The following is a 56,764-nucleotide window of genomic DNA, read 5'->3' as shown; positions in this document are numbered from 1 at the left end:
CTCGACCGCACGATGGCGGACGGCATCGCCGTCGGCCGCCCCGGCGAGCTGACCTACGCCATGTTCACCGAGCTGGTCGACGCCGTCGTCACGGTGAGCGAGGAGTCGATCTCCCAGGCGCTCCTGCTCTGCCTCGAACGCGCCAAGCAGGTCGTCGAGCCCGCGGGAGCGGCGGGCGTCGCGGCGCTGCTGGAGCACGCCTACGCCGTCGAGCCGCCCGTCGTGGTGCTGCTGTCGGGCGGCAACATCGACCCGCTGCTGCTGTCGAAGGTGCTGCGGCACGGGCTCGCGGGCGCCGGGCGGTACCTCGTGGTGCGCTGCCGCCTGAAGGACCGTCCGGGCGCGCTGGTGACCCTGCTGAGCGAGCTCGCCGAACTGGGCGTCAACGTCCTGGACGTCATGCACGAGCGCATGGCGGCGCGCCTCCACGTCGAGGAGGCCGAAGTGCTCATGCACCTGGAGACCCGCGGGGCCGACCACTCCGAGGACGTCATCCGCCGCCTGCGCGAGAAGGGCTACACCCTCACGCTGAGCTGACCGCAGCGTGAGGGTGCGTGCCTCCCGGGCGGGTTATTACAGGGCGGGCTTGCCCTCGGAGTAGAGCCACGCCTCGGCCCACGAGTCCAGGTCCTTGCCGGAGAGCTTCTCGGCGAAGCGGACGAAGTCGTTCGTGGAGGCGTTGCCGTACCGGTACGCCGCCGGCCACGCCTTCAGCAGCCGCAGGAACGCCCTGTCGCCGATCTTCGTGCGGAGCACGTGGACCGCCATCGCGCCGCGGTCGTAGACGAGCCCGTCGAAGATGTGGTCGCGGCCCGGGTCGGCGACCTTGCCCTTCCAGAGGGCGTCGCTCGCGGGCGTGGCGTAGGCCGCGTCGAACTGCGCCTGGACGGTGTCGCCGCCGTGCGCCGCGCCGTACAGCCACTCGGAGTAGGTCGCGAAGCCCTCGTTCAGCCAGATGTCGGCCCACTTCTCCGGGGACACCGAGTCGCCGAACCACTGGTGGCCGAGCTCGTGCGCGAGCAGGCCGGTGCTCGGGATCGCCCCTGGACGGCGCCCGAGGTCGTAGACGGGGCGGCCCTGCGTCTCCAGCGCGTAGCCGACGCCGGCCTTGACGACGATCCCGCCCGTCGAGGTGAACGGGTAGCGGCCGTAGAGGGCGTTCTGGAAGTCCGTGACCTCGGCGGTCTGGTCGTGGAACTTCTTCGCGTCCTCGGGCTTGATGGCCATCGCCTGGTCGGTGGCGGTCAGGTTGGGGATGCCCGCCTTCGTCCGCCCCGTGACGACGTCGTACCTGCCGATCGCGATCATGGCGAGCTCGCTGGCCATGGGGTTGCGGACGTCCCAGCGCGCGGTCGTCCAGCCGCCCGCGGTCCGCCTGGCGCGCAGGTCGCCGTTGGCGAGCGTGGTGAGGCCGCTGGGGGCGGACAGGGTGAAGGTGTAGGTCGCCTTGTCGGTCGGGTGGTCGTTCACCGGGTAGACGGTGGCCGCGCCGAACGGCTGGTTGAGCATCACCGCGCCGTCGGGCGTCGCCACCCAGCCGGACGTGCCGAGCGCGTCGTCGTCGATCCGCTGCGGGACGCCGGAGTACGCCACGGTCACGGTGAAGGCGCGGTGGTTCCGGATCCCCTTGCGCGGGGTGATGACCAGCTCCTGGGCGCCCGTCCGCTTGAACGACGCGGTGCGGCCGTCCACCTCCAGCGAGGAGATCTTCAACGGGCCGAGGAAGTCGAGGTCGAAGCGCGACAGGTTCTGCGTCGCCCGCGCCGTCACGCGGGTCACCGCCTGGATCCCCTTCGTCGCGGGGTCGTACTTCAGGCCGATGTCGTAGTGGGCGACGTCGTAGCCGCCGTTGCCCATGTCGGGGAAGTAGGGGTCGCCCGCGCCGGGCGCGCCGGGCGTGAACCGCTCTGCGGCTCCGGCGGGCGCGGCGGTCACGGCGAGGCTCGCCGCGACGCCCAGCGTCACGGCGGCCAGCGCTCTTGGGGTTCTGCTCATCGACCTCGTCCTCGGTTGCCTCGGTAAGCCGTCATGGCCGGGATCAAGACTTTCTCGTGAACCGGGTCGGCACAAGAGCGAATTGGTATCGAATCTGCCTCTGACGTGAGGTTTTTGTGGCCGGGTCCGGAATCTCGTCACCGAATCCGTGGTTTGGTCTCCGCGTAGAGCCATGCCTGGAACAGTGCCGTGAGCCTTTGGCCCGACACCCGCTCGGCCAGCGCGACGAACTGGGGCGTCGTGGCGGTGGAGTGGCGGTGCTCGGCCGTCCACGCCCGCAGGACCGCGAAGAACGCCTTGTCCCCGACCCGCTTCCGGAGCGCGTGCAGGGCCATCGCGCCACGGATGTAGACGGAGAAGCCGAACATCTTCCCGGCGCCCGGCGCGCCCGGCGGCGGGCGGAAGATCGGCGAGCCGCCCGGCTGGGCGTGGTACCGCTTGAAGATCTTTTCGGCGGAGTCCCTGCCGGTGCGCTCGCGCCACAGCCACTCGGCGTAGGTCGCGAAGCCCTCGTTCAGCCAGATGTCCTGCCAGCGCGCGAGGCCGACGCTGTTCCCGAACCACTGGTGGGCCATCTCGTGGACGATGAAGCCCTCGTCCGGCGCGAACCCGCCGTAGAGGGGGCGCTCCTGCGTCTCCAGGGCGTAACCGAGCTTCGGATCGTCGACGATGCCCCCGGCGGTCGCGAACGGGTACGGGCCGAAGATCGGCGCCGCCCACCTCAGCATCCTGGCGGTGGTGCTCTCCAGCCGCTTCGCCGACGCGCGGAACGCCGGGTCGACCGCCGTGACGACCGGCACGCCGTCCACCTCGGTCCGCCGCACCTCGAAACGGCCGATGGCGACGGTGGCCAGGTAGCTCGCCATCGGCGCGCCCTCCGCCCACTCGTAGGTGGTGGTGGCGCCGCCGGGGCGGACGGGGCCCGGTCGCCCGTTCGCCACGGCGCGCAGACCTTTCGGGACGGTGATGTGGAACGCGTAGGTGGCCTTGTCGCCGGGATGGTCGTTCACCGGTAGCCAGGTGGACGCGCCGTCCGGCTCGGAGGCCACGACCGCGCCGTCCTTGCTCGGGGTCCAGCCATAGGTGCCGAACGTCCCGTTCCTGACCGGCTGCGGCCTGCCCGCGTAACGGACGGTGGTCTGGAACGTCCGCCCGGCGCGGATCGGCTCGGACGGGGTGACCACGAGCTCCTGGCCGGCGCGGCCGTGGCGCGCCGGCCGGCCGTCCACCGAGACGGCGGTGACCTCCGGGCCGCGGAAGTCGAGGTCGAACGCGGACAGGTCCTGCGTCGCGGCGGCGGTGACCGTCACCGTGGCCTCGACCGCTCCCGTCTTCACCCCCGCGTAGGCCAGCGCGACGTCGTAGTGGGCGACGTCGTAGCCGCCGTTGCCCGCGCCCTTGATGTAGGGGTCGCCCACGTCCGCCGCGCCCGGCGACGGCGAGGCGGCGCCGGGCGACCCGGCCAGGATCGCGACGGCCGCGGCCGCGGACATGCGCCGAGAAGGCCTGTTCACCAGGCCGATGGTGGCCGCGCGCCCGCCCCGCGGGGACGGCGGCCCGCGGGGCTTTCCCCGGTCCTTGCCCCGCCTTCACCCGCGGCGGACCGGGGGTCACCCGCTCACTTGGCCGGGCGGCCCTTCTGGAACAGCCAGTCGTCGAAGAACCCGTCCAGCTTCTTGCCCGACACGCGGTTCGCCGTCTCGACGAACTGCTCGGTCGTGCCGCTCGCGTGCCGGTGCTCCTTCGTCCAGGTCTGGAGGATCTTGTAGAAGGTCTCCTCGCCGACCCGGCCGCGCAGCGCCACCAGGGTCATGCCGCCCCGGTCGTACACCGACCGGCCGAACATCTGGTTGCGCCCGGGGTCGCCGGGCGGGACGTCCCACAGCGCCCGGCCGCCGGGGGAGCCGTAGATCTCGTCGAAGTGCTGCTGCACCGTCTGGCCGCCGGTCCTCTCGTCCCAGAGCCACTCGGCGTAGGTCGCGAACCCCTCGTTCAGCCAGATGTCCTGCCAGCGCGTGACGCTGACGCTGTCGCCGAACCACTGGTGCGCCAGCTCGTGCGCGACGATGGTGGGCTGGAGGCCGAACGCCCCGTACACCGGCCGCGTCTGCGTCTCCAGCGCGAAGCCGACGTCGGCGTCGTCGATGAGGCCGCCGGTCGAGGAGAACGGGTAGGGGCCGAAGAGCTTGGACCACTCGTCGATGACCTGGCCGTTCAGCCGGTGGAACTGGTCGACGCTCACGCCGGCCGTCGAGGCGTCCACCGCGGTGATGTTGGTGATGCCCCCGGCCGTCTTGCCCGTCCGCACCGAGAACCGGCCGACGTCGACCGTCGCCAGGTAGGTGGCCATCGGGTCCTTGACGCGCCACTTCGAGGTCGTCAGGGCGGTGCGCGCCCCGGCGCGGTGGGCGATCGGCACGACCCCCGGCCCGTCCGTCGGCCCGTCCGTCGGCTCGGTGCCGGGCGGCGTGGTCGGCGGTGCGGTGGGCGGGCCGCCGGGCAGGCCGGGCGGCGCCGCGGGCTCCCCGCCGCCGGAGTCCTGCGGCGGCGTGTCCGGCTCGCCGTTGGCGATCGCCGTCAGGCCCTGCGGGACCGAGATCTCGAAGTCGAAGGTGGCCTTGTCGCTCGGATGGTCGTTGCTCGGGAACCAGGTGTGCGCCCCGCTCGGCTGGCACGCCACGAAGACCCCGTCGGACGTGCGGATCCAGCCGTACCGGCCGAGCACCGGGTCCGACACCGGCTGCGGCGTCCCCGAGTAGGCGATCACCGTGGTGAAGGTGCTGCCCTTCTCCAGGGGCTTGGCGGGCGTCACCTCCAGCTCGCCGCCGCCGCGCTGCTGCCGCGCCGCCGCGCCGTCCACCTTGATGGAGGACACGTCCAGGCCGGTCAGGTCGAGGTTGAACCGGGCCAGCCGGGCGGTCGCCTTCGCGGTGATCGTCGCGACGCCGTCGAGCTGCTTGGGCCCGTCCGGCGTGATGGTGAGCTTCAGCGCGTAGTGCTGGACGTCGTAGCCGCCGTTGCCGTTGCCGGGCACGTAGGCGTCGCCCGCGGTGGTCGGGCCCGCCGGGCCGTTCACCGCCGGTCCAGTGGGCGAGCCGGACGCGCTCGGATCGTCGAACGGGGTCTGGCAGGCGGCGGTCAGCGACCCCGCGACGGCGAGGGACGCCAGCCCCGTCGCGCCGCGGAACGCGGCGCCGCGGACGGCCCTCGGGCCGCTTCGACGGGGGCTGGGGGAGTTTCCGGCCATATGCACGCAGTCCAGCCTGCCCGGACGGGACCCCGCCCGGCAACTCGGACGGCTGCCGGAAGCCCGCCCTGGCGGGCGATCTCAGCGATCGGCGTACGGATTGGCGTGGTACGGATCGGCCTTGACGACGACCGTCTGCGCCACCTTGCAGTGCAGTGCCTGCTTGCGCTGGTCCCAGAGGATCCACGCGACGTCGATCAGTCCGATGCATCCGCAGATGCCGCCGAGCACGCTGTAGAACGCCGAGCGCCCCGCGGCCTGGCCGGTGGTGATCGCCTGCCCGTCCTCGGCCCGGACGACCCGCGTCCGCGCCAGCATCTTGCCGAGCGTCTGCCCCCACTTGGCGTGCATCAGCCAGAAGTAGAAGAACGCCAGCACGACGCTGATCGCGTTCGTCCCCACCCGGGCGCCGTCGTACATGGAAGTGCCCGGCTCCGGGTTGACGACGTTGTTCCAGTTGACGAACGGGATCGAGATCAGGCCCGTCACGATGCCGATGATGATCAGGTCGACGATGCCGCCGCCGAGCCGCGCCCAGCGGCTCGCCAGCTCCCCCGAAGGATGCGCGTACCCGCCCGGCCCGTGCCCGGGGTACTGCTGCCCGTACCCCGGCTGGGTCCCGTACTGCTGCTCACCGTACGGCTGCTGCTGCCACTGCCCCTGCTCGCCGTAGGGCTGCTGGCCGCCATACGGCTGCTGGCCACCGTAAGGCTGCTGGCCTCCGGGGGGCTGCTGCCCCCCGTACGGCTGTCGGCCCCCCTGCTGCTGCTCGCCGTAGGGCTGCTGGCCCCCGTAGGGCTGCTGACCGTAGGGCTGCTGGCCGCCGCCGTACTGCTGTTGCGCGCCTGGCGGCGGCCATTGCTCGCCGTAGGGAGCCTGCTCACCGTAGGGAGGCTGCTCACCGTAGGGAGGCTGCTCGCCGTATGGAGGCTGTTGCCCCTGGGGCTCCTCCCCGTACGGCTGCCGCTCGCCGTAGGGGCCCGGCCGGTCGGGCTGCTCCCGGTCTCCGTGCGGCCGGTCGTCGTCCGGCTCTCGCCCGGACGCGGGGTCGTGCGGCGGTTGCGTCATGCCGTGAGATTCGCCGCGCCACCGCGGGTCAACCCTGCCGCGCCCGGGTGGAGCCGGAATGTTTACCTCCGCATGACCGGCCCTTGCCCGGGCGCGTTCAGGACCCGGACCGCTCCCGCGCGTAGGGGTTCGGCGTCCACGGCGTCGCCTTCACCACCACCGTCTTGACCGCCTTGTCGTGCAGCGCCTGGCGCCGGTCGTCCCACAGGATCCAGGCGTTGTCGAGCAGGCCGACGAGCCCGAGGATCCCGGCGCCGGGCACGAGGAGGTTCAGCGCGCCCGTCGTCACGCCGATGCCGTACACGATCGCCTGCCGGCCGAGCGCCTGCCCCCAGCTCACCGCCGACCGGTCCTCCGCCCGCACCAGCCGGATGCCGAACGCCTTCTTGCCGAGCGTCTGGCCCCACCGGGCGTGCAGGACGGTGAAGTAGGCGAAGCCCAGCAGGAACACGACCGCGTATGCGGCGAGGAGGCGCGGGATGTTGTAGAGGTCCAGCGGGTTCGTGACCGGTTCCCCGGACTCGATGGAGTCGCGCATCCGGTCCCAGCGGATCGAGAACAGGACGGCCGGCACCGCCGCGACGCTGAGGACGACGCTGTCGATGATTCCGGCGCCGAGCCGCGCGCCGCGCCCGGCGACCGCGTCCTGCGCGCCGCCTCCGAAGCCGGGATGGGGGACGCCGGGCGGTCCGTAGCCCGGAACGGGCGGCGCTTGGGGAAGTGCCCCGGGGTGGTGCCCGGCCGCGGGGGCGGCCTGGGCGGGGGGCCCGCCGTACGAGCCCTGGTAGGGCGGCGGGCGCTCGGGCGAGGCGGGCGCCTCCTCCTGCCGCTGGTCCGGGGGCTGCCAGCCGCTGTCCGGCTTCGGGGTGTCCTGGGGTGGTTCGCTCATGGCCCCACAGTGTGCCGGGTAAGGGAGGCGCTTGGTCCCCCCGGTGACGACCGGCCCCGGACGCGGGTGCGTCCGGAGCCGGTCCCCCGAGCTCTCACAGGCGTCGGGGCGTCGCTGGTGGCGCGGCCTGCGGACCGCCGGGGATCACAGGTTGCCGCGGCGCTCCTGCTCGCGCTCGATCGCCTCGAACAGCGCCTTGAAGTTGCCCTTGCCGAAGCCGAGCGAGCCGTGCCGCTCGATCAGCTCGAAGAACACGGTCGGGCGGTCCTGGACGGGCTTGGTGAAGATCTGCAGCAGGTAGCCGTCCTCGTCCCGGTCGACCAGGATCCGGCGCTTCTGCAGCTCCTCGATCGGGACCCGCACCTGGCCGATGCGCTCGCGCAGCTCGGGGTCCTCGTAATAGGAGTCGGGGCTCTCCAGGAACTCCACGCCCGCGGCGCGCATCCGGTCGACCGACGCCAGGATGTCGTTGGTGGCGAGCGCGATGTGCTGCACACCGGGCCCGCCGTAGAACTCCAGGTACTCGTCGATCTGCGACTTGCGCTTGCTCTCCGCGGGCTCGTTCAGGGGGAACTTCACCTTGCGGGTGCCGTCCGCGACGACCTTGGACATCAGCGCCGAGTACTCGGTCGCGATGTCGTCGCCAACGAACTCCGCCATGTCGGTGAAGCCCATGACACGGTGGTAGAAGTCGGCCCACTCGTCCATGCGCTCGACGTTGCCGACGCAGTGGTCGATCGCCTGGAAGAAACGCTTCTCCACGGGCTCCACGATGGGCTCGGCGGGCTCGAACCCCGGCAGGTAGGGGCCGGTGTAGTTCGAGCGGTCGACCAGCGTGTGCCGGGTCTCGCCGTAGGTGGCGATCGCCGCGACCGTGACCTTGCCGAACCTGTCCTCCAGGACGTGCGGCTCCTCCAGGCCGGTGGCGCCCTTCGCGAGGGCGTGCCGGTAGGCGTGCTCGACGTCGGGCACCTCGATCGCGAGGTCCACCACGCCGTCGCCGTGCTCGGCGATGTGCCTGCCGATCTCGGTGCCCGCCTTCACCGGGCCGCGGAACACGAACCGGGCTCCGCCCGACTCCAGCACGTGCACCGCCTCGTCCGGGCTGCCGTTCTCCGGGCCCCTGTAGGCGACCCTGCGCATCCCGAACGCGGTCGAGTAGTAGTGGGCGGCCTGTTTGGCGTTGCCGACGGCGAAGACGACGGCGTCCATACCCTTGACCGGAAACTCATCCATGCCACCCAATCTCGACATGTGCCTGCAAGGTGCGCAAGAGCGAGCTGAAACACTGGACAATCTGTACAGTGCGTTCACGTCCAGACCGGTCGCTCTGTACAGGGTGACCACGACCACAGGAGGGTGCCGTGCCGATCGACGAACTGGACGGCCGGCTGATCGAGCTGTTCGCCTCCGAGCCCCGGGTCGGCGTCCTGGAGGCGTCCCGGCGCCTCGGGGTCGCGCGCGGCACCGTCCAGGCGCGGCTGGACCGGCTCGCGCGGGACGGCGTGATCGCCGGCCACGGCCCGGAGATCGACCCGGCCGCGCTCGGCTACGGCGTGACGGCCTTCGTCACGCTGCAGCTGCGCCAGGCGGGCGGCCACGACCCGGTGGCGGCCCGGCTCGCCCAGGTCCCCGAGGTGATCGAGGCCCACACCATCACCGGCGCCGGCGACATGCTGTGCCGCATCGTCGCCCGCAGCAACACCGACCTCCAGCGCGTCATCGACGTCATCGTGGACGTCGCGGGCGTGGAGCGCGCCTCCTCGGTGATCTCCCTCGCCAACCAGATCCCCTACCGCACCCTCCCCCTGGTGCGCGCGGTCTCCGGACCGTCCAGGGGGCGGACCGCTCCGAGGACTGACAGCGAGGGTCGCGGCAGGGCCTTCTAGCCCTGCGGTAGGGCACGGGATGCATCAAAAGGCCGGACAGTGAACCGGCCCCCGCATCTCGAAGAGATGCGAAGGCCGGTTGGAGGTGGGATCAGATCAGGCCGTGAAGGTTCTCAGCCGACCTGAAGTTGATGGATCACCGGGCCCCACTGGCGGGCCTGTCGGTGATCTGACCGCGGCTGTCGACGGCGAAGCCGTCGCGGGGGCCGCGGCGCAGGTCCTGGCCCTCACGCGGGGCGGCGGTCCCCTTCGAGTCCACCGCGAAGCCGGTGTGCGGGGTGACCGATGAAGTCTCGCTCATCTCATTACCTCCGTTTGCTGACCGGGCCGAGCCCGATGCTGATTCGGAGATCACCGTCCCCTGTCGTGGGACTTCGGCCACTGTGAGGCACGGCACAGGAGAACACATGCCAGGTCAGGGGCGGACAAGCAACGACCGCCGGGCGGGGTACGCCCGGCGGTCTTCGTCTTCGCGGTGCCGAAACCGGCGGCTACGCGCCGCCGTAGGGGGTGGCGTCGAGGATCTCCACGGTCATGGAACGGCCGTTGGGGAGGTTGTAGGTGGCCTTGTCGCCGACCTTCTTGCCGTCGATGGCCGCGCCGAGCGGCGACTTCGGGGAGTAGACGTCGATGGGGGCGCCGACCTCCTCGCGGGAGGCGAGCAGGAACGTCACCTCCTCGTCGTCGCCCTCGAACGAGACCGTGACGGTCATGCCCGGCCCGACGACGCCCTCGGTGCGCGGGGCCTCGCCGACGCGGGCGTTCTCCAGGATGCCCTGGAGCTGGAGGATCCGGCCCTCGATCTTGCCCTGCTCCTCCTTGGCCGCGTGGTAGCCGCCGTTCTCGCGCAGGTCGCCCTCCTCCCGCGCCGCCTCGATCTTCTGAGCGATCTCGATGCGGCCCGGGCCCGACAGGTGGTCCAGCTCAGCCTTGAGCCGGTCGTACGCCTCCTGGGTCAGCCAGGTGACGTTGTCAGCGCGGGTCTCGGTCACGGGTACTCCTCATCCACATGGTGCGATCGTCCACCCCCGCGGGCGGGCGTCACATCGACATGAAGTGCGGCTGGGTGAAACCTCTAGCCTATCCGGTGTGTGCGGGTAAAGGTTCCCTGAACTCGGCGTCCGCAATCCGCCAATCGTGTCCCGCTCCTCACCGGCAGTATCGGCCTGCCGGCGGCGGAAGGAACGTCAGACCTTCCGGCAGTCGCGGATCCTGGCGCCGGTGGCCCGGCGGGGCGTCTGGAGCGTCTCCGTCCCCTTCGCGCCGGACGTCCCCGGCGGTACGGAGACCTCCTTCTGCGCGAGCACCACGAACTTGGTGTCGTAGGCGTCCACGGTGCAGCGCACGTCGTCGCCCTTCCCCTTGGCCACCGTGTAGTTGATCTCGACCGACGTGTCGGTGATGTCGTAGGCGACGGTCTGCGGGACGATCCCGGGCGTCTGCCCCGCGTGCGCGGCGAGGATGCCGAAGCCGGCCGCCCCCAGCGCCGCGAGGAGGCCGACGGCCACCAGCCCGAGCCGGCTCCGGCGGGACTCGGCCGGGGCCGCTGCCTTCGACGTGCTTGTCGTCATCGCGGGAATCCTCGTGCGGGGTGCGGACGTTGTCAGGGACAATTCATTCTCGTCTGTCACGGCGCGTGCCTCGAACCGGGGGCCGCTCAACAGTCCGGAGAGGGAGACCCCCAGTGTCCGAGGTCATCGACGGTACGTCCGACGCCATGGGCGGTGCGGCGCTCGAACGGCCCTGCGGCGGCGACGAGCCCCTGCGGCTCATGGCGGTGCACGCGCACCCCGACGACGAGTCCAGCAAGGGCGCGGCCACGATGGCCCGCTACGTCGCCGACGGGGTCGAGGTCCTCGTCGTCACCTGCACCGGCGGCGAGCGCGGCGACATCCTGAACCCGGCGATGGACCGCCCCGAGATCAAGGCCGACATCGGCAAGGTCCGCGAGGAGGAGATGGCGCGGGCCCGCGAGATCCTCGGCGTCGGGCAGCGCTGGCTCGGGTTCGTCGACTCCGGCTTCCCCGAGGGCGACCCGCTTCCCCCGCTGCCGGAGGGCTGCTTCGCGCTGGAGCCGCTGGAGACCGCCGCCGAGCCGCTGGTGCGCGCGGTCCGCGAGTTCCGCCCGCACGTGATGCTCACCTACGACGAGAACGGCGGCTACCCCCACCCCGACCACGTGAAGTGCCACGAGGTGTCGGTGGAGGCGTTCGAGGCCGCGGGCGACCCGGAGCGCTACCAGGACGCCGGCGACCCCTGGCAGCCGCTGAAGCTCTACTACCACATGACCTTCAGCAAGGAGCGCATCCTCGCCCTGCACTCCGCCATGGAGAAGGCCGGCCTGGAGTCGCCCTACGGCGACTGGCTGAAGCGCTTCGAGGAGGAGGGCGACGAGCGCGCCAGGTGGGAGGTCACCACCCGCGTCCCCTGCGCCGACCACTTCGAGACCCGCGACCGGGCGCTGCTCGCCCACGCCACGCAGATCGACCCGGACGGCTTCTGGTTCGTCGTCCCGCTGGACGTCCAGCGCGAGGCATGGCCCACCGAGGACTACCATTTGGCCAGGTCCCTGGTCGACACGGAGCTGCCGGAGGACGACCTGTTCGCCGGCGTCCGGGAGAAGGTGTGTTTGTGATGCCAGCCGTCCTCGCCATGCCGCTCAACGACGACACGGTGAGCCCCGGCGTCCTCGGTTTCGTGGTGTTCCTCCTCCTGCTGGCCGCGACGGTCTTCCTCATCCGCTCGATGGGCAAGCAGATGAAGAAGATCCAGGCGCCGCGCGAGGCGGATCTCCGGCAGCAGGAGTGGGAGCGCGCCGAGGCCGCCAAGGCGGCCAAGGCCTCCGCGGCCGCCAAGCCCTCCGACGACGACGCCTGACCCGGCCCCGGGCCGGGCTCCGCGCCGGTTGGACGCCATCGCCTCCGGGGAGGACCCTCGACGTGCGCGCGAACTCCGATGACCCCGACCGCGATCTCCCGCCCGCGGCGGTTCGCCGCGCCCTCGACCGCCATCTCTCCGGCGCGGCGGCCGGAGAGGGCGAGGTGGGGGCCGAGGGGCTGGCCCTGCTGGAGCGGGAACGTTGGGCGGAGGCCGTCGAGACGCTGGAGGAGGCGCTGCGCCTCGCCGAGCGCGAGGGCGGCGCCCACCGGGTCCTGGCGGTTCGGCACGACCTCGCCCTGGCGCTGATCGGCAGCGGCGACCTCGACCGCGCGATCGGGCTGCTCGGTCCGCTGCCGGACGAGTTCGCCGCCCTGCCCGAGCCCGACGAGCACGGCCGCGCGCGGGCGCTGGAGAGCCTCGGCGACGCCTACCTGCGCGCGAACCGTCCCGTCGCGGCCCTCAACTTCTTCGGCCAGGCCCTGGAGATCCTGCGCAGGCTGGACGATCCCGGCGGGCAGGCCGCCATGTTCGTCCGCATCGCCGACGCCGCGCGCCTGCGCGGCGACGGCGCGGCCGAGCGCGCCGCCCTGGACCGCGCCGCCGAACTGACCCGGCCGGCCTGACCCGCCCGGGCGTCCTAGAGCTTGCCGTGGTCCCAGCTGACGACCCGGTCGGGTTCCATGACGACGAGCACACGCTTGGCCAGGGCCTGCTCGATGCCCTCGGCGATGACCGGGTCGATCGGCTCGCCCAGCTTCGGGACGGGCAGGCCCGCCATGCGGGAGCCGACCACCATGCCCACCTTGGACCGCGGCTCGGGGTCCTCGATGACGAGGCCCCGCCCGTACAGGGCGACGCCGCGCAGATCGTTGTACTCCACGCCGTCCTCGACCAGGCACGTCATGGTCGGGTCGCGGCGCAGATTGATCACCTTCTGCGAGGACTTGTACGTGGTGAAGGCGATCTTGCCCTCGTACAGGGTGTAGAACATCGTCACCAGATGGGGCTCACCGTCCTTGCCGATGGTCGCGACCTGCACCTTGAAGTCGGCGGCGAGGTAGTCCGCCACTTCCTCGGGCGTCATCTTGATCTTGTCGCGCTTGCCAGTGGCCAACGGGCCCTCCCAGGATCGCCTGCGTCGCGCCCACGATAACCAAGCGCTTGTCCGGCCCTCCGACCGGCACCATGGGGGGATGTCCGTGCGCGATCTCACCGTCCTCGGCTCCGCCAGCGCGGTGCCCACGAGGACCCGCAACCACAACGGCTACCTGCTGCGCTGGGACGGCCAGGGCGTCCTGTTCGACCCGGGAGAGGGGACGCAGCGCCAGATGACGCACGCGGGCCTCTCCGCGAACGACGTGAACTGGATCTGCGTGACCCACTTCCACGGCGACCACTGCCTCGGCGTGCCGGGGATCGTGCAGCGCATCGCCCGCGACGGCGTCGCGCACCCCGTGGACGCGGCGTTCCCGGCGAGCGGCCGGGTCTACTGGGAGCGGCTGCGGAACGCGGCCGTCTTCCGGGACACGGGCGTCGTGCGCGAGCGCCCGGTCTCGGGGGAGCGGATGGCGCTCGACACCGGCGACGCCCCGTTCAGCCTGGTCGCACGGCGGCTGTCCCACCCGGTTGAGGCGTACGGGTACCGGCTGGAGGAACCCGACGGCGTGACGATGCTGCCGGACGAACTCGCCGCGCGTGGCGTCAGGGGGCCGCTGATCCGCCGCCTCCAGGAGGACGGGCGGGTCACCGCGCCTGACGGCCGCCCCGTCACGCTGGAGGAGTGCAGCGTGACCCGGCCCGGGCAGAAGGCCGCCTTCGTCATGGACACCCGGCTCTGCGACGGCGTCCGGGAACTGGCCGCCGGGGTGGACATGCTCGTCATCGAGTCCACGTTCCTGCACGAGGACGCCGGGCTGGCCGCCGAGTACGGGCACCTCACCGCCGCCCAGGCCGGTGAGGTGGCCGCCGAGGCGGGCGTCCGCCGCCTCGTCCTGACCCACTTCTCCGAGCGCTACCCCGCCGACGACGAGGGGCGCTTCCTGGCCGAGGCCTCCGCCGCGTTCGACGGCGACATCTCCCTCGTCCACGACCTGGACCGCATCCCGTTGCCGCCGCGCCGTCTGACCTGACGGGAAGCCGGGCAGGACCCAGGTCATGACTGAAGAAGTCGATGTCGTGGTGATCGGTCTCGGGCCCGGGGGAGAGGACGCCGCCGGCAGGCTCGCCGAAGCGGGCCTGTCGGTCGTCGGCGTGGAGTCGCGGCTGGTCGGCGGCGAGTGCCCCTACTACGCCTGCGTCCCCACGAAGATGATGGTGCGGGCCGCCGGGCTGGTCGCGGAGGCCGCCCGCGTCCCCGGCATGGCGGGCCAGGCCTCCGTCCGGCCCGACTGGGGGCCGGTGGCCGCCCGGATCCGCGACGAGGCGACCGACTCGTGGGACGACAAGGCCGCCGCCGACCGCCTGACCGGCAAGGGCGTGCGCCTGGTGCGCGGCGAGGGCCGCATCACCGCTCCCCGCGAGGTGAGCGTGGGCGACCAGGTCTTCGGCGCCCGCCGCGGCATCGTGCTCAACACCGGCACCTCGCCCACGGCCCCGCCCATCGACGGCCTCGCCGACACCCCGTACTGGACGAACCGCGAAGCCGTCCAGGCGACCGAGGCCCCCGGGTCGCTCCTCATCCTCGGCGGCGGCGTGGTCGGCGTCGAGATGGCGCAGGTCTTCTCCCGCTTCGGCAGCCGCGTCACCATCGTCGAGGCGGCCGACCGCCTGCTGGTCAACGACGAGCCCGAGTCGAGCGCACTCCTGCGCGAGGTCTTCGAACGCGAGGGCATCGGGGTGCGCACCGGCGTGGACGTCACCCGCGTCACCCACGACGGGTCCGAGTTCACCATGCACCTCGGCGACGGGACGGTGCCCGCCGACCGCCTCCTCGTCGCGACCGGCCGCCGCCCCAACCTGAAGGGCCTCGGCCTCGGCGCCGTCGGCCTGGACGAGAGCGCCCGCCGGATCGCCGTGGACGGCCGCATGCGCGCCGCCGACGGCGTGTGGGCGATCGGCGACATCACCGGCATGGGCGCGTTCACGCACGTCTCCATGTACCAGGCGGCCATCGCCGTCCGGGACGTCCTCGGCGAGGAGGGGCCGCCCGCCGCCTACCGCGCCGTGCCCCGCGTCACCTTCACCGACCCCGAGATCGCGTCCGTCGGTCTCACCGAGGCCCAGGCCCGCGACCAGAACCTCCCCGTCCGCACGGCCGTCGCGCGGATCCCCGAGTCGACCCGCGGCTGGATCCACAAGGCCGGGAACGACGGCTTCATCAAGCTCGTGGAGGACACCGAGTGGGGCACCCTCGTCGGCGCCACGGCGGCGGGCCCGTCCGGCGGGGAGGTCCTCGGCTTCCTGGCCGTGGCGGTCCACACCGAGACCCCGACCGCCGCCCTCCGCGAGATGATCTACGCCTATCCGACCTTCCACCGCGCCATCGAGCCGGCCCTGGCCGACCTCGCCGCGCAGGCGCGGGGAGAGTGAGGCGGCGGCGGGATCGGGCAGGATCGTGGGCATGAACCGGCTCAAGGACGCGACCAGCCCGTACCTGCTCCAGCACGCCGGCAACCCGGTGGACTGGTGGGAGTGGAGCGACGAGGCGCTCGCCGAGGCGCGTCGGCGCGACGTCCCCGTCCTGCTCTCCGTGGGCTACGCCGCCTGCCACTGGTGCCACGTCATGGCGCACGAGTCGTTCGAGGACGGCGAGACCGCGCGGGTCATGAACGAGTTGTTCGTGAACATCAAGGTCGACCGGGAGGAGCGCCCGGACATCGACGCCGTCTACATGGAGGCGACCCAGGCCATGACGGGCCAGGGCGGTTGGCCGATGACGGTGTTCATGACCCCGGAGGGGCATCCGTTCTACTGCGGGACGTACTTCCCGCGGGCGCAGTTCCGGGCGCTGCTGCAGGCCGTCCACAAGGCGTGGGCCGAGCAGCGCGACGAGGTCGCCAAGCAGGGGCGGCAGGTCGTCGAGGCCCTGACCTCGCGCGGGTCCGGCCTCGGCGGGTCGGAGGCGCCCGGCGACCGGGTGCTCGCGCACGCGGTGAAGGTGCTCGCGCGTTCCTACGACGAGCGTCGCGGCGGGTTCGGCGGCGCCCCCAAGTTCCCGCCGTCGATGGTGCTGGAGTTCCTGCTGCGCCATCACGCGCGCACGGGCGACGAGGAGTCGCTGGCGATGGCGTCCGGCACGCTGGAGGCGATGGCCCGGGGCGGGATGTACGACCAGCTCGGGGGCGGGTTCGCGCGGTACTCGGTCGACGCCGGGTGGGTCGTCCCGCACTTCGAGAAGATGCTCTACGACAACGCCCTGCTGGCGCGGGTGTACGCGCACTGGTGGCGGCTCACGGGCAACCCGTCCGCGCGGCGGGTGGCGCTGGAGACGTGCGACTGGATGCTGCGCGACCTGCGCACCGACCAGGGCGGCCTCGCCTCGGCGCTGGACGCCGACAGCGAGGGCGTCGAGGGCAGGTACTACGTGTGGACGCCCGAGCAGCTGCGGGAGGTGCTCGGGGACGAGGACGGCGCGTTCGCCGAGACCCTCTTCGAGGTGACCGGGACGTTCGAGCACGGCTCGTCCGTCCTGCAGCTCCTGCGCGACCCCGACGATGCCGGGCGGTACGAGCGCGTCCGGACCGCGCTGCTGGCGGCGCGCGCGCAGAGGGTCCCTCCCGCGCGGGACGACAAGGTGGTGGCGGCCTGGAACGGGCTCGCCATCGCGGCGCTGGCCGAGTGCGGCGCGCTGTTCGACCGGCCCGACCTCGTCCGGGCGGCCGAGGAGGTCGCGCGGCTCCTGGTGGAGGTGCACCTCCGGGACGGGCGGCTGGCCCGCACTTCCAAGGACGGGGCGGCCGGAGCGAACGCCGGCGTCCTGGAGGACTACGCCGACGTGGCGGAGGGGCTGCTCGCCCTGCACGCGGTCACCGGCGATCCGCACCACGTGCGGCTGGCCGGCGAGCTGCTGAACACCGTCCTCGAACGGTTCGCCGACGGGGCCGGCGGCTTCTTCGACACGGCCGACGACGCCGAGCGGCTGTTCCGGCGCCCCCAGGACCCGACCGACAACGCGACGCCGTCGGGGCAGTTCGCGGCGGCGGGGGCGCTGCTGTCGTTCGCCGCGCTGACCGGGTCCGACTGGCACCGGCAGTCGGCGGAGGACGCGCTGGCGCCGGCGGGGACGCTCGCCGAGGAGCACGCGCGGTTCGCGGGCTGGGGCCTCGCCGCGGCGGAGGCCCGCGCCGCGGGACCGGTCGAGATCGCGGTGGTCGGCGACCCGGACGACGTGCGCACCCGCGCGCTGCACCGCACCGCGCTCATGGCGGTCGCGCCGGGCGCGGTGGTGAGCGTCGGCGGACCGGACGCCGAGGGGGTGCCGCTGCTGGAGGGGCGGGGCCTGGTGGACGGGGAGCCGGCCGCGTACGTCTGCCGCGGGTTCGTCTGCCGCCTTCCTGTGACGACCCAGGCGGACCTGAACCGCGAGCTGCGCGGGCAATTGGACTGACGATCCACTTTGTGGCAACGTGACCTTGATCTCAGACACGCGGACTGTTACTACTGAGTAACTGGAACGTGCCTGACCCAATGGAGCCGGGCGGACGAGGCTGTCCCGTGGCGCCCCGGGTATCTGGACGGTGGCCGACCATCTGAGTCATAGTCGTGTCCTGTACGCGGTCAGGGAGCCGGTGCAAGGCGACATCGAGGGAGTGTGCCAGTGGGCAAGCCGAACCGCCGGGTCCTTCCGACGATCATCGGCGTCTCCGTGCTGACGACGCTCGCGGCCAACGTCGCCGTCCTCGTCGCGCACGACGACGGCCCGGCGCAGGGGCGGCGCGGCGAGCAGCGCGCCCGGTTCGTGGCGGCCTCCGGCAGCACCGGCCTGTCGCCCGCGGCGGTCGCGCCGCTCGGCAGGAGGCTCACCCCGCACGTCCTCGTGGCCGCCCCCTCCACGCTCCCGGCCGAGTTCGTCCAGAAGGTCCGCGGCGCCAAGGGCGTGAAGGGCGTCGAGGTCGTCGACGCGGTGCAGGGCATGGTCGCGGGCAAGCGCGTCGGCCTGATGGGCGTCGACCCGTCCACGTTCCGCAACTACACGCCGAAGCCGACCGCCAAGTCGGACGCCCTCTGGCGCAACGTCGCCTCCGGCGACGTCGCCATCTCGTTCACGATGGGCAGCGACGGCGGCGTCAGGCTCGGCAGCCAGGTGCCGGTCGGCGGCAGGCAGCACCAGTCGCAGCTGCGGGTCGGTGCGTACGCGACGATGGGCATCAGCGACGTCGACGCGGTCATCTCGCACACCACCGCGCAGGCCCTCGGGCTGCCCACGGGCAACGCGATGCTGGTCAGCGTCCCGAAGAAGGCGCCGAAGACGTTCATCAAGAAGCTGCGCAAGGCGCTGCCCAAGGGCGCCAAGGCCGTCGCGGTCAACCCCGAGATCGACTTCCCGAGGTCCGGGAACGTGCCCGCCGCGGGCGGCCAGGTCATGACGGCCGGCCAGGTCCGCACGGTGATCAAGGCGGCCTACACCCGGCTCGGCTGGCCGTACGTGTGGGGCGGCGAGTCCGAGGCCGAGGGCGGCTACGACTGCTCCGGCCTGATGCAGTACGCGTTCGCCAGGGCCGGCATCCGGTTGCCCCGCGTCGCCGCCGACCAGGCCCGTGTCGGCTGGGTCCTCCCCTACAGCAAGGCCGAGCCCGGCGACATGCTCATCTGGGCCAACGACCCGACCGCGCCCGGCTACATCTCGCACATCGCCCTCTACCTGGGCCAGGGCAAGATGCTGGCGGCCCCGCGGACGGGCACCGTGGTGCAGGTCCAGAACGTCTACACCCGGAACATGCGCGGCGCCGTCCGAGTCAGCCCCAAGATGGCCGCCGCCCTGACCCGCTGACCGCCGAGGCCGGCCCGCACCGGGAGCGACGAAGAACCCCAGGTCGCGGCCCGGCGAGCCTGGCGCGGAGCCGGTGGGGGCTGTAATTTTGATTACATGAATACGAGCGAAGCGGCGGAGCAGCTGCGCGGCTGGTTCACCGGGCGGCTCCCCGAGGAGTGGTTCGAGGGCGCGCCGGAGGTCGTCGTCGACCGCGAGGAGGTCGCGGTCGTCGGCGCGCTGCCCCTCCCGGCCGCCGCGGCCGAGGCGTCCGGCGCCGAGCGCGCGGGCCTCGTCGCCGGGCACGTCCAGCGCTTCCGCGACCAGACCCGCGACCGGCGGATCGCCATCGCCCGGGAGGCCGAGCAGCGCTTCGGCCGCAAGATCTCCTGGGGCGTGGAGTGCGGCGGCGAGCGGGAGATGTTCACCACCCTGTCGGTGCCGGTGATGACGCGGCTGCGGCAGCCCGAGCGCCGCGTCCTCGACACGCTCGTGGAAGCGGGGGTCGCCCGCAGCCGCAGCGACGCGCTCGCCTGGTGCGTCAGGCTCGTCGGCAAGAACACCGACGAGTGGCTCGCGGAGCTGCGCAGCGCCCTGCAGCACGTCGAGCGCGCCCGCGCCGCCGGCCCGCAGGCCTGACCGCCGGGCCCCGGCCGCGAGGGCCGGGGGCGAGCATTACCCGATCTCGATGGTCACTGGGTGTGATCATGGTGCCGACCTCCCCTAACGTACTCGCAGAGCGGGCCGGACGGGGGCGGGAGGTGCACGGATGCCAGGGCTGCGCTGCCTGGACGGGTCCGACCTCGCGGTGGTCCCGGTCGCCTCGCTCGACCGCGGCGGCACCCCGTTCGAGATCACCCTCGAGCTGTGGCGCGACGGCGAGTCGTTCGGGGCGGTGGGGGAGCGGTGCGGGTACTTCCTGGCCGGGCTCGCCGCCCGGGTCGCCGCCGCCCGGTCCGAGGAGTCCCCGCAGGCGGCCCGCTGGCCCGATCCCGACGACCGCTTCCCCGAGCCGGCCCCCGCCGACACCGCCCGCGAGCCCGAGCTGTTCATGTTCCGCTACCGCGACCGGGGCGACGTGATCAGCACCGGCGAGCTGCGCTGCTCGCTGCGCACGTCCTCGATGTGGGTCGGCCGCCACCAGTCCGCGGCGGGCCGGTGGCGGGTCGCGCGGCGCGCCGTGGTCGAGGCGTGGGGCGCGGGCGGCCGCGGCGTCCGCGCCGTGCTCACCTCGGGGGAGCTGGCGCGGTTTCTGGGCGATCTGCTCGCCGAGGCGGACCGGGCCGGAGCAGGCCATCCACCGCGCCTGGCCCGTCCGGCGCGTTAGCCTGGCATACGGGAACGGTGGGAGAAGTGTCGCCGCCGGGCCATAATTGAGCGACTTTCCGCCAGGGTCGGTCGCTCGAAGGGAAGCCCACATGCGGGTTCGGCGTACGGGAGAGCCGCGCACCAGGTCGGCGCGCGGCGCGCGGAGGGACGGCGTGCGCCGGCGCCCCTCCGAGGGCGGGCGGCTGGTCTCCGCCCTCCGCCGCAGCGGCCCGTACGCGGCCGTCCGCGACGCCGTCTACCGGATGTACGAGCGGCGCGTCGAGGCCGAGCTGCCCGCCGAGGTCACACCCCGGCACGTCGGCGTGATCCTGGACGGCAACCGGCGCTGGGCCAGGTCGATGGGGCTGGCCGACGTCAACTCCGGCCACCAGCGCGGCGCCCAGAAGATCTCCGAGCTGCTCCAGTGGAGCGCGGAGGCCGGCGTCGAGCACGTCACGCTGTGGCTGCTGTCGACCGACAACCTCAACCGGCCCGCCGCCGAGCTGGAACCGCTCCTGGCGATCATCGAGAACACCGTCCGCAAGCTCGCCGAGGACGGCTGGCACGTCAAGCCCGTCGGCGCGCTCGACCTCCTGCCCGATAAGACCGCCCGCGTCCTGAAAGATGCGGGTGAGGCCACATCGGGGGCACCCGGCCTGATTGTGAACGTCGCGGTTGGGTATGGAGGTAGGCGTGAGATCGCTGATGCGGTGCGCTCTCTGCTCATCGAGCAGGCGAGTCGTGGCACCAGCATCGAGGAACTCGCCGAGGTCCTCGACGTGGAGCACATCGCGGAGCATCTCTACACGCGCGGCCAGCCGGACCCGGACCTGGTCATCCGCACCTCGGGAGAGCAGCGTCTCTCCGGCTTCATGCTCTGGCAGAGCGCCCACTCGGAGTTCCACTTCTGCGAGGTCCATTGGCCGGACTTCCGCAAGGTGGACTTCCTCCGGGCCATGCGCTCCTACGCCGCGCGGCACCGGCGCTACGGTACCTGACAGTCCTCCGCGGACCACCGCCCCTGCGCGGGCGGACCTGCGCGCCACCGGCAGTTCCCCCATATCCAGGGAGATCGAGTGGCCACAACCTCCGCGCGCCGTCCCGACTCGTCCGGGAATCCCTCCGGAACCACGGTTCCGGCGGTTTCCGGGGGGAGTGGGGGGTCGTCCCCCCACAGTGAACCGGAAACCTCTGGGGACTTGGGGGGCGCTGCTCCCGGCAGGGAACCGGACCGGCGCACGTACGTCCTGGACACCAGCGTCCTGCTCGCCGATCCGGGGGCGATGACCCGGTTCGCGGAGCACGAGGTCGTACTCCCGATCGTCGTCATCTCCGAGCTGGAGGCCAAGCGGCACCACCCGGAGCTCGGCTACTTCGCCCGGCAGGCCCTGCGGACGCTGGACGACCTGCGCCTGCGGCACGGGAGGCTCGACGAGCCGGTCTCGGTCGAGGGGCCGCTCGGCGACCAGGGCGGATCGCTCCGCGTCGAGCTGAACCACGCCGACCCGAGCGTCCTGCCGGACGGGTTCCGGCTCGGCGACAACGACACCCGGATCCTGTCGGTGGCCGCGTGGCTGGCCCGCGAGGGCCGCGACGTCGTGCTGGTCTCCAAGGACCTGCCGATGCGGGTGAAGGCGTCCGCGGTCGGGCTGCCCGCCGAGGAGTACCGCGCGGAGCTGGCCGTCGTGGAGTCCGGCTGGACCGGGATGCGCGAGCTGGAGGTGCCGGCCGGGGCGATCGAGGAGCTGTACGACGCGGGGAGCGCCGACCTGGAGGAGGCGCGGGACCTGCCGTGCCACACGGGGCTGCGGCTGCTGTCGGAGCGCGGCTCGGCCCTCGGGCGCGTCCAGCCCGACAAGTCGGTGCGGCTGGTGCGCGGCGACCGCGAGGTGTTCGGGCTGCGCGGCCGGTCCGCCGAGCAGCGGATCGCGCTGGACCTGCTGATGGACGAGGACGTCGGCATTGTCTCGCTCGGCGGTCGGGCCGGCACCGGCAAGTCGGCGCTCGCCCTGTGCGCGGGGCTGGAGGCCGTCCTGGAGCGGCGGCAGCACCGCAAGGTCGTGGTGTTCCGCCCCCTGTACGCGGTCGGCGGCCAGGAGCTCGGCTATCTGCCGGGCTCGGAGAACGAGAAGATGTCGCCGTGGGCGCAGGCCGTCTACGACACCCTCTCGGCGGTGACGACGCCGGAGGTCGTCGACGAGGTCGTGGACCGTGACATGTTGGAGGTCCTGCCGCTCACGCACATCCGGGGCCGCTCGCTGCACGACTCGTTCGTGATCGTGGACGAGGCGCAGTCGCTGGAGCGCGGCGTGCTGCTCACCGTCCTGTCGCGGATCGGCTCCGGGTCGCGGGTCGTGCTGACCCACGACGTGGCCCAGCGCGACAACCTGCGCGTCGGCAGGCACGACGGGGTCGCGGCTGTGGTGGAGCGGCTGAAGGGCCATCCGCTCTTCGCGCACGTGACGCTGACCAGGTCGGAGCGCTCGCCGATCGCGGCGCTGGTGACCGACATGCTCGGTGACGTCGGGGTCTAGGGCCCGGCGAAGTGAGAACCCCGGCGGGCCGTGACGGGCCGCCGGGGTTCTCGCGTCTCAGAACGTCGTCGTCCTTCCTACGGAGGGTGATCGCTAAACCTCGCTGGGTAGGAATGTGGCGAAGGTCACAGTAGCTGTGATCTGAACGGAGATCCGCAGGTCCGTACCGGTTTTCGGGGTCCTCGCGGCCGGGTTGACAACGGGCCCGCAAGGCCCATTCGTCTCGTTTTGGTTGCGAAGCAGCCCTCGGCCTCGGGCATTGTGTCTCCCCGTAAGCACCCCCAGTGCGGTGCCAGGCCGGAGCGCGGCCCCCAGAACGCGCGCGCCGTGCCGGGCGCCGTCCCGCGTCCGGGGTCGCCGAGCGACGGCGGCCGGCCGGGCCGGGGTGGAAACAGTTCGTGCGCGTGTCCATGCGCGTGCGACCGTCGGAAGGACCGCCTTGTACGGAGACCGCCCCGGGTCCCCTAGGCGAGACGATCGACAGAGCTTCGACTCCCGGCAGCCGCTGGCCCCCGCCCAGGCCCAGGCGCCCGACCTCTCCGCGGAGGGGCTGGAGGCGCCGCACGAGGACGACGTGCGCGTGGCGGGCACCGCCCCCCGCGCGGGCGCCCCGGCGGGCGACACGCTCGGGCTCCAGCCCTTCCAGGAGCCGCCGCACGCCGGCGCCTCCGCCGGCGGTCCCGGCGACGAGATCTCCTCCGCGCAGGGCGCGCCCCGCCGCACCGCCCGCAAGGGCGGCTCGCGCGGGCGCGGCGGCAAGCGGATCGCGGTCGTCGCCGCGGGCGCCGCCGTCGTGCTCGGCGGGGGCGCGGTCGCCGCGTTCGCGCTGACCGGCGGCTCGGGCGACGGGGGCACGCAGACCGTCGAGCCGGCCAAGCAGCTCGCCGACGCCGCCGCGCCGCCGAAGATCGACCCCAAGGTGCTCGAGCAGCAGCGCAAGAAGCTGGCGCTCGACCGCGCGTCCCGCGCGGCCCGCCAGGACGGCGGCAAGGGCCCGTCCCTGCTGCCCAAGGGCAAGCCGATCCCGACCAAGACGCCGGAGAAGAAGAAGAGCGGCTCCTCGGGCGGCGGCCCGACGGGCGACCCGGTGCCGGCGGGGGAGGCCCAGAGGATCGCCAAGCGGCTGATGCCCAGCTACGGCTTCAGCGGCAGCGGCGAGTTCGGCTGCCTGGTGAACCTGTGGAACAAGGAGAGCCACTGGAACACCCACGCGGCCAACCCCTCGGGCGCGTACGGCATTCCGCAGGCTCTGCCCGGCTCCAAGATGGCCAGCGCCGGCCCCGACTGGCAGAACAACGCCACCACCCAGATCAAGTGGGGCCTCGGCTACATCAAGAACCGCTACGGCAAGCCGTGCGGCGCGTGGTCGCACTCGCAGTCCGTCGGCTGGTACTGACCCGGCCCGGCGCGTCCCGGACGCCTGTGGGGCGTCTGGGACGCGCGGCGGCGCCCTGCGGCCCCCGGGCCCGGCGCCGCCGGGCTCAGCCGTCCGCGGCGGCCTTCCGCCCGGTGCCGTTCCCGCGCTCCGCGCCCGTCATCCGCAGCACGTCGAGGGCCTCGTCCAGCTGCTCGACCGTCAGCCTTCCCTCGTCGACGTAGCCGCGCTCCAGCACGACCTCCCGGATCGTCCTGCGCTCACTGAGCGCCTGCTTGGCGACCTTCGCCGCCTCCTCGTACCCGATGTAGCGGTTCAGCGGCGTCACGATCGACGGTGAGGACTCGGCGTACTCGCGCATGCGGTCCACGTCGGCCTCGATGCCGTCCACGCAGCGGTCGGCGAGCAGCCGGGACGCGTTCGCCAGCAGGGTCACCGACTCCAGCACGTTGCGGGCGAGCATCGGCAGCATCACGTTCAGCTCGAAGCTCCCCGACGCGCCGCCGAACGCCACGGCCGCGTCGTTGCCGATGACCTGCGCGGCGACCTGCGCCACCGCCTCGGGGATCACCGGGTTCACCTTCCCGGGCATGATCGACGAGCCCGGCTGCAGGTCGGGCAGCCGGATCTCGGCGAGTCCGGCGCGCGGCCCCGAGCCCATCCAGCGCAGATCATTGGCGATCTTGCTGAGGCTCACCGCGATCGTGCGCAGCGCCCCGCTCGCCTCCACCAGGCCGTCCCGCGCGCCCTGCGCCTCGAAGTGGTCGCGGGCCTCGGTCAGCGGCAGCCCGGTGGCCCGCGCGATCTCGGCGATGACGCGGGCGGCGAAGCCGTCGGGAGCGTTGATGCCGGTACCGACCGCGGTACCGCCGAGCGGGAGCTCCGCCAGCCGCGGCAGGACGGCCTCCAGCCGCTCCGCGCCGTGCGCCGCCTGCGCGGCGTACCCGCCGAACTCCTGCCCGAGCGTCACCGGCGTCGCGTCCATCAGATGGGTCCGGCCGGACTTGACCGCGGTCGCGTACTCCCCGGCCTTGCGCGCGAGCGCGGCCTCCAGATGCCGCAGCGCGGGGACCAGATCGTTCACGACGGCCCCGGTAGCCGCGATGTGGATGGACGACGGGAACACGTCGTTGGACGACTGTGAGGCGTTCACGTGGTCGTTGGGGTGGACGGGGCGGCCGAGCCGCTCCTGCGCCAGGGTCGCCACGACCTCGTTGGCGTTCATGTTGGACGACGTCCCCGACCCGGTCTGGAACACGTCGATCGGGAACTGGTCGTTCCACCGCCCGTCCGCGACCTCGCGGGCGGCCTCGGCGATCGCGCCGGCGAGGTCCTCGTCGAGGACCCCCAGCTCGGCGTTGACGACCGCCGCGGCGGCCTTGATCTGGCCGAGCGCGGCGATGTGCGCGGCCTCCAGCGGCCGCCCCGAGATCGGGAAGTTCTCCACCGCGCGCTGGGTCTGGGCCCGCCACTTGGCCGCGGCCGGCACCCGGACCTCGCCCATGGAGTCGTGCTCGACCCGGTACTCCTGCTCGCCCATGGAACGCCTCCCACTCGACTTCGCCGGCCGCCGTCGTCCATGGCAGCCCGGTCGGTGGCTCACGCATTCCCGCGTGAGGCGCGGATCACTCCTTGGTGAGCGTGTAGTTCTGCCGCTCGCCCGGCTTGCCCGCGGGCTTCTGCCGCCCGTTCACCCACACGTCGCAGGCGGACGCGTCGTAGACGACCGCGTTGATGCGGGGCTGGTCGTACCGGCGCGCGTCGCCCTTGCGGAGCGTCTCGTCGCTGAGCACGGTGGTCGCGGCACCGGGCGCCGACACGAAGATCTTGCAGGAGTCGGTGCGGGCCCGGACGACCAGCGTGCTGGTCGCGGCGCCGGGCGGCGCGGCGGCCTGGGCGGTGGTGCCCGCCGGGCTGGACGGGCCGGCGGTGGGGGAGGGGCCCGGGCTCTCGCGCATCATGCCGACGATGAGGGCGGTGGCGCCGATGCCGCAGGAGGCGACGGTCGCGCCGATCAGCCCGATCACGACCATCAGCCGGTAGCGGGGGGTCGGCGCGCGGCGCCCGGAGCGGGGGCCCGCCATGGCCCGTTCGAGCCGGTCGACGGCGCGGGCGTGGCTGAGCCGCCGGGTCGGGTTCTTCTCCAGCAGCCCGGTGATGACGGGCGCGAGGGCGCCGGCGTTCTGCGGGGCGGGGGTCGACTCGTTCGCCAGCGCGGACAGCGTCGCCATGACGTTCTCGCGCTCGAACGGTGGGCGGCCCTCCAGCGCCGCGTAGAGGGTCGCGCCGAGCGACCACAGGTCGGAGCGCGGGGTGGCCTTCTCCCCGGCGGCGACCTCGGGCGCCACGTAGGCGGGCGAGCCCATGAAGTGGCCCGTCTTGGTGAGGCTCGCCGAATCGGAGGAGAACGCGAGCCCGAAGTCGGTGAGGACGACGCGGTCGCCGTCCAGCAGCACGTTGCTCGGCTTCAGGTCGCGGTGCACGATCCCGGCCTTGTGCGCGGTGTTGAGGGCGTCCAGGAGGGCGCGGCCGATGTGCGCGACGCGCTCGGGCGGCAGCGGCCCCGAGCGCTCGATGAGCTGTTCGAGGCTGGGCGCCTCGATCATCTCCATCACGATCCAGGGACGGCCCTGTTCGATGACCACGTCGTAGACCTCGACGATGGAGTGCGTGCGCAGCTGTGCGGGCGCGCGCGCCTCCCGGAGGGTACGACGGTAGAAGACCACCCGGTCGTCCTCGGCGAGGTTGTCGGGGAGCCGCAGTTCCTTGATCGCGACGGCGCGGTCGAGGAGCTCGTCGTGCCCCCGCCACACGGTGCCGTTGGCACCCTGACCGATCTCCGAGACCAGCCGGTAGCGCGTCGCTAGCACGAGGCGCTCTGACTGAGACATGGCGGAAAAGATACCGGAGTGGCCCGGCGGTCATTGGGGAGACTTCGCTACCAATTCGGATTTTGGCCCAATACTGTGACCTACTGCCTAGGAACCTCCGGGGACCGCCCGCCGGCGGCCCCCGGTCCGGGCCGCCGGCGGACGGTCCTCAGCGCCTGCCGATGGTGAGGACGGGCCCGGTGGTGTCGGCGAAGAAGTCCTCGCCCTTGTCGTCCACCACGATGAACGCCGGGAAGTCCTCGACCTCGATCTTCCAGACGGCCTCCATGCCGAGCTCCGGGTACTCCAGGACCTCGACCTTCTTGATGCAGTCCTGCGCGAGCCGCGCCGCCGGCCCGCCGATCGAGCCGAGGTAGAACCCGCCGTGCTCCTTGCATGCGTCGGTGACCTGCTTGGACCGGTTGCCCTTGGCCAGCATGACCAGGGAGCCGCCCGCGGCCTGGAACTGCTCGACGTAGGAGTCCATCCGGCCGGCGGTGGTCGGCCCGAACGAGCCCGACGCGTAGCCCTCGGGCGTCTTGGCGGGGCCCGCGTAGTAGACGGCGTGGTCGCGCAGGTACTGGGGCATCGGCTCGCCGGCGTCCAGCCGCTCCTTGATCTTCGCGTGCGCGATGTCGCGGGCCACGACCAGCGGGCCGGTCAGCGACAGCCGCGTCCTGACCGGGTACCTGGTCAGCTCGGCGCGGATCTCCGCCATCGGCCGGTTCAGGTCGATCTTGACGACGGTGTCGTCCAGGTGCTCGTCGGTGGTGTCGGGCAGGTACCGCGCGGGGTCGGTCTCCAGCCGCTCCAGGAACACGCCCTCCGCGGTGATCTTGCCGAGGGCCTGCCGGTCGGCGCTGCACGAGACCGCGATCGCGACCGGGCAGGACGCGCCGTGCCGCGGCAGCCGGACCACCCGCACGTCGTGGCAGAAGTACTTGCCGCCGAACTGCGCCCCGATGCCGAGCTTCTGCGTCAGCTCGAACACCTGGAGCTCAAGCTCCAGGTCGCGGTACCCGTGCCCGAGCGGCGAGCCCTCGGTGGGCATGGCGTCCAGGTAGTGGGCCGAGGCGTACTTCGCGGTCTTCAGCGCGTACTCGGCGGACGTCCCGCCGACCACGATCGCCAGGTGGTACGGCGGGCACGCGGCGGTGCCGAGCGAGCGGATCTTCTCCTCCAGGAAGGACATCATCCGCTTGGGGTTCAGGACGGCCTTGGTCTCCTGGTAGAGGAACGACTTGTTGGCGCTGCCGCCGCCCTTGGCCATGAACAGGAACTTGTAGGCCTCGCCGGGCGCCGCGTACAGCTCGATCTGCGCGGGCAGGTTCGAGCCGGTGTTCTTCTCGTCCCACATCGTCACCGGCGCCATCTGCGAGTAGCGCAGGTTCAGCCTCGTGTAGGCGTCGTACACGCCCTGCGAGATGTGCCTCTCGTCGTCGCCGTCGGTCAGGACGTGCTGACCGCGCTTGCCCATGACGATCGCGGTGCCGGTGTCCTGGCACATCGGCAGGACGCCGCCGGACGCGATGCCCGCGTTCTTCAGCAGGTCCAGCGCGACGAACCGGTCGTTCGGGGACGCCTCGGGGTCGTCCAGGATCCGGCGGAGCTGGGCCAGGTGGGCCGGCCGCAGCAGGTGGGCGATGTCGCGCATGGCGGTCTCGGTGAGCAGCCGCAGAGCCTCCGGCTCGACCTGCAGGAACGTCCGGCCGTTCGCCTCGAACGTCGAGACGCCCTCCGAGGTCAGGAGCCGGTAGTCGGTCTCGTCCGGGCCGAGCGGGAGCAGGTCGGTGTAGGAGAACTCAGGCATCTCAGGCAGATCCTCGCGCGATTCCGATGGGGGCCGGATCACAGGTTACGGGCTCGCCCGGCGCGGGCTCACGGGGGGAGACCCGGGCCCGCAGCCCCACCACGACGCCCGCGGCGACCAGTGCGGCCCCCGCCAGATCGGCCGGTTCCGGCCGGTCGATGCCGAGCACCACGGTCGTGACGACCGCGCTGACCGGGATCATCCCCGCGAACAACCCGGCGCGGTCGGCCCCGAGGCGTCCGATGGCGTCGTACCAGAGCAGGAACGCGATCGTGGTGACCACGATCGTCAGGTAGGCGAAGCCGGCCAGCTCGCCGGGGGTCGGGACGGGCAGCAGCCCCGTCCCGTCCGCGGCCAGGCCGACCGCCAGCAGCATCGGCGCGGCCAGCGCGGCGGAGTAGGCGGAGACCCGCAGCGGCCCGATGCGCGGCAGCAGCGGGACGGCCAGCAGGGAGAAGCACACCTCCCCGGCGAGGGCCCCGAGGGAGAGCAGCAGCCCGCGGGCGCTGCCGCTGCCGAGGCCGTTCGCGAGGCCCGCCCCGGCCGTCACCACGCAGGCCGCCACGATGATCGCCGGGGCCGGGCGGCGGCCGTCCAGCAGCGGCCCGACCACCGCCAGCACGACCGGCACCGCCGCGATCACCGTGCCGATGGTCGCCGGGCTCGTGTCGCGGGTCGCCGCCACGATGCAGACGTTGAACGCGACCAGCCCCGTCGCCGCCAGCGCCGCCAGCAGCAGCCAGTCGCGCGCGGCGGGCCGGCGCGCGGGCCCTCCGGCGAAGCGGGCCACGGCCAGCAGGACCAGGGCGGCGACGGCGTACCGGACCGCCTGGCCGCCGAAGACGGGGTAGCCGGAGATGGTCGCTGAGACGGCCGTCAGCGTGCCGACGATGGACATCGCGACGCAGGCGCCCGCCATGCCGCGTTTGTGGGAGGTGTTCATGGACCGAACGCTAGGAGGCGGTTGGTCCACTGGACAGAGCCAATCAATCCCCTGAAAGGGGGACCAATACCCTCTCCGTGACGTCAACCCCACCTCTTGACGCTGAGAGTCATGTGACCGACCTTCATCTTCCACTCGACCGGTCCGCCGGCCGGCTGGCCGCGCAGATCGCCGCCGGCTTCCGCGCGGCGGTGCGCACCGGTCGGCTGACCGCCGGGACCCGGCTGCCGTCGAGCCGCGATCTGGCCCGCGACCTGGACGTCTCACGCGGCGTCGTCGTCACCGCCTACGAGCAGCTCACCGCCGAGGGCTTCCTGATCGCGCGGCGCGGCGACGGCACCCGCATCGCGCCGCTGGCCCGCCCCGACGAGGGGACCGCGCCCCCGTCCCGGCCGCCGGCCGCGCCCCGCCCGGCCGAGACCTGGCCGGAACCCGAGGTCCTGTACGACCTGTCCCTGGGCCGCCCGGACCTGTCGGCGTTCCCCCGCGAGCGCTGGATCGCCGCCGCCCGCGCCGCGCTGCGCACCCTGCCGCACGACGCGCTCGCCTACCCCGACCCCGCGGGCGTCCCGGACCTGCGCGCCGAGCTGGCGTCCTACCTCGGCCGGGTGCGCGCCGCGCACGCCGACCCGGACCGGACAGTGATCATGAACGGGGTGGCGCACGGCCTGTCGGCCCTGCTCGGGCTGCTGCGCGCCGACGGCCTCACCACGCTCGCCGTCGAGGACCCGGCCAGCGTCCGGCAGCTGCCGATGCTGGCGGCCGCCGGGATGCGCCTCGTCCGCATCCCGGTGGACGGCGAGGGCATCGACGTCGCGGCGCTCGCCCGCACCCACGCGCGCGCCGTGCTCGTCACGCCCGCGCACCAGTACCCGACCGGGGTCGTGCTGTCGCCCGCGCGCCGCGCCGAGCTGATCGCCTGGGCGCGCGACGCGGACGGCCTGATCCTGGAGGACGACTACGACGCCGAGTTCCGCTACGACCGCGACCCCGTCGGCTGCCTCCAGGGTGTCGAGCCCGACAGGGTCGTCCTCTTCGGCTCGGTCAGCAAGTCCCTGGCCCCCGCCCTCCGCCTGGGCTGGGCCGTCGCGCCGCCGTCGCTGGCCGAACGCCTGCGGGAGCACCGCGCCTACACCGACCACGGCGCCCCCGTCCTGGAGCAGCACGCGCTGACCGAGTTCCTGCGCGGCGGGGGCTACGACCGGCATCTGCGCACCATGCGGAGGCGCTACCGCGCCCGGCGCGATGCCCTCGTCGGCGCGCTCTCCGAGAATCTGCCCGGCGCGAGGGTTCACGGCGTCTCAGCGGGCATCCACCTCTACGTGGAACTGCCGGGCGGGTGCGACGAGGACGAGGTCGTGGACCGGGCCGCGCGCGCCGGCGTGGCGGTCGAGGGCGCCCGCGGGATGTGGTCGCCGCGCCGCGCGGACGAGGCGCCCCCCGCGCTCGTCCTCGGCTACGCGGGCCTCACCGAGCCCCGCCTGGTCAAAGCCGCGCAACTGCTGGGACAGGCGGTTGCTCACGGTGATGGAGGGTAGGAACAGCTTCCCCGGTGTAGGAGGAATGGATGAGTCTGGAAGAGGCCGCGCGGCAGTTGAAGATGGCGGGCCACGACGCGCAGGTGGCCTTCGACTGTGTCGGTCTGGGCGACCTCGAACGGGCGCAGGAGCACGCCGTGACGCTCCGGGCCGCGGCCGACGCCGCCGAGGTGGCACTGGCCCAAGCACTGAAGGACATGACCCCCGAAGAAGCCCAGAACGAGGGCGAACGCGCCGTCACGGCCCTGGCCGAAGACGCGTGAAGGAGGGTCTGCCCAGAGGCCGTCCCCTGGGCAGACCCACTTTCAGGCCATGGGGCGTTCCATCGCGGGAGCGTCGGGACGGGCGCCTTCTACCGGCTTCGGGTTGAAGCCCTTCGCCGTGGCGAAGACGACCAGGACCAGCAGGGTCGGGATGATGAAGGCCAGGCGCAGGCCGTGGTCGGCGCTCAGCGGGGCGATGGCGCCGACCACGGCGGCTCCGAGGACGAAGCCCACGTAGTTGAAGATGTTCACGCGGGAGACGGCGACGCCGAGGCCGGTCGGGTCGACGCGGCCGGCGGCGGAGAACGAGACCGGGGCGATCACGCTCAGGCCGAGGCCGGCGAGGGCGAACGCGGCGATGGCGACGGCGGCGTTGGGGGCGGCGACCACGCCGGCCATGCCGAGGATGCCGACCGCGCCGCCGATCCGCACGACGCGCACGGCGCCCGAACGGCGGACGGCGAGGTCGGCGACGGCGCGGCTGACGACCATGGTGACCTGGTAGGCGACGTAGCCGAGCGGGGCGACCCAGTCGCTCGCGGACAGCTCGTCGTCGAGGTACTTGGCGCCGTAGTTGGAGATCGCCGAGTCGGCCAGGTAGGCGACGGCCATCGCGGCGCCCACGACCAGGATCGGCCGCCACGGGACGCTGCGACCCGCCGCCTTCAGCTCCTCGGCGGTCGGGCCGTCCCCCTCCTCCGCGCGGCGGTAGAGGCGGCCGCCGGTGGCGAGCGAGGCGGCGACGCCCACGGCGGCGGCGATGGCGAAGCCGGTGAACAGCGACAGGTCGAGCTTGTTGGCGAGGGACGCCCACAGGCCGCCGAGGATCCCCGCGACGCTCCAGACGGCGTAGAAGCCGGTGATCAGGCTGATCCCGTAGCGGCGCTCGACGGCGATCGCCTGAGCGTTCATTGACGCGTCCACCGCGCCGACGAACAGGCCGAACGCGGCGACCGTCAGGTAGAGCGCGAGGTCGTTGTCGCCGGTGAGGCCGATCAGGGCGATCGTGACGGCCACGGCCGGCTGGGAGACCCGCAGCACCGGGCCGCTGCCGAGCCGCTGGAACAGCGCGCCGGAGACGACGCTCCCCACGCCCGCGACGAGCGGCACCATGAGCAGCACCAGCGACAGCGTGGCGTCGCTCAGGTGGTGCGCCTCCTGCATCTTCGGGACCTGTGTCACCAGTGAGGCGAAGCAGAGCCCCTGGACGGCGAACGCCGTGTACGCGGCGAACCGGGCCCTGCGGTCCCGGGCGGTGGTGGCCTCGCTCATGCGCCCCGACCTCTCTGGCTGCGCACCGTAAGAAGACGCAATGTGAAGAAGATTCGCGTCAGCGTAGGGACAGGGTACGCCCCAGGTCAATGGGCGGGGAGCCTCAGGCGATGAGCCGCCGGCGCATGCCGCGGACGGCGATCAGCCACATCAGCGCGGCGAACACCACCAGCGCGCCCAAGTGGCCGAGGTCGGCGAGCGGACGCAGGCCGAACACCGCGTCCCTGACCAGCTGCACGCAGTGGTACAGCGGGTTGAGGTGGGAGACCTTCTGCGCCCAGCCGGGCAGCGCGTCGACGGGGAAGAACGTCCCGGCGATCAGGAACAGCGGCGTCACCACGCCGGTGATCACGTAGTCGAACGAGTTGATCGACGGCACCACCGACGACGTCCACATGCCGAACAGGCCGAAGCCGAGCGCGGTGAAGAACGTCACGAACGGCACCAGCAGCATCCCGAACGCGGGGTCGAGGCCGAAGAACAGCGCCACCACCAGCGGCGTGCACGAGTAGATCGCCGACTTCGCCGCGATCCACAGCGCCTCGGCCGTCACCAGCTCGTGGACGTCCACGGGCGCGGCGAGCATCGCGTCGTAGGTGTGCTGGAACACGCGCCTGATGTAGCCGTTGAACATTCCCGGGAAGACCGAGGTGAACAGCGCCGCCGTCCCGACGACGCCGGTCGCGACGAAGTCCAGGTACCGGTAGTCGCCGATCATCGCGACCATCGAACCGAACCCGTAGCCGAAGGCCAGCAGGAAGAACGTCGGCTCCACCATCGAGGCGAACGACTGGGACTTCCAGTACCGCTTGTAGAGCGCCAGCTCGTGGCGCCAGATCCCGCGGACCGGGGCCGTCTCGAACCGGCGCAGGCGCGGCGCCCGCTCCACCTGGGCCGTCTCCGCCTGGGCGGTCATTCCACACGCTCCCCGGTCAGTACGACGAACACGTCCTCGAGGTTGGAGGCGCGGCGGACGCCGTCCGGGCCGAGGTCGTCCTCCAGCGAGGGCGGGATGGTCTCGGCCTTCAGCACCGAGACCGACGGCCCGGTCCGGCGGGTGGGCAGCCCGGCCGCCCTCGCCAGCCGCTCGACCTCCGCCAGCCGGTCCGGCGGCCCGTAGTGCTCGACGACCCGCTCGCCCGCGTACTCGGCGACCAGCGCCGACGGCGTGCCCCGCGCGATGACCCCGCCGTGCGACATCAGCGCGCACTCGTCGGCGAGGCGCTCGGCCTCCTCGATGTAGTGCGTCGACATCAGCACGGTCGTGCCCCCGGCGCGCAGCCCGTCGATCAGCCCCCACAGCTCGGCCCGCACCTGCGGGTCGAGGCCCACGGTCGGCTCGTCCAGCAGGACGAGCGCGGGCCGGTGCACCAGCCCCCGGGCGATCAGCAGCCGCCGCCGCATGCCGCCGGACAGATCGTCCACCTTGGTCAGCTGCCGCTCGGTGAGGTGCGCGAGCGCGAGGGCGTCGTCCACCGCCCGGCGGCGCTCCTTGCGCGGCACCCGGTACAGGTGCGCGAAGACCTCGAGGTTCTCGCGCGCGGTCAGCTCCTCGTCGAGGTTGTCCTGCTGCGGGACGACCCCCATCACGGCCCGCGCGCGCTTGGACTCGCGGGGCACGTCGAAGCCGAGCACGCGGATGGAGCCCTCGTCGGCGATCGCCTGCGCGGTCAGCATCCTCATCGTCGTCGACTTGCCGGCGCCGTTCGGGCCGAGCAGCCCCAGGCAGACCCCGGCGGGGACGTCGAGGTCGAGCCCGTTCACGGCGGTGAAGTCGCCGAACCGCTTCACGACGCCGCGCAGGCTGATCGCCGCCGCGCCGCTGCCCTCCCGGGCGGCCGCGAGCTGGGCACGCTGCAAGGTCATACCCTTCACACTAGGTACAGCGAGGGACGAATCCCTAAACGTTTTCCGGGCGGGGCCGTCCCCGCCGGCGGCTACCCTCTTCCTTGTGGACGTCCCCCATCGCCCGGCGGCCGAGAAGGTCACCAACGTGCGCGACCTCCGCGCGTCCGACGCCGACCGCGAACGCGTCGCCGCCGTCCTGGGCGAGGCCCTCGCGGACGGGCGGATCACCATCGAGGAGCACTCCGAGCGCACCTCCCGCGCCTACGCGGCCCGCACCCTGGGCGAGCTGACCGGCCTCACCGGCGACCTCAGCCCCGAGGAGGCGCAGCCCATCCTCGTGGACGACCGCCCGGTCTCGGTCTTCTTCGGCCGCACCCGCCGGGACGGGCGCTGGGTCGTCCCGGTCAAGCTCCCGATCCTCGCCCTCTTCGGGACGGTCGAGCTCGACCTGCGCGAGGCCGTCCTCCAGCGCCGCCACATCGTCGTCGACTCGCTGGTGCTCGGCGGCCGGATCCGCCTCCTCGTCCCCGAGGGCGTCCGCGTGGACGTCACGGGGCGCACCATCCTCAGCACCCGCGACCTGCGGGCCCGTCCCGCGCCCGAGGGCCCCACCATCGAGGTGGGCGGCACCATGATCTTCGGTTCGGTGCGGGCGCGCGCCCCGAGGCTCCCGCTGCGCACCCGCTTCCGCAACCGCCTGGGCCGCGGCCGGTAGGCCCGCGGGCCTACACCGCCGTGTCGAAGTTGATCGCGCTGTAGGCGCGGAGCTTGTTCAGCTGGTGCTCGCTGGAGACCGTCCGGATGGTGCCGCTGCGCGACCGCATGACCAGCGAGTGCGTGACCGCCGTGCCCTTGCTGTAGCGGACGCCGTCGACCAGCTCGCCGTCGGTGATCCCGGTCGCCGCGAAGAACACGTCGTCGGAGGTCACCAGGTCGTCGGTGGTGAGCACCTTGCCGAGCTCGTGCCCGGCGTCGGTCGCCTTGCGCCGCTCCTCGTCGTCCTGCGGCCACAGCCGGCCCTGGATCACCCCGCCGAGCGCCTTGATCGCGCACGCGGCGATGATGCCCTCCGGGGTGCCGCCGATGCCGAGCAGCAGGTCGACGCCGGTACCCGGCCGGGACGCCATGATCGCGCCGGCCACGTCGCCGTCCATGATGAACTTGATCCGCGCCCCGGCCTCCCGGACCTCCTTGACGATGCCCTCGTGGCGGGGCCGGTCCAGGATGCAGACCGTCACGTCGTGCGGCGAGGAGCCCTTGGCGCGGGCGATCGCGCGGATGTTGTCGGCGATCGGGCGCTCGATGTCGACGGCGTCGGCCGCCTCCGGACCCGTCACCAGCTTCTCCATGTAGAAGACGGCGGACGGGTCGAACATCGACCCGCGCGGCGCCACCGACAGCACCGCGATCGCGTTGCTCATGCCGAGCGCGGTCAGCCGGGTCCCGTCCACCGGGTCCACCGCGACGTCGCACTCGGCGCCGGAGCCGTCCCCGACCTCCTCGCCGTTGAACAGCATCGGCGCGTTGTCCTTCTCGCCCTCGCCGATCACGACGACGCCCCGCATCGACACCGTGTTGATCAGCTGGCGCATCGCGTTCACGGCGGCCCCGTCGGCGCCGTTCTTGTCCCCCCGCCCGACCCAGCGGGCGGCGGCCATGGCGGCGGCCTCGGTCACCCTGACCAGTTCCATCGCGAGGTTGCGGTCCGGTGCCGACGGCTCGGTGGCGAGAGGGGAGGAAACGGTGGTCTCATCGGACATGCGGGGCAGCCCCTTCGATCGGTGGTGCCTCGGATTCTCCGTGGACCGGATGGCAGGTCACAAATTGGACCAGACCAGCCGGGGCCGCGGGCATCCGGGCACGGGGTGGACGCGGTATCCGGGCACGGCCGGCAGGCACGGCGCGGGGCCGTGAATCCACTGCGGCACGGACAAGGGATCGTTTCCCCCTGGGAGAGGGCGTAATCTCAGGCGTCATGAGCAGCGACATCGACGTCCCGTCCGGCGGGGTGACACAGAACGGGGGCGCGCGGCCCGCGGCTGTCCCCGGACGGACCTCCGACCGCGGGGCGGCCACGCGCGGCGCCCTGCTGGCCGCGGCCAGGGACGTCTTCTGCGAGTCCGGCTTCGCCCAGGCCGCGGTGACCGACATCGTCGCCAAGGCCGGCGCCAGCGTGGGCAGCCTCTACCACCACTTCAACGGCAAGGCCGACCTGTACCTGACGCTGTTCGAGGACTTCCAGGGCCGCCAGCAGGAACGCACCCGCGAGGCGATCAGCGCCGTCCGGGAGGCCGGCGAGACCGACCCGATGCGGCAGTTCATCGCCGGCGCGGGCGCCTACCTCAACGGCTGCCTCGACGAGCGGGACGTCGCCCGGCTGTTCATCTCCGGCGACGGCCCCCCGGGGTTCGACCGGGTCATGCGCCAGCGGCTGAACAAGTGGGCCCGCCGCAACGCCGCCCTGTTCCACACCGCCGACGGCGGCGTGGACGAGGCCCTGGTCACGGTGCTGACCGGTGCGATGGCGGGCGCGGTGTCGGAGATCTCCCTGCTGGACGACGAGGACGCCGCCCGCAGGCTCGCCGACAAGATCATGGCCATCGTCGGCACGATCAGGAACCCCGGTACGGAGCAGCGCTGAGGGTGGGGGATCCTGGAGGGGTGACCGACAAGACCCCGTCCACCGCCCCTGACGCCGAGGCCGCCCGGCCCGAGCCGGACGCGCCCGAGCCGGACGCGCCCGAGCCGGACGCGCCCGCGGACCGTGCCGAGACCGGCGCCGCGGCGGCGCCGGCCGACGGCGGCGCGCCCGCCGGCCGGCCCGTGGTCGAGGTGAGCCCCGGCGTGTACAAGCGCCTGACCACCGGGCTCGGCGGCTTCACCATGGCGATGGGCGCCTGCCTGCTGATCGTGCTGGCGGTCTACGTCATCACGCCGCGCAGCGACAAGGAGGTCCTGCCGACCGTCGACTACGCCCCGCAGCTGTGGGCGATGCGCAGCGACGCGCCCTTCACCGTCTACGCGCCGGAGGGGCTCCCCCTCCACTGGCGTCCCAACAGCTCGCGGGTGCACGGCCTGGACTCCGGCGGCAAGGACCCCGTCGCCTGGCACCTGGGATTCGTGACGCCGAGCGAGGAGTACGCGGCGCTGGAGCAGAGCAACGAGAAGGCGTCGCAGTACGTCCCGCGCATGGCCAACAGCAGCCAGCCGGTCGGGACGCAGCAGGTGAACGGCGTCAGCTGGACGAAGTACTACCGCAAGGACAAGAAGGCCAACACCCTCGCCCGGACGCTCCCGAACGGGGTGAGCCTCGTCGTCACCGGCACCGCGTCCTACGCGGAGCTGGCGGTCCTGGCGGGTTCGCTCAAGGAGCAGGCGAAGACCGGGGGGCCGACCCCTCCGGTGACGGTCACGCCCGCGTCCTGACCCCTAGAACGGGGCGGCGGCCTCGCCGTCGTCGGGCCGTTCGAGGGCCGCGGCGAGCCTGGCGCGGGCGCCCTCCAGCCACTCCTCGCAGACGGCGGCGAGCCTCTCGCCCCGCTCCCACAGGCCGAGCGACTCCTCCAGCGTCAGGCCGCCCGCCTCCAGCCGCTTCACGACCTCGGCGAGCTCGTCCCGTGCCTGCTCGTACGACGGCTTCTCCGCCGTCCCCTTCTCGTCCGCCACCGGCCCACCCTCTCATCCCCGGAAGGACCTCCCGTCCCCCGGTCGGCATCCCACGGTTCATTCCCGCTCGGTCACGGTCACGCCGAGCCGCCCGTCGGCCAGCCGCACGTGGAGGCGCTCGCCGTCCTTGACCCCCGCCGACTCGCGCACGACCGACGCGTCCTCCCGCTGGACGATCGCGTAGCCGCGCTCCAGCGTCGCGGCGGGGGAGAGGGCGAGCAGCCGGGCCCGGGTGTGCCCGAGCTCGTCCCCGGCCCGGTCCAGTGCGCCCGACAGGCACCGACGCGCCCGGTCGCGCAGCGCCGCGACCTGCTCGGACTGCCGCTCGATCTCCCGCACCGGATCGGCCAGCGCGGGCCGCGAGCGCACCGACCGCAGCCACGCCAGCTCCCGCTCCACCGCGCCGGACAGGCACCGCCGCCCCCGGTCGCGCAGCTGCCGGACGAGCTGGAGCTGCTCCCGCACGTCCGGCACGGCCTTCTTCGCCGCGTCGGTCGGGGTGGAGGCGCGAACGTCGGCGACCAGGTCCAGGAGCGGTGCGTCCTGCTCGTGCCCGATCGCGCTGACCACCGGCGTGCGGGCGGCGGCGACCGCGCGGACGAGGGCCTCGTCGGAGAACGGCAGCAGGTCCTCCATGGCGCCGCCGCCGCGCGCGATGATGATCACATCGATCTCGGGATCGGCGTCCAGCGCGCGCAGCGCCTCCATCACCTCGCCGACGGCGTACGAGCCCTGCACCGCGGTGTTCTCCACCCGGAACGCCACCGCCGGCCACCGCCGCCGCGCGTTCTGCAGGACGTCGTGCTCGGCGTCGGAGTCGCGCCCGCAGATCAGCCCGATCCGGCCGGGCAGGAACGGCAGCGGGCGCTTGCGCTCGGGCCGGAACAGCCCCTCGGACGCCAGCACCCGCTTGAGCCGCTCCAGCCGGGCCAGCAGCTCGCCGACGCCGACCGGCCTGATCTCCAGCGCGCTGAGCGAGAACGTCCCGCGGTTGATCCAGAAGTCGGGCTTGGCGTGCACGACGACCCGGGCCCCGTCGGTGACCGCCGGGCCGGCGGCCTCGAACACCGCGCGCGGGCCGACGACCCGCACCGACATGTTCGCCACCGGGTCGCGGAGCGTCATGTAGACCGTGCCGCCGCGGGCGTTGAGGTCGGTGATCTGGCCCTCGACCCAGATCCGGCCGAGCCTGCCGATCCACCCGCTCACCGCCTGCAGGACGGTGCGCACCGGAACCGGGGATTCGGCCGTCGTCTCCATCGCCATGCAGGCAGCCTACGGCGCGCTCCCACCCCCTGCCCCGGCCGCCGCTCCCACCGGTGAGAATAAGACCGTGACCGCATCCGAACGCGAGCTCGCCGAGCAGCTCAACCGGCGCCTGCGCCACGTCGTGCTGATGCTGCGGCAGGTCAGCGCCGACCAGCCGATCACCAGCCAGCAGCTGTCGGTGCTCGGCTCCCTGGAGCACGGGCCGCGGCGGATGACCGAGCTGGCGGCCGAGCACGGCGTCCGGCTGCCGACGATGACCGCGCAGATCAACCGTCTCGAACGCGACGGGCTCGTCGTGCGCGGCCGGACCGGCTCCGACGCCCGCGTCGTCACCGCCTCGCTCACCGGGGCGGGACGCGACCGCCTGGCCGCCGGGCGCGAGCGACGGATCGGCTTCCTCGCCGAGCGGTTCGCTGAGCTGACGGACGGGGAGCGCGCGGCCGTGGAAGCCGCCCTACCCGCCCTCGACAAACTCTTCGACGCCCCCTGAACCCGCGCACGCGGGCATCCACGCACGCGCGGTGAACCCTGAGGCGACGTGAACGGAAGAAGCCCCCGGGAGTTCCTCGGGGGCTTCTTCCATTCCCAGCCGGTCAGCTCAGGCCGTTGAGCTTGGCGATGCGGCGCTCGTACATGCTGATGACGTCCTCGCGTCCGGCGTGCTTGCGCTCGTACTCGCGCAGGAGCTTCACCTGGTCGGCGGACAGCCCGCGAAGGCGCGCGCGCAGCTGGGGCAGCGTGGCGCTGTCGTAGTCGGGGACCGGAAGGTCCTCGGCGATGTGCGCGGCCTCCGCCTGCGCGGCGGGCTTGGCCTCCGCCTTCGGCTCGAACGCCGCCTTGCCGGCCTTCTTCTCCGACGGCTTCTTCGCCGGGGCCTTACTCTCCTCGGCCCTGGCCTTCGCCGCCTCGGTCGGCTTGGCCTCGGGCGCGGCCGGTCCGGGCTCGGCGGCCTTCGGGCTCGCGGCGGGCTCGGCCTGCGGCGCGGGCTCCGGCTTCGGCTCGGACGGCACCGGCTTCGGCGCGGGCTCGGCGACCGTGCCCGCACCGCCCTCCGCCTTGGCGTGGTGCCTGCCCAGCGCTCCCGGCTTGGCCGGCTTGGGCGGCGGTCCCGGGCGGGCGTGCTTCGGCTTGTGCCCCGCCCCGCCGCCGGGCTTGCCGACCGAGATCTCCTCGGTGGCCGTGCTCCTGGCGGCGCTGCTGGTGGCGGCCGTGCGCGAGGCGGCCGTCCTGGTGCGGCGCGCGGGCTCCGGCTCCGGCTCGGGCTCCTCACCGCGGACGCGCTCGGCGACCAGCCCGACGACCTTCCCGGCCGTGTGCTGGACGTCCTCGCGCAGCCGCCCGATCACCGGCTTCACACCGCCGCCCTCGGTGATCTCCTTGTAGTCCCTGGTCATGCGGTCACCGAGCAGCAGGGCCCGGCCGACGCCGAACATGGCCAGCCGGACGGCGTGCAGCGGGAGATCCCGGACCTGCTCGCCCACGGTGTCGCGGACCTGCTCACTGAGGCGGCGCGGCGATTTCCTCATCGGATGTTCCTCTTCCTGCCTCGTCTCCGTCCCCCCTCACTCTGCCCCATCCGTGCGACCCTGGTCACGCGGGGTGAATGGAATTCTGGCAAAGCGTGCCGTGGAGTGGGTCACAGCCGCGTGCCTCGTACGATGGAGCCATGACCTCCACCCAGCGCCGTGTCCTGCTCGCCAAGCCGCGTGGTTACTGCGCGGGCGTCGACCGGGCCGTGCAGACGGTCGAGATCGCCCTGGAGAAGTACGGGGCCCCGATCTACGTCCGCAAGCAGATCGTCCACAACGTGCACGTCGTGAAGACGCTGGAGGAGCGCGGGGCGATCTTCGTGGACGAGACCGAGGAGGTGCCCGAGGGCTCCATCGTGGTGTTCTCCGCCCACGGCGTGGCGCCCGTCGTGCACCAGGAGGCCGAGGGCCTGAACCTGCGCACCATCGACGCGACCTGCCCGCTGGTGACCAAGGTCCACAAGGAGGCGGTCCGGTTCGCCGCCCAGGACTACGACATCCTGCTGATCGGCCACGAGGGCCACGAGGAGGTCATCGGCACCACCGGCGAGGCCCCCGACCACATCCACCTCGTCGACGGGCCCGGCGACGTCGCCAACGTGACCGTCCGCGACCCCGAGAAGGTCGCCTGGCTGTCGCAGACCACGCTGTCGGTCGACGAGACCGTCGCCACCGTCGAGAAGCTCCGCGAGCGGTTCCCCAAGCTGATGGACCCGCCGTCCGACGACATCTGCTACGCCACCCAGAACCGGCAGGTCGCGGTGAAGGAGATGGCGGCGCAGGCCGACCTCGTCATCGTGGTCGGCTCCACCAACTCCTCCAACTCCGTCCGGCTGGTCGAGGTCGCCAAGGAGCACGGCGCCGACGCCGCCTACCTCGTCGACTACGCCGAGCACATCGACCCGGCCTGGCTGGAGGGCGTCGGCACCGTGGGCGTCACGAGCGGCGCCTCCGTACCGGACGAGCTGGTCCAGGAGGTCCTGGCGTGGCTCGCCGAGCGCGGCTACGGCGAGGCCGAGGAGATCGAGTCCGTCCCGGAGCACATGCGCTTCTCCCTGCCGAAGGAACTCCGCAAGGACCTGCGCATCACGCCCGTCTAAGGCCGCGCGCCGGCGAGGCGAGCGCCCGGCGGGACGGCGTCCCGCCGGGCCCTCCACCGGGCGGAGACCGGCTCCGCCCGGGCGGGCGTCAGCGTCCGGTGCCCGGCGCGGCGAGGTCGAGCAGGAAGCTCCTGAGCGCCTCACCGATCTCGTCGGGGGAGTCCTCCTGCAGGTAGTGGACGCCCTTCACGGTCACCTCCCGCTGGTTGGGGAAGGTGCGGGCGAACTCGGCCGCGCGTCCGACGAGCAGGGCACCGGGGTCGGCGGCGACGAACAGCTTGGGTACCGGCGTTTCGGCGAGCCAGCGGCCGTAGGCCTCGACGATCTCGGCGACGTCCGGCGGGGTGCCGTCGATCGGGAGTTCGCGGGCGAATTCCAGCGTGGGAAGGCGCGACTCGGGAGTGCGGAACGGGGCGCGGTAGGCGTCCATCTCCTCATCGGTCAGGACGCGCAGGACGCTGCGGGGCAGCACCGTCTCGACGAAGAAGTTCTCCTCCAGCACCAGCTTCTCGCCCTTCTCGGACCGCATGGCGCGGAACAGCTCGTCCCGGCCCGGCGGGAAGTCCGTCCACAGGCGGGGCTGGACGATGGCCTCCATGTACGCGATGGCCTTGACCCGGCCGGGGTTGCGGGCGGCCCAGTGGAAACCGAGCGCCGACCCCCAGTCGTGCAGGACGAGGGTGACGTCCGCGTTGAGCCCCATGGCGTCGAACCAGGCGTCGAGGTGGCGCGCGTGGTCGGCGAAGCGGTACGCGGGCGCCGGTCCCGATCGGCCCATGCCGACGAGGTCGGGTGCGAGGCACCGTCCCAGGTCCGACACGTGGGGGACGACGTTCCGCCACAGGTAGGACGAGGTCGGGTTGCCGTGCAGGAAGACGATGGGCTCGCCGGTGCCGGATTCGGTGTGGTGGATCTCGGTGCCGAGCACGGGTGTCGTGGGCAAGGGTTTCTCCTGTTCAGCGCAGGACCGTCGTGAAGACGACGTCCTTGAAACGGTGCAGCGGTTCGGGTGTGCGCTCGACCTTCATGCGCAGGATCGCGCCCTGCCATGAGGCGAGCAGGAAGTCGGCCAGGTCCGCCGCCGGGACCGTGAGGGTGATCCGCCCCTGGGCCGCCGCCTGTTCGAGGCAGCGGGCGAACGGCGCCCGCCACTCCGCGAAGATCTCGGCGAGCCGCGTCCGGATGGCCTCGCTGTGCTCGGCCGACTCCAGGCTGAGGTTGCCGACCAGGCAGCCGTGCTGCCAGCCGCGGGCCTCCAGCCGCTCGGTGATCGCGTCGAAGTAGCCGCGGAGCCGCTCGACCGGGTCGAGCCCGGTGCCGAGCGTCGCGGCCGCGACCGACTTCACGTCCTCGAAGTAGCGGTCGAGGATCTCCAGGCCGAACGCCTCCTTGGAGGCGAAGTGGTTGGTGAACGATCCCTGCGGCACCGACGCCGCGGAGGTGATCTCACGGACGCCGGCGGCCGTGAACCCGCGCCGCCGGACGACTTCGAGACCCGCCTCGAGGATCTGGTCCTTGTTCGATGGTCTGGCCATGGGGAGTAATATGTACGACCGTATTGAATTCGTCAAGCCTGGTCACCGCGTGGAGGGCGTGAATGCCTCTGAGTCGCTTCGGGAGCCTCCGGCGGGCTCAGTCGACCTCGTCGCGGCCGGCGCGGCGGCGGTCCCGGGGGGTGGCGGGGGTCTCGTCCCAGCGGACGGGGTTCTCGTTCTCCTCCTTCTCGAAGAGCCGGACCCCGACCAGCTTGTCGTGCAGCTCCCGCGCGTTCGTCAGGACGCCGCGGGCCAGGCAGATCACGACCACGAGCAGCGTCCCGAAGAACAGCCACGGCGCGGTGGCGGCGAGCGCGGTGAAGACGCCCACCGTGAGGCCGCGCAGCAGCGAGCCGCCGCCGAGCCCGGTGGCGAGCACGACCGTGAGCGTGGCGGCGAGGAACACCAGCGGCGGGCTGACGACGAGCGTGAGCAGGTCGGCGGGACGGGTAGCGAACGCGGCGAGCGCGCAGCCGATCGCGAACCCGGCGCCGGCGAGCAGCGGCACGTCGAACCACCGCGACAGCAGCCCGCAGAGCACCCCGGCGGCGAACATGACCACGATGCCGCCGCGCCCGGTGAGCGTGACCGGGCCGGCCGACTCGGGCCGGGACCGGCCCCCGCGCCGGCGCCGCGCCGGGCCCTCCGGGGGCGGCGCGCCGCCCGGCGCGTCGCGTACCGTCGATGAACTCATCGCCACCTCTTCCCCGTGGGAGGGGGACCCCCCACACGCCCCGGTCCGCTCCGCTCCTGGACGTTCCGCGGATCGCCCTGCTCGGGGACGCGCCCGCCGGGCCCCGCCGCTCCCGCGGCGGGGCCCGGCCGGGAAAGGTCCCGATCAGGCAGATGGTCCTCGTCGTCGAAAAGTTCGTCGTATGCGGTCAGTTCGGCCGCGGAGAGGGCACGGGGGCTCTCCTCGACAGGATGGGGGCTTTCCAGGCCGTCGTCCACCACTCCGAGCTCGTTCAGCTTGCGCGCACTGACCAGGACGCGCGTCTCCAGGGACCCGACAGTGCGGTTGTAGGACTTGATGGCGCCGGTCAGCGCGCGGCCGAGTTCGTCGACGTGCTGCCCCATCGTGCCCAGCCGCTCGTACAGCTCCTTGCCGAGATCGAAGACGGCGCGGGCGTTGCGCGACAGGGCGGCCTGCTGCCAGGCGTAGGACGCCGTCCGCAGCATCGTGATGAGGGTGGTCGGCGTGGCGATGTGCACGCGCCGCCTCATCGCGTACTCCAGCAGGCCGGGGTCGCGGTCGAGGGCGGGCGCCAGGAACGCCTCGCCCGGGATGAACAGCACGACGAACTCCGGTGCCGGGCTGAACGCCTGCCAGTACGACTTCGCCGACAGGCGGTCGACATGGTCGCGCAGGTGCCGCGCGTGGGCGTCCAGCCGCACGGGGTCGCCGCTCTCGGCGGCCTGGAGGTAGGCGGCCAGCGAGACCTTGGAGTCGACCACGATGCTCTTGCCGCCGGCCAGCCGCACGACCATGTCGGGACGGACCGTGCCCTCGGCCGTGACGGAACTGGCCTGCTCGTCGAAGTCGCAGTGGTGCGTCATCCCGGCCAGCTCCACGACGCGGCGGAGCTGGAGCTCGCCCCAGCGCCCCCTGGCCTCGGGCCGCTGGAGCGCCCGGACGAGCGACTGCGTCTCGCGCCGGAGCTGGTCGGAGCTCTGCCGGACGAAGTCGACCTGCTTGGCCAGCATCGCGTGCGACTCGCGGCGGCCCGTCTCCACCTCGCGGAGCTGCTCCTCCACCTTGGCGAGCGTCTCCTTGAGCGGCGCGACCAGGTGCTCGACCGCCTGCTGCCGCCGCCGCAGGTCACCGGCGGCCTCGACGCCCGCCGCCTTGAGCCGCGCGTCGGCCAGCTCCAGGAAACGCTGGTTGCTGGCGTCCAGGGCCTTCGCCGACAGGTTCTCGAAGTGCTCGGCCATCCGCTCCTCGGCGTAGGCGAGCTTCTCCTCGGCCGCCCGCGCCCGCGCGATCAGGGCGCCCTGCCGGCCCGTCGCGAGCGCGTACCCCGCGACGGCGCCGAAGACGGCGCCGACGAGGAGTCCGGCGAACAGCGCGAGGTCCATCCGCTCATCGTGGCAGCGCGCTCGCGATCGGCGACCGCGACGCGCCGGGATGCCCCGCGTCACCGGACATTTGGCCCAGTGTTCACCAAGGGGAGGCCGCACGGAGGTTCCGGGCAGCCCGAGGGGTCGCGGACGCCCATAAACTTGACCGCCGTGAGCCTCTCCATCGGAATCGTCGGGCTGCCCAACGTCGGCAAGTCGACGCTCTTCAACGCGCTGACCAAGAACGACGCGCTGGCCGCCAACTACCCGTTCGCGACCATCGACCCCAACGTCGGCGTGGTCGGCGTGCCCGACCCGCGGCTGGCCGTGCTCGCCGAGCTGTTCGGCTCGCAGAAGGTCATCCCGGCGACGATGGAGTTCGTCGACATCGCGGGCATCGTCAAGGGCGCCTCCGAGGGGCAGGGGCTCGGCAACAAGTTCCTCGCCAACATCCGGGAGACCAACGCGATCTGCCAGGTCATCCGGGCCTTCGAGGACCCCGACGTCACGCACGTGGACGGCGACGTCGTCCCGTCCCGCGACATCGAGACGATCAACACCGAGCTGATCCTGGCCGACCTCCAGACGATCGAGAAGGCGCTGCCGCGCCTCGACAAGGAGGCCCGGACCAGGAAGGACAAGGACAAGCTCGCCGTCGTCGACGCCGTCAACGCCGCGCAGAAGCTCCTGAACGACGGCGTCACGCTGTTCACGGGCGCCGAGCAGGCCGGGGTCGACCTCGGCCTCCTGCGCGAGCTGCACCTGCTCACCGCCAAGCCGTTCCTCTACGTCTTCAACCTCGACGAGAGCGAGCTGACCGACGAGGCCCTGCGCGAGCGCCTGCGCACCCTGGTCGCCCCCGCCGAGGCGATCTTCCTGGACGCCAAGATCGAGGCGGAGCTGATCGAGCTGCCCGACGACGAGGCGCTCGAGCTGCTGCAGGGCATGGGGCAGGAGGAGTCCGGGCTCTCGCAGCTCGTCCGGATCGGGTTCGCGACCCTCGGCCTCCAGACCTACCTGACGGCCGGGCCCAAGGAGTCGCGCGCCTGGACGATCCGCAAGGGCGCCACCGCGCCCGAGGCCGCAGGCGTCATCCACACCGACTTCCAGCGCGGCTTCATCAAGGCCGAGATCGTCTCCTTCGACGACCTCACCGCGGCCGGCTCGATGGCCGCCGCCCGCACGGCCGGCAAGGTCCGCATGGAGGGCAAGGACTACGTCATGCAGGACGGCGACGTCGTGGAGTTCCGCTTCAACGTGTAGCGGCTCACGGCCGGGCCGGCCCGGCGGGTGGTGCGGGGCCGGGGGAGAGCACGTGGTCGACGGCGGCGTTGAGGGTCTCGGTCTCCTGAACTGCGCCCGGTGGCCCGCGCCGAACAAGGACCGCGTCACCAGGCCGCTCACAGGCGCCGGTACGCCGCCGGTGCTGGTGGTCGCAGGCCGGCTGGACCCCGTCACCCCCCACCACTGGGCCGAGAACATGACCCGAACCCTGGACGCCGCGGTGCTGCTCACGCGTGAAGGAGTCGGGCACGGCTCCTACGGCGTCAACTCGTGCGTCAACGGCGCGGTCGACGCCGCTCTCGTCCATGGCGTCCGGCCCGCAGACGGCGCCGTGTGCGAGACGGACAAGCCCGCCACCACCCGCCCCCTCTTCCCCGTGACGTGACCTGTGTGATTTCGGCTACACGGGGTGCCCGTGCGAGGGGTGTGCCGGACGGGTAGTCGCTTTGATGCTGAATGTCGCCTTTTTGTCCTTGTGTCGGTTATTTCAGGCGAACGGATTGCCGGTGCCGTCGCCATCCTGTGACCGAGCGGCTTCTGAGGCGTCCCGCTTGTCCGTTGCCTGGGCTTGCGGGCCGTTCGGAGCCCTGGGTAGGAGAACGTCACCGTTTGGCAATCCTCCCCGTTCCTGCTGAGGTGGATCGCATTATCCACAACCGCGTGCCGGGGCTGTGTTTCGCCGGGATGCGCTGGAACAATTGACGCCCGTGGTTACCCTGGGCCCGAGGTGGGTTCAGAAAAGCCGCCGGACATGACCAGCACACAGGACCGCGCCGACCGGGGGCGAGGCGCGAGCGGAGGCAGGATGGCTCGCAGGTCGGCCGTGGGACGCGGCCGTGACACCGCCGTTGTCGACGAGACCGCGGCGCCCGGCCGGGCGCTCGCGTCGTCCGCCGACCCGTGGGACCTGCCCGAGCGCGGCCGCGGCCGCTCCGGCGGCGGCTCGCGCGGCGGGGGCCGGTGGGGCGGGTCCGGCGGGCGCTGGTGGGTCTGGGTCGGCCGCGCCGTGCTCTGGGCCCTGATCCTCGTCATCCTCGTCAACGGCGTCCGCGCCCCGTTCGAGCGCTTCACCGCCGACGACAGGGCGGGCGAGGCGGGCACACCGTCCAAGCCGCCGAAGAGCGCCGGGTTCCCCAGCAGCGCGGCGGGGGCGTTCGCCATCCAGTTCGCGAACGTCTACCTCAACTTCGACCAGAAGACCGCGCCCGCCCGCGAGGCCCAGTTGCGGACGTTCCTGCCCGACGGCGCCGACGCGCAGTACGGCTGGAACGGCGTCGGCAAGATGCAGGTGCAGTCCGTCCAGGTCGCCGGCGTCGACGCCCGCGACGCGAACAACGCCACCGTGACGCTCCTGGCCCGCACCGCCGACCGCTGGCTCCGCCTCGCCGTCCCGGTGTACGCCGACCGGAGCGGTTCGCTGGTCGTCTCCGCCCGCCCCGCCCTGCTCCCGCCTCCCACCAAGGCGCAGCTCCCCCAGGACGGCGTCGGCGTGCAAGACCGCGACACCGCCCTCGAAACCGAACTCCAGCCGTTCCTCGGCACCTTCTTCCAGGAGTACGCGACCGGCAACCAGGCGGCCCTTTCCCGGTTCTCCAACGGGACGACCATCGCCGGCCTGGCCAATTCCGTCACATTCGTGCAGGTCAAGGAGGTCGTCGCGCCGAAGGGGCCCGATGGCTCGCGCACGGTCACCGCGACGGTGGTGTGGCAGCCCGCGGATGGCGCGGGCGGTGAGCTCGAGCAGAGCTACCAGCTCGCAATGGTGAAGAAGGGGACGACCTGGCTTGTCCAGGACATTCGCGGCACCACGCAACCGAGCGCATCATGAGAGGCCGCGCAGTGAACTCGGGCCCCGCACCCGACCACCGACCAGGGAAGGCAGACGGATCGATGCCGCAGCATGACAGGGCGTTCCTGTTGACCTGCGAGAACACGCGTTTTGTGCAATTCACCTGCCCGGCGACCGGAATCGGAGAGCTCTTCCACGTGCCGAACGACATCCAGACCACGGCCAAGGCGATCGTCGGGGCCCCCGGCATGGACGCCTCCTGACCCAGGCGGAGGTCCGGAGGCGGCACGGTGCCCGCGCAGTTAGGGGAGTAGGGGCGTGGATCTACCCACGTACACGAACATCTGGCGCATCGAGAAGCGGCTCTACAAGCTGTACGACCTGCGGCTTCCGATGCCGCTTCCGCTGGTCCAGATCGGTGTCTTCCTCGGCGTGTTCGTGCCGTGGATCGTGTTGCTCCGGGTCGTCGGGATCCCCTTCGCCTCCCCCTGGCACGTCCTCTACATCGTCCCGCCGGGCGTCCTCACCTGGATGGCGACCCGTCCCGTCATCGAGGGCAAGCGGCTCACCGAACTCCTGCTCTCCCAGGGCCGCTACCTCTCCGAGCCCCGCACCTGGTGCCGCCTGACCCCGATCCAGGAGCCCCGCGAGGTCGTCATCGTCGCCCGGGTCTGGCGCCGCGCCGGAAGCCCGGCCCCGGCCGCCGCGGCGGAACGTGCCGCGATCAAGTCCCGCCGCCGCGCCCGCGGGCCCGCCGCCGCGCCGGAACCCGCCGCCGCCGCGACTCCGGTCCTGGTCCCGCGTCCCGCGGTCGCCGCCGCGCCCCCTTCCCTGGGCGAGTACGCGGCCCAGCGCGAGCCCGTCCAGGTCGCCCCGCTCCCCACGGCCCCCGAGCACGTCGTCCCGCAGCCCGCCGTCCCCGAGCCCGCCGCCCCCGCTCCCCTCGTCCCGCCCAAGGCGTGGCGCCGAGCCACCCGCGAGATCGCGCACGAGGACGACGTCGTCCCCCTCGTCCCCGACGTCGAGCGACCTCCGGCGACACCGCAGTTGGAGATCCCGCCGCCCGGTCCTCCCCCCGGCTCCGGCAAGCGCGCCCTGGCCTCCGGCGTCCGCCGTCCGGGCGAACCGGCGGAGTTCTGGCAGGCCGTCCCGGTCGGCGACACCCGCCCCGACATCCCCCAGCAGCCGCCGGCCGAGGAGGACGCGGGCGCCCCCGAACCGGTCACGCGCCATCCCGTCGAGAACGAGCGGGAGCCCGCGGCGCCGACCGTCCGGTGGGTGCGTCCCGCCGAGCCGGGCGCCGGGGTCACGCGGCAGCCGCCCGCCGAGCCCGAGCATGCCGCCGAGGGTGAGCGCGTGCGGGCGTTCAACGGGGAGCCCGGCGACAAGAAGGTCGCCGGAACACGGATCCAGGTCCGGGGGACCCCCGCCCCGCAGCGTCCCGCCGCCACCCGTCCCGACATCCCCATGGTCCCCGGCGCCTTCGGCGCCGAGAACCCCCACCGCCCGGCCCAGCCCCCCACGCCCCAGGAGCAGGCAGAGCACCCCGCGCGGCCCTCGGCACGTCCCGAGCACCCGGCGCCCGAGGCGGAATCGCCCCCCGCACCGGAGCAGGAGGCCGCGCCGCCACAGCACGCTTCGCCGGCCCCGCCCTCCGCGCCGCCCGAACAGCCTGCCGCGCACTCCGAGACCCCTGCGGCGCAGGGAGAGCCGCCCGCCACGTCGGTTCAGCAGGCGCGTCCGGCGCTGCCCCCCGCGTCGCCTGAGCGGCCCGCTGCCCACCCGGAGGCGCCCGCTGCTTCAGGTCAGGATGCCCGTTCGGCGCAGCCGCCCGCCTCGCCTGAGCGGCCCGCTGCCCACCCGGAGGCGCCCGCTGCTTCAGGTCAGGACGCCCGTCCGGCGCAGCCGCCCGCGTCGCCTGAGCGGCCTGCCGCCCAAGCGGGGTCGCCGGCCGTGTCGGGTCAGGAGGCGCGTTCGGCGCAGCCGCCAGTACCGCTTGAGCGGCCCGCGGCCCACCCCCCGGAGGCGCCCGCTGCGGCGGCTCGTTCGGCGGAGGCGCCTGCTGCGGCGGAGCGGCATGGTGGGGAGCCGCAGGCGCCCCACGCGCCTACGGGACGGCCCGTCGTGCGGCCCCAGGAACCTGTCATGTGGTCGGGGCGGCCCGCCACGCGGCCCGAGCGGCCCGCCGCGCGGCCGGAGGCGCCCGCGGCCACGTCGGAGCAGGCGGGTGCGCCGCCCGCTCCACCCGAGCAGCCCGGTGTCCTGCGGGAGCCGCCCAGGCCCTGGTCGCAGGGGCTGTCCAGGCCGCAGCGCCCGGCGGTCGGCGGCGATCCCGGCGGGCCCGCACCGGAGGCGCCCTCGCACGCCGAGCCTCCGGCGTTCGCGGAGCCGCCGCGTCCGGTGGAGGAGGAGGCCCCGCCGCGGGAGGTCCGGTCGCAGCCGGCCTCGCCCGTCCGGCCGCGGCCCCTGCCGCCGCCCCCGGCGCCCCCGCCCTCGGGTCCGGCGATCACCCCTCCCGGTCCCGAGCACGAGGTCAGCTCCGGCGGCCTGCGGCGCCTCATCCACGCCGTCGGCGGCGGGCACGGCGAGGTCGACGCCGACTACCAGCAGCGGATCCAGCAGCCGTTCCACGGGACGCGGCACGTCGTCGTGCTGGGCTGCACCGGCGGCGCCGGGCAGACCGTCACGGCGCTGATGCTGGGGCACACGTTCGCGCAGCACAACGGCGAGCCGGTCGTCGCGATCGACGTCAACCCCGGGCCCGGCGCGCTCGCGCGGCGCACCCGCAGCGACACCAACGAGACGCTGACCGGGCTCATCACCCGCGCCGACCAGGTCGGCAGCCTCACCGCGATGCGCCGCTACACCTCGCAGGCCAAGTCGGGGCTCGACGTGATCGCGGCGGGCAAGAACCCGCTGCAGGCGCTCGACGACCGCGACTACGCGCTCGCGATCCGCACGATCGACAAGTTCTACTCGGTGACGCTGCTGGACGCGGCCGCCGCCGTGGTCGCGCGCGTCCTGCCGTACGCCGACCAGATCGTCCTCGTCGCGCCGGCGAGCGCCGACGCGCCCCGGGCCGTCGCGATGACGTTCGAGTGGCTCGACGGGCACGGCTACGAGGAGCTTCGGTCCCGCGCGGTGACGGTCATCAACGGCGTGAGCCGCCGCAGCATGGACGACGTCGAGCAGGCCGAGGCCGTGGCGCGCGGCCGATGCCGGGCGCTGGTGCGCATTCCGTGGGACGATCACCTGAGCATGGACCGCGCGCCGCGCAACGAGCTGAAGTCGTTGCGCACCCCCACGCGGCGTGCCTATCTTGCCCTCGCCGGCGTCGTGGCCGGCGGCTTCACCGTCATGCCCGAGCGTTACCAGGAGCTTCAGCAGGAGCAGGAGGCCACCCGATGAGCGCCCCTCGCGGGCATCGAGCGGAGACCGTAGTGAACCGGGCATTGCTGGCGGACCCGCCTGACGTTCATGACCGTCCGGATTGCGAACACTCTCCCGTGCAGCCCTGTGCGGCCGCCCGCGCGCGGAGAGAATCGTTGATCGGAACCGGCGCCGGGAGGAAGGCATGAGCAAGTCGAGCCGACTGGCCGTGCGGTACTTCGACGACCGCGTCCTGCTGACCGAGGGCGCCGCCTGGGCGTACTTCCGGCTGCCCACCGTGTCCTACGAGTTCACGACCGGTGAGGAGCGCGAGGCGCTCGCCACCAACATCACCATCGCGCTCGCCGGCATCCGCATGCAGGACGCCGAGGTCCACCTGCGGATCGCGCACCGGACGTACCCGGCGGCCGAGTGGGCGCTGGCCCTCGACCAGACGTCCGACGGCGGCCCCGGGTGGCGGGAGTACCTGGAGGAGACCTACGCCCACGTGTGGGCCAAGGACTTCTGGACCAAGGAGGTCTACCTCGGGGTGCGGCTCGGCCCGCGCGGCATGGGCGCGCAGCTGTCGGGCGGCGTCCTGTCGCAGCTCCTCAAGGTCTACAAGCGCAGCGAGAGCGTCCTCGGCGTGCACGACGACGCCGTCGACAAGAAGGAGATCTCGCGCTGGACGGACCAGGCCGAGCGCGTCGGCCGCGCGCTCGGCGGGTCCGCCCTCTACGCCAGGCACGCGACCTCCACCGAGGTGGCGTGGCTGTTCCAGCACGCGGTGACGGGGTCGCTGGCCGACCCGCCGCCGTCCGCCGTCCCGCGCAGGGCGTGGGGCAAGGGCGAGATCGAGTCGCTGGTGGAGGGCGCCATCCACAACGGGCGCTCGTACCTGCGGATCGAGCAGCCGAACTTCACCGGCGCGGGCGGCGGCGCCACCGCGGCGTCCTACGTCGCGTACCTGTCGTTCGCGCGGTTCCCCGACATGATGCCGTTCCCGGACGGCGAGCCCTGGTTCCACTACTCCGACGCGCTCCCGTTCCCCGTCGAGATCAGCGCGCGGATGAAGTTGGTCCCGCCCGCGAAGGCGTCCAAGGACGTCTCGCGCAAGCTCGCCCACGCCCGCGACATGGACCAGCACATCCGGGAGGCGGGCGCGGAGGCGCCGATCGCGCTCGCCGAGCAGATCGACGCGGCCCGGATGCTGGAGCACGGCATCACCAAGGAGCGGCTGCCGTTCGTGTACGGGTGGCACCGGCTGATCGTGTCCGCGCCGACCGAGGACCTGCTCGCGCAGCGCGTGGACGCCGTCGTCGAGCACTACCGCGACATCGGCATCGACGTCGTCAACTCGACCGGCGACCAGTTCTCGCTGTTCCTGGAGTCGCTGCCCGGCGACCAGATCCGGCTGAACGCCTACGCGCAGCGCCAGCCGCTGCGCACCATCGCGGGCGGCATGCCGATCGCGACCGTCGACCTCGGCGACCGCACCGACGACGAGGGCGAGGGCTGGGTCGGCCCGTACATCGGCGAGACGCTCGGCCGTGCCCGGGCCATCGTGCACTTCGACCCGCTCGTCGCCGCCGCCCGCAACCGCCCGACGGCCGTCGCGATCACCGGCGAGCCCGGCGGCGGCAAGACCACGCTCGCGCTGCTGCTGATCTACCAGATGGCGCTGCGCGGCGTCACCATCGCGGCGATCGACCCGAAGGGCGACGCCGAGTCGCTCGTGGAGCTGCTCAAGGCGCGGGGCAGGAGGGCGCGCATCCTGCCGCTCGGCTCGGCGGCGCCCGGCCTGCTCGACCCGTTCTCCTTCGGCGACGACCTCGCCACCAAGAAGATGATGGCGACCGAGACGCTGCGGCTGCTGCTGCCGCGGATGTCGGAGGAGCGCGAGTCCGCGATGATCCAGGCGGTCGGCGCGGTCGCCAACGGCGAGCGGCCCTCGCTCGGCCGCGTCGTCGACTACCTGGAGGGCGCCGACGACCCGGCGTCCAAGAACCTCGGCGCGGTGCTGCGCTCGATGTCGGAGATGCGGCTCGCGCGGCTGTGCTTCGACCCGTCCGGGGGCGAGCGCATCGACAGCGCCGGCTGGACGACCGTGTTCACGCTCGGCGGGCTCACCCTGCCGGACGTCACGATCCCGCGGGAGGACTACTCCTACGAGCAGCGGCTGTCGGTCGCGCTGATGTACCTGGTGTCGCAGTTCGCGCGGCGGCTGATGCACGGCCTCGACCGGCGGCTGCCGAAGGCCATCTTCCTGGACGAGGCGTGGGCGATCACCTCGACTCCGGAGGGCGCCAAGCTGGTGCCCGAGGTGTCGCGCATGGGACGCTCCCGCAACACCGCGCTGATCCTGGTCTCCCAGAACGCGGGCGACCTGCTGAACGAACAGGTGACGAACTGCCTGTCCTCGGTGTTCTCGTTCCGCTCCACCGAGCGGGTCGAGGTCGGGAACGTCATGTCCCTACTCGGGGTGGAGACGTCCGACGAGCACAAGGCCGTGCTGCGCAACCTCGGCAACGGCGAATGCATCTTCCGTGACCTCGACGGCCGAGCGGGGCGCATCGGCGTCGACCTGATCTCCGAGGAACTGCAGCGTTGGCTGGACACCAACCCGACCCGGTCACGTCCGGGCACGTCCGAACTCACCGTCGCGGGGGCCGAGGTCGAGGAGGTCTCCCGATGAGGGGTTCCCGCGACGGGCGGGCGCGCCTGCAGCGCTCGCCCGGCGAAGGACTCGACCGTAAGGCCCTGCGGCGCCCCGGGCGGCGCGTCCGCCGCGCGCCGCGCAGCCGCCGCTCGGTGCTGCTGCTGGTCGTCATGGCGATGTTCATGCTGGGCCCGCTGACGCCGGCGTCCGCTTCGGTCCCGGGAGTGCCGAACCCGCTGAACGACGTGTGCAGCCCGGCCGACCACCCCCCACCCGAGCGGTACGGGTCCGGGACCGACGGCATGATCAAGCCGCCCGACTACCCGAACGAGAAACTGCAGAAGACCCCCGTCGAGCGGCTCACCTACTACGACCGGTACGGCACCGCCGGGCAGACCTGGTACGCGGTCGACATGGGCTGCTCGGACGCGATGGCGATGGTGGGCAACGCGATCGCGAACACCCTGTTCACCGTCGTCCGGACCGTCGACCGGACGACGATCAGCGTCTACCAGGCGGCCGCGTCGGAGTCGCTGCTGAGCTGGCTGAAGGACACCGTCGACGGCGTCATCATCAACATCGGCAAGACCTTCAACGCCCGCTACTGGTCGTGGGTGGTCATCCTCGGCGCGATGTGGCTGGCCTGGTGGGGCCTCGTCCGCAGGCGGGCGAGCAAGGTCACCGAGGGCGTGGTCTGGATGATCGCCGCGATGGTGGCGCTGGTCTGGCTGATCGCGCGGCCCGCCGACTTCACCACGCTCGGGACGAAGGTCTCCGAGGCGACCAGCGCCGCGTTCAGCGCCGCACTGCCACCGAGCGACACCAAGGGCGGGACGTGCGTACCCGTCCCCGAGGGCAAGCCCGATCCGGCGACGTCCCAGAACATCGACCCGACGTCCCGCAACGCGAACGCGCTGTGGGTGGCGCTCGTCTGCAAGCCGTGGCTGCAGGGCGAGTTTGGTACCAGCGACCCCAACGCGAAGATCATCAAGCAGAACGCCGACAAGCTGCTCTGGTCGCAGGCGGTCGACCTTCCGGAGACGTACGGGACGAACAAGGTCGACCTGGGGAAGAAGTCCGACGCCTACAAGGACGTCACGAAGGACATCAAGGACAACCATCCCGAGAGCTACGCCGTGTTCCAGGGCAAGGACTGGCAGAACCGGCTGGGAGTGGCGATCATCGCGCTGTTCGCGGCCCTGGTCGCGGGCATGCTCATCCTGGTCATCTCGACCGCGCTGATCGTCGTGAAGATCGCGTTCCTGCTGCTCCTCGTCGCGGGGCCGATCTTCCTCGGGATCGGCATCCATCCGGGCGTCGGGCGCGTCATCGCCATGCGCTGGCTCGAACTGCTGCTGTCGATGCTGCTGAAACAGGCCGCGCTCATCGGGGTGCTCTCGCTGCTGCTGTGGGCCTACAGCCTGATCCTCGGCGAGACGCTCCCGTGGGGCCTGCAGGTGCTGCTGATCGCGCTGGTGACGTTCGCGGCGTTCGTGTACCGCAAGCCGTTCCAGCATCTGTTCTCCGCCGTCGGCTACTCGGCGGTCGGGGCCAAGGACAAGGGCGAGGCGGAGTTCGGCAAGTCGGTCGCGGCGGCCCGCAAGAGCACCGAGGCGCTCCCGCCGGTGGCCGCCTACCAGATGTTCCGCAAGGCCAAGGACGACCCGGCGGTGGCCGCGGCCATCATCGGCGGGGTGACGGGCGGCGCGACGGCCGGCGCGATGGCCGGCACGGTGAACTCGGCCGACAGGACGGCGCCCGGCGCGGGCGCCGAGCAGTCGCCCGAGGACGCCCCGGTCCTCGCGGCCAAGCCCCGCGGTGCGGGCGCCGCGGGTGCGGCGGCCGCGCAGGGCCGGTCCAAGCGCGGTGC

At 72.7% G+C, this 56,764-nt stretch carries 53 protein-coding genes (2 of these 53 running past the window's edge); 28 read left to right on the top strand and 25 right to left on the bottom strand.

Annotated elements, in window-relative coordinates:
* Positions 1-537, top strand: the final stretch of a protein-coding gene (ilvA, locus tag FKD65_RS15880) for a threonine ammonia-lyase (protein ID WP_141578242.1). 753 nt of this gene lie to the left of the window's left edge; 537 of the gene's 1,290 nt are visible here — the last part of the coding sequence; its start codon lies beyond the left edge, outside the window; it ends in the stop codon at positions 535-537.
* 36 nt (positions 538-573) lie between these two features.
* On the opposite strand, the gene FKD65_RS15875 is transcribed toward ilvA, so the two are convergent.
* The 6 genes from FKD65_RS15875 to hppD form a co-directional block, all read right to left on the bottom strand.
* Positions 574-1,995, bottom strand: coding sequence for a M1 family metallopeptidase (locus FKD65_RS15875; protein WP_141578241.1), 1,422 nt, complete (start codon positions 1,993-1,995; stop codon positions 574-576).
* A 137-nt stretch (positions 1,996-2,132) separates the two neighbouring features.
* The gene (locus FKD65_RS15870; RefSeq protein ID WP_240810169.1) at positions 2,133-3,509 is read right to left on the bottom strand and encodes a M1 family metallopeptidase; all 1,377 of its coding nucleotides are present in this window, start codon (positions 3,507-3,509) and stop codon (positions 2,133-2,135) included.
* Between the two features lie 104 nt (positions 3,510-3,613).
* Positions 3,614-5,242, bottom strand: coding sequence for a M1 family aminopeptidase (locus FKD65_RS15865; RefSeq protein WP_141578240.1), 1,629 nt, complete (start codon positions 5,240-5,242; stop codon positions 3,614-3,616).
* 81 nt (positions 5,243-5,323) lie between these two features.
* On the bottom strand, positions 5,324-6,310 hold the full coding sequence (locus FKD65_RS15860) for an RDD family protein (protein ID WP_141578239.1): 987 nt from the start codon (positions 6,308-6,310) through the stop codon (positions 5,324-5,326).
* A gap of 97 nt (positions 6,311-6,407) precedes the next feature.
* Positions 6,408-7,199 carry an RDD family protein gene (locus tag FKD65_RS15855; RefSeq protein WP_141578238.1) on the bottom strand — a complete coding sequence of 264 codons (792 nt, stop codon included), beginning with the start codon at positions 7,197-7,199 and terminating at the stop codon, positions 6,408-6,410.
* Between the two features lie 144 nt (positions 7,200-7,343).
* Entirely contained in the window at positions 7,344-8,435 is a 1,092-nt protein-coding gene (gene hppD / locus FKD65_RS15850; protein WP_205718676.1) for a 4-hydroxyphenylpyruvate dioxygenase, read from the bottom strand.
* A 128-nt stretch (positions 8,436-8,563) separates the two neighbouring features.
* Between hppD and FKD65_RS15845 the strand changes: the two genes are divergently transcribed.
* Positions 8,564-9,088 (top strand): Lrp/AsnC family transcriptional regulator, encoded by a 525-nt coding sequence (locus FKD65_RS15845; protein WP_141578236.1) that lies wholly within the window; start codon positions 8,564-8,566, stop codon positions 9,086-9,088.
* Positions 9,089-9,224: 136 nt separating this feature from the next.
* On the opposite strand, the gene FKD65_RS44240 is transcribed toward FKD65_RS15845, so the two are convergent.
* The 3 genes from FKD65_RS44240 to FKD65_RS15835 form a co-directional block, all read right to left on the bottom strand.
* Entirely contained in the window at positions 9,225-9,389 is a 165-nt protein-coding gene (locus FKD65_RS44240; protein ID WP_168221060.1) for a hypothetical protein, read from the bottom strand.
* Positions 9,390-9,579: 190 nt separating this feature from the next.
* Positions 9,580-10,080, bottom strand: a complete 501-nt coding sequence (gene greA, locus FKD65_RS15840) for a transcription elongation factor GreA (protein ID WP_141578235.1) — start codon at positions 10,078-10,080, stop codon at positions 9,580-9,582.
* A 195-nt stretch (positions 10,081-10,275) separates the two neighbouring features.
* The gene (locus FKD65_RS15835; RefSeq protein ID WP_141578234.1) at positions 10,276-10,659 is read right to left on the bottom strand and encodes a DUF4307 domain-containing protein; all 384 of its coding nucleotides are present in this window, start codon (positions 10,657-10,659) and stop codon (positions 10,276-10,278) included.
* 146 nt (positions 10,660-10,805) lie between these two features.
* On the opposite strand from FKD65_RS15835, the gene mca reads away from it, so the two are divergent.
* The 3 genes from mca (at position 10,806) to FKD65_RS15820 (ending at position 12,591) form a co-directional block, all read left to right on the top strand.
* On the top strand, positions 10,806-11,723 hold the full coding sequence (gene mca, locus FKD65_RS15830) for a mycothiol conjugate amidase Mca (RefSeq protein ID WP_141586852.1): 918 nt from the start codon (positions 10,806-10,808) through the stop codon (positions 11,721-11,723).
* Entirely contained in the window at positions 11,723-11,965 is a 243-nt protein-coding gene (locus tag FKD65_RS15825; RefSeq protein WP_240810168.1) for a hypothetical protein, read from the top strand. The genes mca and FKD65_RS15825 overlap by 1 nt, the downstream gene beginning before the upstream one ends.
* Before the next feature lie 62 nt (positions 11,966-12,027).
* Positions 12,028-12,591 carry a tetratricopeptide repeat protein gene (locus tag FKD65_RS15820; RefSeq protein ID WP_141578232.1) on the top strand — a complete coding sequence of 188 codons (564 nt, stop codon included), beginning with the start codon at positions 12,028-12,030 and terminating at the stop codon, positions 12,589-12,591.
* Between the two features lie 14 nt (positions 12,592-12,605).
* On the opposite strand, the gene FKD65_RS15815 is transcribed toward FKD65_RS15820, so the two are convergent.
* Complete coding sequence (locus tag FKD65_RS15815) at positions 12,606-13,082, bottom strand: pyridoxamine 5'-phosphate oxidase family protein (protein ID WP_141578231.1); 477 nt, start codon at positions 13,080-13,082, stop codon at positions 12,606-12,608.
* Positions 13,083-13,161: 79 nt separating this feature from the next.
* Here FKD65_RS15815 and FKD65_RS15810 point away from each other — a divergent pair, with 79 nt between their 5' ends.
* The 9 genes from FKD65_RS15810 (at position 13,162) to FKD65_RS15770 (ending at position 24,113) form a co-directional block, all read left to right on the top strand.
* On the top strand, positions 13,162-14,097 hold the full coding sequence (locus tag FKD65_RS15810; protein WP_141578230.1) for a ribonuclease Z: 936 nt from the start codon (positions 13,162-13,164) through the stop codon (positions 14,095-14,097).
* Positions 14,098-14,122: 25 nt separating this feature from the next.
* Positions 14,123-15,496: an NAD(P)/FAD-dependent oxidoreductase gene (locus FKD65_RS15805; protein ID WP_141578229.1), complete on the top strand. Its 1,374-nt coding sequence runs from the start codon at positions 14,123-14,125 to the stop codon at positions 15,494-15,496.
* Between the two features lie 31 nt (positions 15,497-15,527).
* Entirely contained in the window at positions 15,528-17,513 is a 1,986-nt protein-coding gene (locus FKD65_RS15800) for a thioredoxin domain-containing protein (protein ID WP_141578228.1), read from the top strand.
* A 210-nt stretch (positions 17,514-17,723) separates the two neighbouring features.
* Positions 17,724-18,896 carry a C40 family peptidase gene (locus FKD65_RS15795; RefSeq protein ID WP_141578227.1) on the top strand — a complete coding sequence of 391 codons (1,173 nt, stop codon included), beginning with the start codon at positions 17,724-17,726 and terminating at the stop codon, positions 18,894-18,896.
* A gap of 96 nt (positions 18,897-18,992) precedes the next feature.
* Entirely contained in the window at positions 18,993-19,514 is a 522-nt protein-coding gene (locus tag FKD65_RS15790) for a hypothetical protein (protein WP_141578226.1), read from the top strand.
* A gap of 130 nt (positions 19,515-19,644) precedes the next feature.
* A complete protein-coding gene (locus FKD65_RS15785) occupies positions 19,645-20,202 on the top strand; it encodes a hypothetical protein (RefSeq protein WP_141578225.1) in 558 nt (185 codons plus the stop codon).
* 91 nt (positions 20,203-20,293) lie between these two features.
* Complete coding sequence (locus FKD65_RS15780) at positions 20,294-21,181, top strand: isoprenyl transferase (RefSeq protein WP_141578224.1); 888 nt, start codon at positions 20,294-20,296, stop codon at positions 21,179-21,181.
* Positions 21,182-21,382: 201 nt separating this feature from the next.
* Positions 21,383-22,717, top strand: a complete 1,335-nt coding sequence (locus FKD65_RS15775) for a PhoH family protein (protein WP_141578223.1) — start codon at positions 21,383-21,385, stop codon at positions 22,715-22,717.
* A gap of 439 nt (positions 22,718-23,156) precedes the next feature.
* Positions 23,157-24,113, top strand: a complete 957-nt coding sequence (locus tag FKD65_RS15770; RefSeq protein WP_240810167.1) for a lytic transglycosylase domain-containing protein — start codon at positions 23,157-23,159, stop codon at positions 24,111-24,113.
* Positions 24,114-24,198: 85 nt separating this feature from the next.
* Here FKD65_RS15770 and FKD65_RS15765 read toward each other — a convergent pair whose 3' ends face one another.
* From FKD65_RS15765 to FKD65_RS15750, 4 genes are all read right to left on the bottom strand, one after another.
* The gene (locus FKD65_RS15765; protein ID WP_141578222.1) at positions 24,199-25,632 is read right to left on the bottom strand and encodes an aspartate ammonia-lyase; all 1,434 of its coding nucleotides are present in this window, start codon (positions 25,630-25,632) and stop codon (positions 24,199-24,201) included.
* Positions 25,633-25,717: 85 nt separating this feature from the next.
* Positions 25,718-26,983, bottom strand: coding sequence for a serine/threonine-protein kinase (locus FKD65_RS15760; protein ID WP_141578221.1), 1,266 nt, complete (start codon positions 26,981-26,983; stop codon positions 25,718-25,720).
* A 148-nt stretch (positions 26,984-27,131) separates the two neighbouring features.
* Positions 27,132-28,772, bottom strand: a complete 1,641-nt coding sequence (locus tag FKD65_RS15755; RefSeq protein WP_141578220.1) for a fumarate hydratase — start codon at positions 28,770-28,772, stop codon at positions 27,132-27,134.
* Between the two features lies 1 nt (position 28,773).
* On the bottom strand, positions 28,774-29,715 hold the full coding sequence (locus FKD65_RS15750) for an EamA family transporter (RefSeq protein WP_141578219.1): 942 nt from the start codon (positions 29,713-29,715) through the stop codon (positions 28,774-28,776).
* A 113-nt stretch (positions 29,716-29,828) separates the two neighbouring features.
* Between FKD65_RS15750 and FKD65_RS15745 the strand changes: the two genes are divergently transcribed.
* A complete protein-coding gene (locus tag FKD65_RS15745) occupies positions 29,829-31,253 on the top strand; it encodes a PLP-dependent aminotransferase family protein (protein ID WP_141578218.1) in 1,425 nt (474 codons plus the stop codon).
* 29 nt (positions 31,254-31,282) lie between these two features.
* Positions 31,283-31,516, top strand: a complete 234-nt coding sequence (locus tag FKD65_RS15740) for a hypothetical protein (RefSeq protein WP_141578217.1) — start codon at positions 31,283-31,285, stop codon at positions 31,514-31,516.
* Between the two features lie 42 nt (positions 31,517-31,558).
* On the opposite strand, the gene FKD65_RS15735 is transcribed toward FKD65_RS15740, so the two are convergent.
* The 3 genes from FKD65_RS15735 to FKD65_RS15725 form a co-directional block, all read right to left on the bottom strand.
* Positions 31,559-32,788 carry an MFS transporter gene (locus tag FKD65_RS15735; RefSeq protein WP_141578216.1) on the bottom strand — a complete coding sequence of 410 codons (1,230 nt, stop codon included), beginning with the start codon at positions 32,786-32,788 and terminating at the stop codon, positions 31,559-31,561.
* 103 nt (positions 32,789-32,891) lie between these two features.
* The gene (locus FKD65_RS15730) at positions 32,892-33,704 is read right to left on the bottom strand and encodes an ABC transporter permease (protein ID WP_141578215.1); all 813 of its coding nucleotides are present in this window, start codon (positions 33,702-33,704) and stop codon (positions 32,892-32,894) included.
* Entirely contained in the window at positions 33,701-34,654 is a 954-nt protein-coding gene (locus FKD65_RS15725; protein ID WP_141578214.1) for an ABC transporter ATP-binding protein, read from the bottom strand. The genes FKD65_RS15730 and FKD65_RS15725 overlap by 4 nt, the downstream gene beginning before the upstream one ends.
* A gap of 85 nt (positions 34,655-34,739) precedes the next feature.
* Here FKD65_RS15725 and FKD65_RS15720 point away from each other — a divergent pair, with 85 nt between their 5' ends.
* A complete protein-coding gene (locus tag FKD65_RS15720) occupies positions 34,740-35,351 on the top strand; it encodes a DUF1707 domain-containing protein (protein WP_141578213.1) in 612 nt (203 codons plus the stop codon).
* Positions 35,352-35,361: 10 nt separating this feature from the next.
* On the opposite strand, the gene glpX is transcribed toward FKD65_RS15720, so the two are convergent.
* Entirely contained in the window at positions 35,362-36,396 is a 1,035-nt protein-coding gene (gene glpX, locus FKD65_RS15715; protein ID WP_141578212.1) for a class II fructose-bisphosphatase, read from the bottom strand.
* 215 nt (positions 36,397-36,611) lie between these two features.
* Between glpX and FKD65_RS15710 the strand changes: the two genes are divergently transcribed.
* On the top strand, positions 36,612-37,277 hold the full coding sequence (locus FKD65_RS15710) for a TetR/AcrR family transcriptional regulator (protein ID WP_141578211.1): 666 nt from the start codon (positions 36,612-36,614) through the stop codon (positions 37,275-37,277).
* A gap of 20 nt (positions 37,278-37,297) precedes the next feature.
* Positions 37,298-38,062 carry a DUF4245 domain-containing protein gene (locus FKD65_RS15705; protein ID WP_141578210.1) on the top strand — a complete coding sequence of 255 codons (765 nt, stop codon included), beginning with the start codon at positions 37,298-37,300 and terminating at the stop codon, positions 38,060-38,062.
* Positions 38,063-38,065: 3 nt separating this feature from the next.
* Here FKD65_RS15705 and FKD65_RS15700 read toward each other — a convergent pair whose 3' ends face one another.
* On the bottom strand, positions 38,066-38,302 hold the full coding sequence (locus FKD65_RS15700) for an exodeoxyribonuclease VII small subunit (protein ID WP_141578209.1): 237 nt from the start codon (positions 38,300-38,302) through the stop codon (positions 38,066-38,068).
* Positions 38,303-38,359: 57 nt separating this feature from the next.
* On the bottom strand, positions 38,360-39,568 hold the full coding sequence (xseA, locus tag FKD65_RS15695) for an exodeoxyribonuclease VII large subunit (RefSeq protein WP_205718675.1): 1,209 nt from the start codon (positions 39,566-39,568) through the stop codon (positions 38,360-38,362).
* 67 nt (positions 39,569-39,635) lie between these two features.
* Between xseA and FKD65_RS15690 the strand changes: the two genes are divergently transcribed.
* Entirely contained in the window at positions 39,636-40,061 is a 426-nt protein-coding gene (locus tag FKD65_RS15690; RefSeq protein ID WP_368367255.1) for a MarR family winged helix-turn-helix transcriptional regulator, read from the top strand.
* Between the two features lie 103 nt (positions 40,062-40,164).
* Here the strand turns inward: FKD65_RS15690 and FKD65_RS15685 are convergent, their stop codons facing one another.
* The gene (locus tag FKD65_RS15685) at positions 40,165-41,097 is read right to left on the bottom strand and encodes a hypothetical protein (RefSeq protein ID WP_141578207.1); all 933 of its coding nucleotides are present in this window, start codon (positions 41,095-41,097) and stop codon (positions 40,165-40,167) included.
* A 140-nt stretch (positions 41,098-41,237) separates the two neighbouring features.
* Here FKD65_RS15685 and FKD65_RS15680 point away from each other — a divergent pair, with 140 nt between their 5' ends.
* Entirely contained in the window at positions 41,238-42,200 is a 963-nt protein-coding gene (locus tag FKD65_RS15680; protein WP_141578206.1) for a 4-hydroxy-3-methylbut-2-enyl diphosphate reductase, read from the top strand.
* 88 nt (positions 42,201-42,288) lie between these two features.
* Here the strand turns inward: FKD65_RS15680 and FKD65_RS15675 are convergent, their stop codons facing one another.
* The 4 genes from FKD65_RS15675 to FKD65_RS15660 form a co-directional block, all read right to left on the bottom strand.
* Entirely contained in the window at positions 42,289-43,143 is an 855-nt protein-coding gene (locus FKD65_RS15675; RefSeq protein ID WP_141578205.1) for a haloalkane dehalogenase, read from the bottom strand.
* Between the two features lie 13 nt (positions 43,144-43,156).
* Positions 43,157-43,735: a TetR/AcrR family transcriptional regulator gene (locus FKD65_RS15670; protein ID WP_141578204.1), complete on the bottom strand. Its 579-nt coding sequence runs from the start codon at positions 43,733-43,735 to the stop codon at positions 43,157-43,159.
* 97 nt (positions 43,736-43,832) lie between these two features.
* Positions 43,833-44,429 (bottom strand): DUF6542 domain-containing protein, encoded by a 597-nt coding sequence (locus FKD65_RS15665; protein WP_205718674.1) that lies wholly within the window; start codon positions 44,427-44,429, stop codon positions 43,833-43,835.
* Positions 44,426-45,811: a DNA recombination protein RmuC gene (locus FKD65_RS15660; RefSeq protein WP_240810166.1), complete on the bottom strand. Its 1,386-nt coding sequence runs from the start codon at positions 45,809-45,811 to the stop codon at positions 44,426-44,428. Before FKD65_RS15660 ends, FKD65_RS15665 begins: the two co-directional genes overlap by 4 nt.
* Positions 45,812-45,964: 153 nt before the next feature.
* Between FKD65_RS15660 and ychF the strand changes: the two genes are divergently transcribed.
* The 7 genes from ychF to FKD65_RS15625 form a co-directional block, all read left to right on the top strand.
* Positions 45,965-47,056 carry a redox-regulated ATPase YchF gene (ychF, locus tag FKD65_RS15655; protein WP_141578203.1) on the top strand — a complete coding sequence of 364 codons (1,092 nt, stop codon included), beginning with the start codon at positions 45,965-45,967 and terminating at the stop codon, positions 47,054-47,056.
* 52 nt (positions 47,057-47,108) lie between these two features.
* Positions 47,109-47,462 carry an alpha/beta hydrolase gene (locus FKD65_RS15645; RefSeq protein ID WP_205718673.1) on the top strand — a complete coding sequence of 118 codons (354 nt, stop codon included), beginning with the start codon at positions 47,109-47,111 and terminating at the stop codon, positions 47,460-47,462.
* A gap of 420 nt (positions 47,463-47,882) precedes the next feature.
* Complete coding sequence (locus tag FKD65_RS15640; protein ID WP_240810165.1) at positions 47,883-48,905, top strand: conjugal transfer protein; 1,023 nt, start codon at positions 47,883-47,885, stop codon at positions 48,903-48,905.
* 62 nt (positions 48,906-48,967) lie between these two features.
* Positions 48,968-49,129 (top strand): hypothetical protein, encoded by a 162-nt coding sequence (locus tag FKD65_RS44235; RefSeq protein WP_168221059.1) that lies wholly within the window; start codon positions 48,968-48,970, stop codon positions 49,127-49,129.
* Between the two features lie 55 nt (positions 49,130-49,184).
* Positions 49,185-52,274, top strand: a complete 3,090-nt coding sequence (locus FKD65_RS15635) for a TcpE family conjugal transfer membrane protein (protein WP_141578202.1) — start codon at positions 49,185-49,187, stop codon at positions 52,272-52,274.
* A gap of 166 nt (positions 52,275-52,440) precedes the next feature.
* Positions 52,441-54,930, top strand: a complete 2,490-nt coding sequence (locus FKD65_RS15630; RefSeq protein WP_141578201.1) for an ATP-binding protein — start codon at positions 52,441-52,443, stop codon at positions 54,928-54,930.
* On the top strand, positions 54,927-56,764 hold the 5' portion of the coding sequence (locus tag FKD65_RS15625; protein WP_141578200.1) for a type IV secretion system protein. 724 nt of this gene lie beyond the right edge of the window; the window shows 1,838 of its 2,562 coding nt (coding positions 1-1,838); it begins with the start codon at positions 54,927-54,929; the stop codon falls past the right edge of the window. Before FKD65_RS15630 ends, FKD65_RS15625 begins: the two co-directional genes overlap by 4 nt.

The sequence above is a fragment of the Actinomadura sp. WMMA1423 genome, assembly GCF_006547145.1.
Lineage (GTDB): Bacteria > Actinomycetota > Actinomycetes > Streptosporangiales > Streptosporangiaceae > Spirillospora.
Note: the sequence above shows the minus strand (reverse complement) of the source record. Positions and strands in the feature narration are given on the sequence as shown.

Coding starts and splice junctions, on each gene's coding strand:
- FKD65_RS15805 (WP_141578229.1), top strand. CDS start 14,123: ATGACTGAAGAAGTCGATGTCGTGGTGATCGGTCTCGGGCCCGGGGGA.
- FKD65_RS15750 (WP_141578219.1), bottom strand. CDS start 29,715: ATGAACACCTCCCACAAACGCGGCATGGCGGGCGCCTGCGTCGCGATG.
- FKD65_RS15725 (WP_141578214.1), bottom strand. CDS start 34,654: ATGACCTTGCAGCGTGCCCAGCTCGCGGCCGCCCGGGAGGGCAGCGGC.
- FKD65_RS15855 (WP_141578238.1), bottom strand. CDS start 7,199: ATGAGCGAACCACCCCAGGACACCCCGAAGCCGGACAGCGGCTGGCAG.
- xseA (WP_205718675.1), bottom strand. CDS start 39,568: ATGGCGATGGAGACGACGGCCGAATCCCCGGTTCCGGTGCGCACCGTC.
- FKD65_RS44235 (WP_168221059.1), top strand. CDS start 48,968: ATGCCGCAGCATGACAGGGCGTTCCTGTTGACCTGCGAGAACACGCGT.
- FKD65_RS15860 (WP_141578239.1), bottom strand. CDS start 6,310: ATGACGCAACCGCCGCACGACCCCGCGTCCGGGCGAGAGCCGGACGAC.
- FKD65_RS15765 (WP_141578222.1), bottom strand. CDS start 25,632: ATGGGCGAGCAGGAGTACCGGGTCGAGCACGACTCCATGGGCGAGGTC.
- FKD65_RS15790 (WP_141578226.1), top strand. CDS start 18,993: ATGAATACGAGCGAAGCGGCGGAGCAGCTGCGCGGCTGGTTCACCGGG.
- FKD65_RS15735 (WP_141578216.1), bottom strand. CDS start 32,788: ATGAGCGAGGCCACCACCGCCCGGGACCGCAGGGCCCGGTTCGCCGCG.
- FKD65_RS15780 (WP_141578224.1), top strand. CDS start 20,294: ATGCGGGTTCGGCGTACGGGAGAGCCGCGCACCAGGTCGGCGCGCGGC.
- FKD65_RS15740 (WP_141578217.1), top strand. CDS start 31,283: ATGAGTCTGGAAGAGGCCGCGCGGCAGTTGAAGATGGCGGGCCACGAC.
- FKD65_RS15710 (WP_141578211.1), top strand. CDS start 36,612: ATGAGCAGCGACATCGACGTCCCGTCCGGCGGGGTGACACAGAACGGG.
- glpX (WP_141578212.1), bottom strand. CDS start 36,396: ATGTCCGATGAGACCACCGTTTCCTCCCCTCTCGCCACCGAGCCGTCG.
- FKD65_RS15670 (WP_141578204.1), bottom strand. CDS start 43,735: ATGGCCAGACCATCGAACAAGGACCAGATCCTCGAGGCGGGTCTCGAA.
- FKD65_RS15660 (WP_240810166.1), bottom strand. CDS start 45,811: ATGGACCTCGCGCTGTTCGCCGGACTCCTCGTCGGCGCCGTCTTCGGC.
- FKD65_RS44240 (WP_168221060.1), bottom strand. CDS start 9,389: ATGAGCGAGACTTCATCGGTCACCCCGCACACCGGCTTCGCGGTGGAC.
- FKD65_RS15640 (WP_240810165.1), top strand. CDS start 47,883: ATGGCTCGCAGGTCGGCCGTGGGACGCGGCCGTGACACCGCCGTTGTC.
- hppD (WP_205718676.1), bottom strand. CDS start 8,435: ATGGATGAGTTTCCGGTCAAGGGTATGGACGCCGTCGTCTTCGCCGTC.
- FKD65_RS15785 (WP_141578225.1), top strand. CDS start 19,645: ATGCCAGGGCTGCGCTGCCTGGACGGGTCCGACCTCGCGGTGGTCCCG.
- FKD65_RS15665 (WP_205718674.1), bottom strand. CDS start 44,429: ATGAGTTCATCGACGGTACGCGACGCGCCGGGCGGCGCGCCGCCCCCG.
- mca (WP_141586852.1), top strand. CDS start 10,806: ATGGGCGGTGCGGCGCTCGAACGGCCCTGCGGCGGCGACGAGCCCCTG.
- FKD65_RS15755 (WP_141578220.1), bottom strand. CDS start 28,772: ATGCCTGAGTTCTCCTACACCGACCTGCTCCCGCTCGGCCCGGACGAG.
- FKD65_RS15730 (WP_141578215.1), bottom strand. CDS start 33,704: ATGACCGCCCAGGCGGAGACGGCCCAGGTGGAGCGGGCGCCGCGCCTG.
- FKD65_RS15760 (WP_141578221.1), bottom strand. CDS start 26,983: ATGTCTCAGTCAGAGCGCCTCGTGCTAGCGACGCGCTACCGGCTGGTC.
- FKD65_RS15685 (WP_141578207.1), bottom strand. CDS start 41,097: ATGAGGAAATCGCCGCGCCGCCTCAGTGAGCAGGTCCGCGACACCGTG.
- FKD65_RS15835 (WP_141578234.1), bottom strand. CDS start 10,659: ATGACGACAAGCACGTCGAAGGCAGCGGCCCCGGCCGAGTCCCGCCGG.
- FKD65_RS15630 (WP_141578201.1), top strand. CDS start 52,441: ATGAGCAAGTCGAGCCGACTGGCCGTGCGGTACTTCGACGACCGCGTC.
- FKD65_RS15825 (WP_240810168.1), top strand. CDS start 11,723: ATGCCAGCCGTCCTCGCCATGCCGCTCAACGACGACACGGTGAGCCCC.
- FKD65_RS15810 (WP_141578230.1), top strand. CDS start 13,162: ATGTCCGTGCGCGATCTCACCGTCCTCGGCTCCGCCAGCGCGGTGCCC.
- FKD65_RS15800 (WP_141578228.1), top strand. CDS start 15,528: ATGAACCGGCTCAAGGACGCGACCAGCCCGTACCTGCTCCAGCACGCC.
- FKD65_RS15680 (WP_141578206.1), top strand. CDS start 41,238: ATGACCTCCACCCAGCGCCGTGTCCTGCTCGCCAAGCCGCGTGGTTAC.
- FKD65_RS15865 (WP_141578240.1), bottom strand. CDS start 5,242: ATGGCCGGAAACTCCCCCAGCCCCCGTCGAAGCGGCCCGAGGGCCGTC.
- FKD65_RS15875 (WP_141578241.1), bottom strand. CDS start 1,995: ATGAGCAGAACCCCAAGAGCGCTGGCCGCCGTGACGCTGGGCGTCGCG.